Consider the following 57671-nt stretch of genomic DNA (forward strand, 5'->3'; position numbering starts at 1 on the left):
AGATCGAGAAGGCCGGCGGTGTCGCCAAGGAATTCAACACCATCGCGGTCGACGACGGCATCGCCATGGGCCATGACGGCATGCTCTATTCGCTGCCGTCGCGCGAGCTGATCGCCGATTCCGTCGAATACATGGTCAACGCGCATTGCGCCGACGCCATGGTCTGCATCTCCAACTGCGACAAGATCACCCCCGGCATGCTGATGGCCTCGCTGCGCCTCAACATCCCGACCGTGTTCGTCTCCGGCGGGCCGATGGAAGCCGGCAAGGTCGTGCTGGCCGGCAAGACGCAGGCGCTCGACCTGGTCGACGCCATGGTGGCCGCTGCCGACGACAAGATCTCCGACGAGGACGTCAAGGTCATCGAGCGCTCGGCCTGCCCGACCTGCGGCTCCTGCTCGGGCATGTTCACCGCCAACTCGATGAACTGCCTGACCGAGGCACTCGGCCTGTCGCTGCCCGGCAACGGCTCGACGCTGGCCACACATGCCGACCGCAAGCGTCTGTTCGTCGAGGCCGGTCATCTCGTCGTCGATCTCGCCCAGCGCTACTACGAGCAGGATGACGAGAGCGCACTGCCGCGCAGCATCGCCTCGAAGGGCGCCTTCGAGAACGCCATGACGCTCGACATCGCCATGGGAGGCTCGACCAACACGGTGCTGCACATCCTGGCCGCCGCCCATGAGGGTGAGGTCGACTTCACCATGGAGGACATCGACCGGCTGTCGCGGCGGGTGCCTGTCCTTTGCAAGGTGGCGCCGGCTAAGTCCGACGTGCACATGGAAGACGTCCATCGCGCCGGCGGCATCATGGCCATCCTCGGCCAGCTCGACGAGGCCGGACTGATCAATCGCGATCTGCCGACGGTGCATACCGCCAGCCTCGGCGAAGCGCTCGACCATTGGGATATTTCGCGCACCTCGAGCCAGAATGTGCGCGACTTTTTCCTCGCCGCTCCCGGCGGCGTGCCGACACAGGTCGCCTTCAGCCAGGACCGCCGCTGGGACGAGCTCGACACGAACCGCGAAACCGGCGTCATCCGCTCGGCGAAGACGCCTTTCTCGAAAGATGGCGGCCTTGCCGTGCTGAAAGGCAATCTGGCGCTCGACGGCTGCATCGTGAAGACGGCCGGCGTCGACGAGTCGATCCTGAAATTCACCGGTCCGGCGCGCGTCTTCGAGAGCCAAGACGCTTCGGTCAAGGCGATCCTTGCCAATGAGATCAAGGCTGGCGATGTCGTCGTCATCCGCTATGAGGGACCGCGCGGCGGCCCCGGCATGCAGGAAATGCTCTATCCGACCAGCTATCTGAAGTCGAAGGGCCTGGGCAAGGCCTGCGCGCTGGTCACCGATGGCCGCTTCTCCGGCGGCACCTCGGGCCTGTCCATCGGCCATGCTTCGCCTGAAGCGGCGGAAGGCGGGCTGATCGGGCTGGTGCAGGAGGGCGATACGATCGAGATCGATATCCCGAACCGCACCATCCGCCTCGCCGTGGACGACGCGGAACTCGATGCGCGCCGCGCGGCCATGGAGGCCAAGGGCGCGGACGCCTGGAAGCCGCAGGAAAAGCGCAAGCGCAAGGTGACGACCGCGCTGCGCGCCTACGCTGCCTTCGCCACCAGTGCCGACAAGGGGGCCGTGAGGCACGTGCCGGAGTAAGGGCGGTTCTTCCTTCTCCCACAAGGGAGAAGGAAAAAACCTCACGGCATCAGCTGATACTCATAAAGCTTCTGGTAAAGCCCGCCTTGCCCCAGCAGGGTCTTGTGCGGGCCGCTTTCCACCACCTTGCCGGCTTCCAGCACCACGATCGTGTCGGCCTGGTGCACGGTCGACAAGCGGTGGGCGATGACGATCGTGGTGCGCCCCTCCGTCAGCTGTTGCAGCGCATCGCGGAACAGCGCCTCGGATTCGGCATCGAGCGCGCTGGTCGCTTCGTCCAGCAGCAGGATTTCGGCGTTGCGCAGCATAGCGCGGGCGATCGAGATGCGCTGGCGCTGACCGCCCGACAAAAGACCGCCATTCTCGCCGACATCCGTTTCGTAGCCTTTCGCCTGCGCGATGATGAAGTCATGCGCGTTGGCCGCCTTGGCCGCTGCGATCACCTCGTCGTCGGTCGCATCCTGCCGCCCAAGCCGGATGTTGTGCATGATCGTGCCGGCAAACAGGAACGTGTCCTGGCTGACATAGGCGATTTTTTCCCTAAGCGAGGCGAGCGTGACATAGGAAATGTCCTGTCCGTCAAGCAGCACCCTGCCGCTCTTCGGGTCATATAGGCGCATGATAAGGTTCAGGATCGTCGACTTGCCGCCGCCAGAGGGGCCGACCAGCGCCGTCATCTTGCCGGCCGCAAGAGCCAGGTCGAACCGGTCAAGTACTGGCGGGCCATTCTGATAGGCGAAGCTGACGGCGTCGAACCGGATCTCGCCAGGTCCGGCATGAAGCGGCCTTGCATCCGGCTTCTCGGCCAATGTCAGAGGCTCGTCGGCCAACTGGAACATCATGCGCACGCCGACAATGCCGCTTTCCAGGGAGATACGGACGCGCGCGAGGCGCTTTGCCGGCTCATAGGCAAGCAGCAGCGCCGCGATGAAGGCCATGATGTTGCCAGGCATCTGGCCGCCCTTCAGAACCAGTAAGCCGCTGACCATGACGGCGCCGGCGATCGCCAGACCGGCCAGCGTTTCCATCACCGGATTGGTCACCGCTTCCAGCGCGGCGATGTTGTTGGCCCGGTCCTCGACATCGGACACCGCCCTGTACATGCGCTTGCGCATCAAGCCTTCGAGGTTGAAGGATTTGACCACGCGCACGCCGATCGCGGTTTCCTGCATCACCTGGACGATCTGGCCGACCGAGCGGAACTCCATGGCGGCGAACTTGCGCACACGCTTCAGGATGCGGTTGACGCCATAGATGGCCAGCGGACCGACGACGAAGCAGATCAGCGACAGCGCCGGCTGCTGCCAGACCATGACTCCAATCAAGGCAGCCAGCGTCACCAGGTCGCGCACATAGGAGGTGACGATGAGGTCGAGCACGTTGCGCGCCGCCTGGGCATTGTTGGTCATGCGGGTGATCAGGTCGGACGACGAGGTCGAGTGGTAGAATTCGATGCCTTGCGCCAGGATGCGGTCGTAGATCTTGCGCTGCCGTTCGGCGATGATGGCGTTGCCGACCCGGCTCATGAAGTAGGCCTGGACGAAGTTGGCGACGCCCTTGACGATGAAGATCGCGGCGACCGCCACGGCAATCATGTTGACGCGATCGACCCTTTTGTCGATCACGAATTCATTGGTTATTTCGCGCAGGATCCAGGCGCTGGCGGCCGTCATGCCGGCCACCACCAGCATCGACAGGATGGCGGCGGCGTAGCCGGCCCTGTGCTGCCGGAACGATTCCTGGAGCAGCCTTGCGACGAGGCGCTGGTTTTCCGTCGAGCGGAAGAAGCGAAACACGGCTGATCCTTGATGCCGGGATGACGAAGGCGGCTTATAGAGGGAGTTGCCGCCGGAGGGAACCTTGCCGCCATGGAAAGAAACCGCTGCGGCAGGCTGCCTTTTGAGACACGATGCAACTGTGATTCTTCAAGCGGGATGATGAGAGATGGATTTCGACCTAATCGTTCGTGGCGGCACGCTGCCGCATGGCGGCATCGCCGACATCGGGATCAGCGGCGAGACGATCATTGCGATCGAGCCGAAGCTCGAGGGTTCCGCGGGGACCGAGGTCGACGCCCGTGGCAATCTGGTGTCGCCGCCCTTCGTCGATCCGCATTTCCATATGGACGCCACACTTTCCTATGGTCTTCCGCGCATCAACGCGTCGGGCACGCTGCTCGAGGGCATTGCGCTGTGGGGCGAACTGAAGCCGCTCCTGACGCACGAAGCGGTGCGCGATCGGGCGCTCGCCTATTGCGACTGGGCGGTGTCGATGGGGCTGCTGGCCATCCGTACCCATGTCGATGTCTGCGACGACAGGCTGCTGGCGGTCGGGGCGCTGCTGGAGGTCAAGAAGGCCGTCGCCCCTTACATCGATCTGCAATTGGTGGCCTTCCCGCAGGACGGGTTCTATCGCTCGCCGACGGCGCGCCAAAATACCATGCGCGCGCTGGACATGGGGGTCGACATCCTCGGCGGCATTCCGCATTTCGAGCGCACCATGGCCGACGGCAGGCGCTCGGTGACCGAATTGTGCGAGATCGCGGCAAAACGCGGCCTCTTGGTCGACCTGCATTGCGACGAGACAGATGACCCGCTGTCGCGTCACATCGAGCAATTGGCCTATGAAACGCAGCGCCTCGGCCTGCAGGGCAGGGTGGCCGGTTCGCACCTAACCTCCATGCATTCGATGGACAATTACTACGTCTCGAAACTGTTGCCGCTGATCGCCGAGGCCGGTGTTTCCGCGATCCCCAACCCGCTGATCAACATCATGCTGCAGGGCCGTCAAGACACGTTCCCGAAGCGGCGTGGCATGACGCGGGTCAAGGAAATGCAGGCGCTGGGCATCCGTGTCGGCTGGGGTCAGGATTGCGTGCTCGATCCCTGGTATTCGCTGGGCACCGCCGACATGCTCGACGTCGCCTTCATGGGCCTGCATGTCGCCCAGATGTCGAGCCCCGCCGACATGGCGCGCTGCTTCGACATGGTCACCAACGTCAACGCGGCGATCATGGGCCTCGATCATCTTGGCCTGGCTGTCGGCAAGCGCGCCAGCCTGGTGATCCTCGATGCCGGCAATCCGATCGAGGCCCTGCGCCTGCGCGCCGAGCGCATCTACGTCATCGCCAGGGGCAAGGTGGTGGCGGAGCGGACAAGGCAGGATACCAGGCTTTCGATCTCCGGCAGGCCGTCGCAGGTGAACCGGCGGCACAAATCCGGGTAGATACAGCCGATTTCCGCGGCGGATCTTACCGTTTCTTCGATTCCCACTCGTCAAAGTTGGCGCTTGAGTCTAGGAGCCGGGCATGGTTGAGCCCGTCGCCCGGAATTCGATGGTCAAGAATGTGCTTCTGGCCGGCATCCTGCTGATGCTGGCGGGCGACTTTCTGTTTGCGCTGAACGACGCGATGGGCAAATGGCTGGTCACCAGCTTTTCCGTCGGCCAGGTGGTGCTGATCCGCTCTATCGGCGCCTTCATCGTGCTCGGCCCGATGATCGCCAACCAGGGCGCTGGCAGACTGTTCCAGATGGAACGGCCCGGGCTGCAGGTCCTGCGCGTGGTGGCGACGACGCTGGACACCGCTTTGTTCTACGCCGCCGTCGTCTTTCTGCCGCTTGCCGATGTGATGAGCTTCTACATGGCTGGCCCGATCTATGTGGCGGCGCTATCGCATTTCCTGCTTGGCGAAAAGGTCGGCTGGCGCCGCTGGGTGGCGATCCTGCTTGGCTTCTGCGGCGTGGTGATCATGCTGAAACCGTCCTCTGCCGCGTTTTCGCTGTCATCGGGTTTCGCGCTTGTCGGCAGCCTTGCCTTCGCATTCGCCATCATCCTCAACCGGCGCCTGCGCGGCACCAGCGACACCAATCTGGTGACATGGCAGACGATCGGCACGCTGTTGGTTGGCGGCGTGCTGACCATCGGTGCCTGGAAGACGCCGTCGGCGCTCGATCTCGGCGCCATGCTGCTGCTCGGCATCGTCTCCTGCGGTGCGCATCTGATGATCACGCGGGCGCTGAAACTGGCGCCGGCCTCGACACTGGCGCCGCTGCACTACACGCTGCTCCTGTGGGCGGTGGTGTTCGGGCTGGTGTTCTTCGGCGACGTTCCCGGCCCGCGTATCCTGATCGGCTCCGGCATCATCGTTCTGGCCGGCCTGTTCATCTTCCATCGCCAGAAAGTGGTCGACACCACGGTGCCGCCGGAGAACGTGCCGAAGGGTGTGAACTAATGCATGTCGCCCGGAAGTGTACTCGGTTCCGGGACAACGACATGCATTAAATCAGAAGCTTACAGCATGTCGCGGCGAATCCTGTTCGCCGCGACATGCTGTAGGGCCCGGATTTCGGGTGCCCCAATGCATGTCGCTCAAAAGTGGCCTCGGTTCTGGGAGAACGACATGCATCAAAACAAAAATCTAAAGCGCGTCGCATGAATACGCTTCACCGCGACGCGCTTTAGCCCTGGCGTACCGCAGCAAGGTGCCGCAAAAATTCCTCTGTCTCCATCAGCGTCTTGCAGCGCGCGAAGCGGCCGTCCGCATAGGCGCGGAAATCGTCGGCCGGATTGTTGTTGGCGAGCTGGATCAGCCCCCACAGCGTCCACAACAAGTCGCACATCGCCTTGTAGATGACGACGCGGCCGCGCTCCGCCGGCTTCGCCTCGCCACCGAAATAGGCGCGCATCAACTCCTCGTCCTGGGCCGCGTCGAACTTGCCTTCGACGCTGAGATCGCCGAGATCCCAGAGAGGGTCGTTCATCCCGGAATATTCCCAGTCGACGATCCACATCCGCTCGCCCGTATCGAGAAAATTTTCGCACAGCGGATCGCAATGGCAGGCGACGAGGGGCAAGGCGTGGACGGCAAGGGCCGAGCGCACGCTGCCGGCCGCGCGCACCACGTCATGATAGCCGGCGGGCAGGGCGACATCCCTGGTCGACAGCACCTTGAGATAGTCGTCGATCATCGAAAACAGCTCAAAGCGGAAGGGGAATACCGCGCCGGACGCGTGCAGCTTGTGGAAGGCCTCGGCCGCCCGGGCCGGACTGCCCTGCCGCTCCCTGAATTTCTCCGGCGACATCGTCTCGGCATCGGCGATGTAGCGCGTCACCATCAGGCCCGTGGCGGCATCGGCATGCAGCACTTCGGGACTGACGCCGGCCTTTGCCGCCTCGCGTGCCGCCACCGCTTCGTTGGCGCGGTTGATGTATTCCTCGGTGCCTTTGCCCGGAACGCGCAGGCAGTAATCGCCGGCCTTGAAGACGAGGTTGGTGAGGCCGCCAAGCCGTTCCAGCGGCCCGGTGTAGCCGGCCAGCGCCGGAATGGCGGCAAGTTTTGCCCGCGCCTCGTCTGTCACCATGCCTGCGTCCCCACGCGCTATTTCTTTGAGACAACGGTTCCACAATTTTCGCCGTTTGGCTATCATCCCGGCAAGACGAGGGATTGGTCGACACGTGACGGACGGCAAACATCAAGGCGCGCTCGGCGAGGCCTACGCGGCCAAGCGCCCGGAAGAGGTAGCGGCACTCTATGACAGGTGGTCGCAAACCTATGACGCCGACATGTCGGCCGCCGGCTACCGCCACCCGACGATCTGCCTTGCCTTGCTGGCCCGCCATCTGCCGCGCGGTTCAGCCCCGCTGCTCGACGCCGGGGCAGGTACCGGGCTGATCGGCGAATGGCTCGACATTGCCGGCTATCCCCAGGTCGAGGCGCTCGACATCTCACAGGGCATGCTGGATCAGGCCGCGCGCAAGGGCGTCTATTCGGCGCTGCACTGCCTGGCACTCGGCGGTGACCTGCCTTTTGCCAACGACACCTATGCCGGCATCATCTCGGCCGGTGTGTTCACCTCGGGTCATGTCGGCGCCGACGGTTTGGACGAACTGATCCGCATCTGCCGGCCGGGCGGAGTGATCGTGCTGACGGTCAAGAACACGTTGTGGGATCAGGGCTTTGCCGCGCGCATCGCCGAACTCGAGGCGCAGGGCCTAGTCGTCCGCATTGAGGAAACACGTCCCTACGTCTCGATGCCTGGCGAGGCCGATACCGTCCCCAGCCGCGGCCTCGCTTTGCGCGTGAGTTAAGCCTTCACGCGCTCCATTGCCGGGTCGTATAGCGGCTCAAGACAGATTTGAGCCGGCGTCCGCTGCATCGCGACCACCAGTTCATAGCTGCCCGAGGCGAGGAAATCATCGTTCACCCCCTCGGCGTTGCGCACATAGCCGTAACCGATGTTCTTGCCGACCGTGTAGCCGTAGCCGCCGCTGGTCAAATAGCCAACCGGCTCGCCGTTGCGCAGTATGGTCTCGCGCCCCACGAGCACGATCTCCGGATCGTCGACCGTAAAGCCGGCAAAGCGCTTCGTCAGGGACGCGCCGCCAACTTTCTCAAGTGCGCGTCGTCCGACGAAGTCGGTGTTCTTACGCAGCTTTACGGCCCAGCCCAGCCCGGCCTCCAGCGGTGTGTCATTGGGCGTGATGTCGGAGCCCCAGGCGCGATAGCCCTTTTCCAGCCGCAGCGATTCCAGCGCGCGGTAGCCGATCGGCCGGATGTCGTGCTTCCCGCCGGCCGCCATCAGCGCGTCGAAGACTTCGCCGGTGGCGGCGATCGGCACATGCAGCTCCCAGCCCAGTTCGCCGACATAGGTGACACGCAGCGCCCGGACCGTGTGACCCGCGATGACGATTTCCCGCACATGGCCGAACGGGAAGCCGGCATTCGACACATCCGCATTGGTCACGGCCGAAAGCACATCGCGGGCGCGCGGCCCCATCAGCGACAGCGTGCCGAAATCCTCGGTGACATCGGCGAGCTGGGCATCGAGGCCTCCGCCAATATGGTCGCTGATCCACGAGGCGTCATGGGTGCGGAAACCGGTGCCGGTGACGATGTAGAATTTTTCCTCGGCCAGCCGCGACACGGTCAGGTCGGCCTCGATGCCGCCGCGCGTATTGAGGAGTTGCGTGTAGGTCAGCCGGCCGACCGGCTTGCTGACGTCGTTGGCGCAGATCCAGTCAAGGGCCTTGGCCGCGTCGGGGCCGCTCAGCTCATATTTGGCGAAGGACGACTGGTCGAAGATGCCGACATGCTCGCGCACGTGCCGGTGCTCGTCGCCGACGGCGGCAAACCAGTTCTGCCGGCCCATCGAATAGAGGTCCTTTGGCTCGACGCCCTTCGGCGCGAACCAGTTCGGCCGCTCCCAACCGAGCTTCGAGCCGAACACGGCGTGTTGCTGCTTCAACCGCTCATACAACGGCGAGACGATGCGCGGCCGGCCGCTGACGTATTCTTCGTGCGGGAAGCCGATCGTGTAGTGCTTGCCGTAGGCTTCCAGCGTGCGCTCGCACACCCATTGCCGGTCGCGGTGCAGGTTGGAAAAGCGCCTGATGTCGACCACCCACAGGTCGAGCGGCGCCTCGCCGTCGACCACCCATTGCGCCAGCACCCAGCCGGCGCCGCCGCCCGAGGCGATACCGAAAGCGTTGAAGCCGGCACCGACGAACATGTTGGCGCATTCGGGCGCCACGCCGAGGATGAAATTGCCGTCGGGCGTGAAGCTTTCCGGCCCGTTGATCATCTGCTTGACGCCGACCGTCTCCAGCGCCGGCACGCGCGCGATCGCCTGAGCCATGTGCTGCTCGAAATGATCGTAATCGTCGTCGAACAGCCGGAACTCCCAGTCGTCGGGCACGTCGCCTCGGGGGAGACCGGTTGTCCAGGCCTGCGGGTTCGGCTCATAGCCGCCCATCACCAGCCCGCCAACCTCTTCCTTGAAATAGGTGCGCCGATCGGGGTCGCGCAGCGTCGGCGCGTCGGTCGCCAGCCCCGCGATTTTCTCGGTGATGATGTACTGGTGCTTCACCGGCTGCAGCGGCACGTTGATGCCGGCCATGGCGCCGACCTGCCGCGCCCATTGCCCAGCGCAGTTCACCACCTTGTCACAGGCAATGTCGCCTTGATTGGTCTTCACCGCCGTGATGCGGTCGCCCTTCATCTCGAAGCCGGTGACACACACCCCCTCGTAGAGCTTGGCGCTATGCATGCGCGCGCCCTTGGCCAGCGACTGCGTGATGTCGGAAGGGCTCGCCTGGCCGTCGGTCGGCAGCCAGGACGCGCCGACCAGATCGCCGGTCTCCATCAGCGGCCACATCGCCTTGACCTCCGCGGGCGACAGAAGCTGCATGTCCATGCCGAAGCTTCTCGCCGTCGTCGCCAGCCTTTTGTACTCGGTCCAGCGGTCGGCATTGGTGGCGAGCCTGAGGCAGCCGGTCATTTTCCAGCCGGTGGCGAGCCCGGTCTCGGCTTCCAGCCCCTTGTAGAGGTCGACGGAGTATTTCAGTACCCGCGTGATCGAGGCCGACGAGCGCAATTGCCCGACCAGGCCGGCCGCATGCCAGGTCGAGCCCGAGGTCAGCTTGCCCTGTTCGAGCAGCACCACGTCGGCCTTGTGGTCGCGCGCCAGATGATAGGCCGTCGAACAGCCGATGATGCCGCCGCCGATGACGACGATCGCGGCCTGGCTAGGCAAGGTCATGATTTCAGGATCCCGTATTTTGTCCGGTAGCTTTCCAGCGCCGCGTCGAGCCTCACCAGGTTTTCCTCGGTGTAGGCGACGTAGTCGATGCCGGGCGCGTCGAGATAGAGTTCCGACACCATGCTCCACATCGCCTCGCGCAGCAGCGAGGCGCATTGCATGGCGGCGTGCGAGCGGCGGATCGCCTCATCCGGTTCCTTCATGAAATAGGCGGTCAGGAAGGCGAAGGATTCCTCATCGCTCATGCCTGCGTTCGAAGCGACGCCGGCGAGGTCGAACATCGCCGTGTTGAAGCCGGCATATTCGAAATCAATCAGCCACAGCCTGCTGCCGTCGTCGAGAATATTGGCAGGCAGAAGATCATTGTGGCCAAAGACGATCGGCAGCAATTTCTGGGCGCGCTCCAGTTCGTCGGCCAGCGCCAGGAAGCGCGGCAGGTCACCACGCTTGCGGCTGTCGCCTTCTTCAAGCCTGCGCGCATAGTCGCGGATGACATGGAACACCCAGAACATGAAGCCGGCGCCGGAGATATGGTTGGGCATCTCCCGGTGGAAGCCGCGCATCAGCGCCGCGACGCGGCCGAGATTGGCGCGCACGTCCTCGGCCAGATAGGTTTTGGCGCGAAGAAACGCCGTCACCAGGATTCCTGGTTCGGCATAATGGACCGCCGGCGCGAACCCGGCGGCGTGAGCCGCCCGCGCGGTCATCACCTCGCGTTCGCGGAAGACATGGTGGAACGGATAATCCTGGCCGAAGCGCACGACATGTTTGCCGGCCGTGTCGGTGACCACATAATTCGCGTTGCTCAAGCCGCCGGGCAGCGGCGCGATCTCGATGGCGCCCGTCCAGCAGGGCAGGGCGCGGATGCGGTCTTCGGCAATCACGGGATCATCCCTGGTTTGCTGGGCTGGTTTGCCGGGTTTCGCCAAGGCGCCCTGGGCAACGCAATGACGGCGGGGAGAAACGCAACCGATCTCGTCGGTGCGGGACGCCAGGATCGGTATCCCGCACCGCACCGACGAGCCCCTTGGCCAGGTTTTTGAGCCCGGCATCCGCCCCCGCGGATCTGAAAATTCCTTGCGCCAGACACGTTGCAGACTGCCTGGTCAATGAGTTGCGGCTCTGCCAATCACCCTCCCGCTGCAGCTCCGAACCCCTGTTAAGGTTGGATTTCACGCCAGGGTTGCTCTTCTGTCAATAAAAAGATGTGACTTTTTTTGGGTATTTTGCCCGAAAGCATGGGCAATTCCTTTAAAAGCGTTAGGAATGCCTTGGGAACGGGCAAACTCCGGACGCGCACATATGATCCACTCGAAACGGCATGGCGAGATCCTGCGGCTGCTGCAGGAAGAGGGAACCGTCACCATCGCCAGCCTGGCCGACCGGTTGGGCGTTTCCCTTGAAACCGTGCGGCGGGACGTCAAGCCGCTCACCGGCGACGGCTCGGTTCTGAAGATGCATGGCGCCATTGGCCTGCCGTCGATGATCGGCGAAGCGCCGTTCGAACGGCGCATGCGCGAGCATGCCGATGCCAAGCGGGTCATCGCACGCATGGTTGCCGCCACCATCCGTGACGGCGAATCGATCATGCTCGACACCGGCACCACGACTTCGTTCCTGGCGCGCGAACTGCTCGGCCACCGGCGCCTGACGGTCGTCACCAACTCGTCTGATATTGCCCGCACGCTGGCCACCATCAACGGCAACAAGGTCTATATGGCCGGCGGCGAGCTGCGCAGCGATTCAGGAGCCGCGTTCGGGACGTCGGCGATCGAGTTCGTCAGCCGCTTCTCGGTCAGCCACGCCATCATTTCCACCGGCGCCGTGGATGCGGCGACGGGTGTCATGGACTTTGATCTGGACGAGGCGGAATTCGCCCGCATGGTGCTGTCGCGCGGCCAGCGCTCGCTCGTCGTCACCGACCACACGAAGTTCGGCCGCCAGGGCTTGGTTCAGGTCTGCGGCTTCGACGGCTTTTCCGAACTCGCCACCGATCGCGCGCCGCCGCATGACATTGCCGCCGCCCTCGCACAGGCCGGCGCGCGGCTCAGCATTGCCGGCGGCGAAGCGGGAATTTAGCCGAAGGCGATGTTGTGCATCGGCGTGTCGCGTCTCCGGCATAGACGCCGGAATTCGTTGTCTGCTGTCTGTCATCGACTGATGTCATCGCGGGCGTCCGTGTGAACTCGCGGCGACGCTATGCCGCCAACGCGCGAAAACTCATCCTGAAGCAGGCGCCGCTGGGCTTGCCGTCGAGGATTTCGATGCGTCCGCCATGGAGATGCATGATCTCCTGCACGAGGTTGAGGCCGAGGCCGGCGCCATGATCCTGCGGGCGCAATCGGTAGAAGGGCTCGAAAATGCGCTCCCGCTCGCCCGGTGGCACGCCGTCGCCTTCGTCCCGCACCTCGATGATGGCGGGCGTTGTGACGCTGACGGTGATCTTGCCGGCGCGGCCGCCATGCTCGATGGCGTTCTGCACGATGTTGGTCACCGCACGTTCAATCGCGGTGCGGTCGCCGGTGGCAAGAAGCGTGTCCCTCTCCGGCTCGAAGGACATCTCGTATCCGGCCGAGAATGCCATCGGCGCGAGGTCGACGATGACGCCTCGCGCAATCGCCACGAGATCGACCTTTTCGAAAGGCGATGTCTGCCGGTCCAGACGCTGCAGGTCGAGCAACTGGTCGGTCAGCGTCGAGAGCCGTGCTGCATCCTGCAGCAGCCGTGCCCGTTCCGGTGTCGCCGGCAGCGAGGCGAGGCGCGTGTTGAGGATGGCGACCGGTGTCCTGAGCTCATGGGCGGCGTCGGTGAGGAAACGTTTGTGGCGCTCATAGCCCTTGTCGAGCCGCGCAAGGGCCGCATTCACCGCCTTGACCAGCGGTGTCACCTCTGTCGGTACGTCCTTCAGCGGCAGCTGGACACCCCGCTGGTCGATGTCGATGCGCTCAGCCTCGGCGGCTGCATGGCCCAGGCCCGAAAGGGCGCCACGCACCACCCAGGGTGTCGCGAACAGCGTAGCCAGCGCCATCAGCCCGGCGAGCGGCAATATGCCTTGCAGGAAGAATTGCGGCGCCTGGTCGAGCAGGCGCAACAGCGAAAGCCCGCCCTTGGTGCCGGTGAAGATCTGGACATTGCCGGCCGCCGTATCGGTCCAGCGAATCTTCCCCTCCGGCGGCGCGGTTTGCCCGATTGCGTGGTCGATACGGGCGTCGCTGATAGTGTCCAGCAATCCGGCGAAAGGCTGGAAGATGGGCGGCATGGTGCCCTCCTGCAGCCGCTGGCCCTGCTTGTCTCGGATGATGAACCAGAGATCGGGGACCTCGGATCGCAGCTTCGTCAGGTCCGAGGTCTCGCGCAGGATGAGCTTCCCGCCTGCGTCACGCGCCACCGCATCCGCCAGCACGTCCATTGTGCCGTCCTCATAATCGTGCGGAATGAGCCCGGTGGCGAGCAATGCGACGAGAATGCCGACGATGATCAGCGTCAGCATCGCGCATTGCAGCAAGGCGATGCGCAGCACCAGGCTCCATTTCAGCGAACGCGGGCGCTTGAGGCTCATTGCTTGGCGCTCATGTCGTCTCGCGCAGGAGATAGCCGACGCCGCGAATGCCGTTGATCGTCACGCCGGCATCGGCATCGGCGAGCTTGCGGCGCAGGCGCGAGACATGTGTGTCGAGGGCGTTGGACTGGATCTCGTCATCGAGGCCGAACACCGCGTCCATCAGCGCCTCGCGTTGCACCATGCGGCCGGTGCGCCGCATCAGCGCCTCCAGCACCAGGAGTTCGCGGCGCGGCAGGCTGAGCGGTTCGGCACGGATCGACGCTTCGCGATGCCCGACATCGAGCACCAGATCGCCGGCACGGATGAATTGCGACTGCATCGGCGCCGGGCGCCTGAGCAGCGCGCGCAGGCGAGCCAGCAGTTCCTCGAAGGCGAATGGTTTCGCCAGATAGTCGTCCGCGCCCATGTCCAGCCCATCGACCTTGTCCGATGTGTCGCCTCTCGCCGTCAGCATCAGCACTGGCGTGGTGTTCTTGGCCGAACGCAATCTGGGCACCAGCGACAACCCGTCGCCATCCGGCAACTGGCGGTCGAGCAGGATCGCGTCATAGCTGTCGGCGGCAACGAAGCCTCCCGCCTCGATGAGCGAGCCGGCGTGATCGACCACCATGTCGTGGCGCTTCAGCGCGGCACGCAAGGCAGAGACCATTTCAGGCTCGTCCTCGACCAGCAAGATTCGCATCGACAATTCTCCAGCAGCAGCTTCGGGCGCTACCGCGCCAACATTGCGCAAACATGGCAAAGCCGAACGGCCCGGGTCGACAAACGCTTTCTGTGCCTTCGAGATCGCGCAATGTCTATGCAACCCAGTCGCGGCAAACAGCACCGGTCGGCACGAATCGCCCATGCCGGCGTGAAGGCGTCGGGCCCGAATATGCAACAGGTCGGGCCCGACGTTGAAACGAAATGGCGCTGAAACGAATCAGTTGGCCACACAATCTGGCGTGCTGTTGTCCGGGATTGAGGTTACCATGCCTGCAAATGATGCTCTGTCTTTCCTTGTGGCGTGGACCGTGGCGCCGTTCAGGGTCGGCTCCGTCACGCCGTCCAGCTCCAGCCTGGCGGCATTGATGACGCGCGACATCGGACCCGAGACGGGTCCCGTGCTGGAGCTCGGTCCAGGAACCGGCCCGTTCACGCGAGCGCTGCTGTCACGCGGGGTTAAGGAGGAAGATTTGACGCTGATCGAATCCGATGCGGATTTTGCCGCACTGCTCAAGCGTCGCTTTCCGGCCGCCCGGATATTCGAGATGGATGCTGTCGGTCTGCGCCATCTGTCGCTCTTTCACCGGCCGGTGATTGGTGCTGCCGTCAGCGGCTTGCCTTTCCGGCTGATCTCGCCGCGCAGGACGCTCGCCATTCTCGAAGGTGTTTTCGCCAGCCTTCGCCCGGACGGAGCACTCTATCAGTTCACGCTTGGACGGCGCTGCCCGTTCGACCAGTCGCTGCTCGACAGGCTCGATCTCGAGGTCACGCGGGTTGGCCATACCTTTCGCAACTTCCCGCCGGCGACGGTCTATCGCATCGCCAGGATCAAGACGTCAGAAACATACGACTGGCGCTTCGCATGACCGGACCGTTGTCGGCCATTCTCCGCTTCGGCCTGTTCGGCGTCTTCTGCCTCGCCTTCACCGAAAAGATCCTGCCGATTCCGCCCTCGCATGTGCTGCTGCTGTTCCTCGGTATGACGGCGGCGCCTGACCATGCGACGCTGGCGATCCTGCTGGCGGTGACGACTTCCGCCTCCTTCGCCGGCTGCCTTGTCTGGTATGCGGTCGGCCGCCGGATCGGCTTCGACCGTGCCGACAGGCTGATCGGACGAACCGGCAGATATGTCTTCCTGCGCCCCGAAACCTATCGCAAGCTTGGCCAGGCCTATCGCCGCAATCATGTCAGGGTGTCCTTGCTGGCACAGTTCATCCCGACGGTGCGCAATTACCTGCCGATCGCTGCTGGCGCGCTTTGTCTGCCTGCCTTGCCTTTCGCGGCCGCGACACTGCTTGGCGCCACCATATGGAATGCGGGCTTTCTCCTGACCGGTTACCTCATGCGCGGCAGTGGCCAGGATTCCTTCGCGGTTGGCCTGCGCATCATCGTCATCGTCGTGGCGCTTGAGACGGCCTTCATGCTTGCGTTGCGCTATGGCCCGACATGGCGACGCCGCATCAGGCTGATGCTCGGCTGACCGCGCTGCACCAATCTCCGGTCACGCGATAAGCTCCGCAGCCGGCTTTCCTTCGCTTGCCTGCCGGTGTTTAGTCGGCCCATGGCCTTCACCATCCGTCAGTTGCAGTTCTTCATCGCCGTTGCCGAACAAGGTACGGTGTCGCGCGCGGCGCAAAACCTCTCCATTTCGCAATCGTCGGTCACCGAGGCGATCAAGGAACTTGAAAGCGATCTTGGCGTCGAACTGTTCGAGCGCCATCCGCGCGGCCTCAACATCACCCACAAGGGCCACCAGTTCCTGCGTCATGCGACAAAGATTCTCGCCGATGTGTCCGACGCGCGCCGCTCTTTTTCCGGCGAACAGGCCGTGGCGGGCGGGCGGCTGCAACTCGGCGTCACCTCGCTGGTCGCCGGCTATGTGCTGTCGGATCTGCTTTCACGCTACCGCCGCGCCTATCCGGGCGTCGAGGTCTCGGCCATAGAGGACAATGGCGACTACCTCGAACACCTGCTGATCGGTGGCAAGCTCGACATTGCCGTCATGGTCACCTCCAATTTGCGCGACCGCACTGCCCTGCAATCGGAGATCCTCGAAGTCTCGGCCTACCGGCTGTGGCTGCCGCTCGGCCATCCCTTGGCTGGCGCCGACATTATCGGCATCGGCGATATCGCCTCCGAGCCGCTGATCATGCTGACCGTCGACGAGATCGAGGAGAACACCGGCAAGCTGCTGACGGCGATCGGCGCCAGGCCGCATGTCGCCTTCCGCACCCGTTCCGTGGAAGCCGTGCGCAGCCTCGTCGCCACCGGCGCCGGCGTGGCACTGCTGCCCGACCTTGTCTACCGGCCCTGGTCGCTGGAAGGCGACCGCATTGAATCGCGCGACATTTCCGGTTCCTTGCCGGTGGTGCAGGTCGGCATGGTCTGGCGGCGGGGATCTGGCTTGGCCGCCGCGGCGCGCGACTTCATCGGCCTTGCCCAGTCGCAGCGGACGGTGCGCCAGCGTCTGTGATAGAGATATCGGAAAAACCGATATCGGCCTTCTGATAAATGAATTTGCGAAACCGGAATTTTCAAAGCACCTTCCGTTTCAGGGACCCAAGCTGCCATCAGAGCGGTCAAGTCCAACGGACGAGCTGACAAGTTTTTCAGTCCGCGCGTGATCCAGCGAAAACCGGAGCGGTTTCTGGATCACGCGCCAAAATGGGAGTCGATAATGAATTCATTCCTGAAGTCGTGCACTGCTTTGACGGTCGCGCTGACCCTCTCCGGTCAGGCCATCGCCCAGGTCAAGGAACTCGGCAAGGGCGAGGGCGAGGTCAACATCGTCGCCTGGCCGGGCTATATCGAGCGTGGCGAAACAGACAAGGGCTATGACTGGGTAAGCGCCTTCGAGAAGGAGAGCGGCTGCAGGGTCAACGTCAAGACCGCCAACACCTCGGATGAGATGGTCTCTCTGATGAACGAGGGCGGCTTCGACCTCGTCACCGCGTCGGGCGATGCCTCGCTGCGCCTCGTCGCCGGCAAGCGCGTGCAGCCGATCAACACCGATCTCATCCCGGGCTGGAAGACGGTCGACGACCGGCTGAAGGACGCGCCCTGGTTTACTGTCGGCGGCGTTCATTACGGCGTGCCCTATCAGTGGGGACCGAACATCCTGATGTACAACACCGAGGTGTTCAAGGAAGCGCCGAAGAGCTGGAACGTCGTCTTCGAGGAGATGAAGCTGCCGGACGGCAAGTCCAACAAGGGTCGCGTCCAGGCCTATGACGGACCGATCCACATCGCCGACGCCGCCAACTACCTGATGTTCCACAAGCCGGAACTCGGCATCAAGGACCCATACGAATTGAACGAGGACCAGTACAAGGCGGCGCTCGAATTGCTGCGCGTCCAGCGCACGCTGGTTGGCCGCTACTGGCATGATGCCGCCATCCAGGTCGACGATTTCCAGAATGAAGGCGTGGTTGCTTCGGGCTCGTGGCCCTATCAGGTCAACACGCTGGTCGCCGCCAAGAAGCCGGTCGCCTCGACCGTACCGGAAGAAGGCGTCACCGGCTGGGCCGACACCACCATGATGGAAGCCGACGCGGCGCACCCGAACTGCGCCTATATGTGGCTCGAGCATTCGCTGGCGCCGAAGGTGCAGGGCGATGTCTCCGCCTGGTTCGGCTCGCTGCCGGTCGTGCCCGCCGCGTGCAAGGGCAACGAGCTGCTCGGCGAGGAAGGCTGCAAGACGAACGGCTATGACAATTTCGACAAGATCAAGTTCTGGAAGACGCCGGTCTCGAAATGCGTCACCCAGGACGACCAGTGCGTGCCCTATTATCGCTGGGTGTCGGATTATATCGGCGTCATCGGCGGACGGTGATCTCTCTTACCCTTCCCCTCGTGGGGAGGGTCGACGCGCAGCGTCGGGGTGGGGCTGCTCGGCCGTCTGTGCAGGTCACCCCCACCTGCGGCTTCGCCGCGACCTCCCATCGAGGGGGAGGTGAAGCGGCGTGCTACGCAATCAGACAGAACCAACCGGAAACAGACTGACATCCCATGACCCCAGCCGTTTCCTTTCAAAGAGTCTCGCGCCATTTCGGCAGCGTTCGCGCCGTCGACGCGGTCGACCTCGACATCGTGCCGGGCGAATTCTTCGCCATGCTCGGGCCGTCCGGGTCCGGCAAGACCACGTGTCTGCGCCTGATCGCCGGCTTCGAGCAGCCGACGGCGGGTTCGATCTCGATCTTCGGCGAGCGTGCCGAAGGTGTGCCGCCCTACCGCCGGAACGTCAACACCGTGTTCCAGGACTACGCGCTGTTCCCGCATCTCAATGTGCTCGACAACGTCGCCTACGGGCTGATGGTCAAGCGCGTGAGCAAGGCCGAGCGGCACAAGGCGGCGGAAGAAGCGCTCTCGCTGGTGCGACTGCCCGGCTACGGCGCCCGGCGGCCCGGCCAGCTCTCCGGGGGCCAGCGCCAGCGTGTCGCGCTCGCCCGCGCGCTGGTCAACCAGCCCAAGGTGCTGCTGCTCGACGAGCCGCTCGGCGCGCTCGACCTCAAGCTGCGTGAAAACATGCAGGAGGAGCTGAAATCGCTGCAGAAGGCGCTCGGCATCACCTTCGTCTTCGTCACCCACGACCAGGGCGAGGCACTGTCGATGGCCGACCGCGTCGCCGTCTTCAACGATGGCAAGATCATGCAGATCGGCACGCCGGAGGACATCTATCAGCGGCCGAGCACGCGCTTTGTCGCTGATTTCGTCGGTTCCTCGAACGTGCTGCCGCCGGATTTCGTCCAGCGTTATTCAGGCCAGAGCCGCTGGGGCAGCCTGCGGCCTGAATCCATTCGCGTCGGCCGTGCCGCAAGCGGCGAGGGCGTCGCCGCGCGCCTCGTCTCGACCAATTATCTCGGCGCCACCACCCGGCTGGCGCTCGATGCCGACGGATTGAAACTGCACGCCGTGGTGCCGGCCGGCACTGCCCTGCCGGCGGAGGGCGAGGCGGTGGTGCTCACCTTCAACCGCGAGCACCTGCATCTTATGGACGAGCCGGCATGATTGACGTTTGCGTGAAGCACTCCCCTCTGTCCTGCCGGACATCCGGCAGGACAGAGGGGGGTGTGAAGGATCTCGGCCTTGCCGCCATTGATCCAATCGACAAGGTGGCGCCGTGAGCATCGTCGCCCTCAACGCCAATCCCGTACCCGCCATCCTGCCCGGCAGCGGCGGTCTGCGCGGTGCGCTCTCCGACCTTTTCTGGCGCCGGCCAAAAGTCCTGCCGCTCCTCATGCTGCTGCCGCCGGTTTTGTGGCTCGGCATCGTCTATATCGGCTCGCTGTTCGCGCTTTTGGCGCAGAGCTTTTTCTCCATCGACGAGTTCTCCGGCCTCATCAACCGCCAGTTCACGCTGAAGACCTATGGCGACCTGTTACAGGCCGCCAATCTCGACATCATCCTGCGCACGGTGACGATGGCGGCCCTGGTTACGCTGGCTTCGGCCATCGTCGCCTTCCCCATTGCCTACTACGCGGCGCGCTATGCACGCGGCCGCTGGAAGGCACTGTTCTATCTCGGCGTCATGCTGCCGCTGTGGTCGAGCTATCTGGTCAAGATCTATGCCTGGAAGCTGATCCTGGCCAAGGAAGGCATTTTGACCTGGCTGCTCACCAAGCTGCACTTGTTGTGGCTGCTCGACGCCTGGCTGTCGCTGCCCGTGGTCGGTGGCAATTCGCTGTCGGTATCGTTCACCGGCACTTTCATCGTCTTCGTCTATGTCTGGCTGCCTTTCATGATCCTGCCCGTTCAGGCGGCCCTCGAGCGCGTGCCCGGCAATCTGGTCGAGGCGTCGTCCGATCTCGGCGCCTCGCCCGGCCAGACCTTCCGCAACGTGCTGTTTCCGCTGGCGCTGCCTGGCATCGTCGCCGGCTCGATCTTCACCTTCTCGCTGACATTGGGCGATTACATCATCCCGCAGATCATCGGGACGTCGCGCCTGTTCATCGGCCAGGCCGTCTATTCGCAGCAAGGCACGGCCGGCAACATTCCGCTGGCCGCCGCCTTCACCGTGGTGCCCATCGTCATCATGGGCTTCTATCTCTGGGGCGCCAAGCGCATGGGGGCCTTCGATGCGCTCTGACCCTGGTCAATCCGCTCCGCTCGGCCTGAAGGCCGCCGCTGCCTGCGGCCTGCTCTTCCTGCATTTGCCGATCCTGCTGATCTTCGTCTACGCCTTCACCACCGAGGAGAAGAGTTTCGTCTGGCCGCCGCCCGGGCTGACCACGCAATGGTTCGCCGTCACCTGGAACCGGCCCGACGTCTGGGAAGCGCTGTCGCTGTCGGTCCGCGTCGCCGCCATCTCGACCACGATTGCGCTGGTGCTCGGCACGCTGTGCGCCGCCGCCGTGTCGCGGACGAAATTCTTCGGCCGCGAAACCATCTCGCTGCTGGTTATCCTGCCGATCGCGTTGCCCGGCATCATCACCGGCATCGCGCTGCGTTCGGCCTTCGCGCTGGCAGACATCCCCTTCTCGTTCTGGACGATCGTGCTTGGCCACGCCACTTTCTGCGTGGTCGTGGTCTACAACAACGCCGTCGCTCGTTTCCGTCGCACCTCGGGCTCGATGATCGAGGCCTCTATGGATCTCGGCGCCGACGGCTTCCAGACTTTTCGCCACGTCGTGCTGCCCAATATCGCCACCGCATTGCTCGCCGGCGGCATGCTCGCCTTTGCCCTTTCCTTCGACGAGGTCATCGTCACCACCTTCACCGCCGGCCAGCAGCAGACGGTGCCGATCTGGATGCTGGAGGAACTGATCCGTCCGCGCCAGCGTCCGGTCACCAACGTCGTGGCCATGGTCGTCGTCCTGGTGACGCTGCTGCCGATCCTGTTTGCCTATTACCTGACCCGCGACGGCGACCAGATCGCCGGAAGCGGGAAATGAAAAAAGTGAGTGGTGAGTAGTGAGCAGGGAATAGCCGAATCCACGGTGGAAGCTCATCCACTACTCACTACTCACCTCTGCCCAAGGAGACCCCAATGGACACCCAGATGCTGATCGGCTCCAAATTCGAGAAGGGCGCCGAGACCGAGGAGCCGATCCTCAATCCGAAGACCGGGGCGACCATTCTCAACCTGCCCGAAGCCAGTCAGGCACAGATCGAGGCCGCCGTTGCGGCAGCGGGACAAGCGTTCGTCTTGTGGTCTCGCACCACGCCGGCGCAACGCTCCGGCTACCTGCTCAAAATTGCCGACCGCATCGAGGCCGAGGCCAAGGAATTTGCCACGCTCGAGGCGCTGAATTGCGGCAAGCCTATCAACGCAGTGCTCAATGACGAAATCCCGGCCATCGTCGACTGCTACCGCTTCTTCGCCGGCGCGGTCCGCTCCATGCCGGGTGTGGTCGCGGGCGAATACCTGCCCGGCCACACCTCGATGGTGCGGCGCGATCCGATCGGCATCGTCGCTTCGATCGCGCCATGGAATTATCCGCTGATGATGATGGCCTGGAAGCTGGCGCCGGCGATCGCCGGCGGCAACACCGTCGTCTTCAAGCCGTCGGAGCAGACGCCGCTGACGGCGCTGAAGCTGGCAAGGATTCTGGCCGAAGTGCTGCCCGAGGGCGTCGTCAATGTCGTGCTTGGCCGGGGCGACAGCGTCGGCAACACGCTGATCAACCATCCCAAGGTCAATATGATCTCGATCACCGGTGACGTCGCCACCGGCAAGAAGGTGCTGCAGGCCGCCGCCAAATCGGTCAAGCGCACGCATCTCGAACTTGGTGGCAAGGCGCCGGTCATCGTCTTCGATGACGCCGATCTCGGCGCCGTCGTCAAGGGCTTGCGCGCCTTCGGCTACTACAATGCCGGCCAGGACTGCACCGCCGCCTGCCGCATCTATGCCGGCAAGAAGATCTACGACAAGCTGGTCGCCGATCTGTCCTCCGCCGTCTCGACCATCAAATACAACCAGCCCGACGACACCGAGAACGAAATCGGGCCATTGATCTCGCGCCGCCAGCGCGATCGCGTCTCGAGCTTTGTCGAGCGTGCCTCGGAGCTGAAGCACATCGAGATCACCACCGGCGGCAAGCCGGGCGAGGGCACCGGCTTCTACTACCAGCCGACCGTCGTCGCCGGTGCGCTGCAGGAGGACGAGATCGTGCGCCGCGAAGTGTTCGGCCCGGTCGTCTCGATCACTCGTTTCGCGGAAGTCGACGAGGCGGTGAGCTGGGCCAACGACAGCGACTACGGTCTGGCGTCATCGGTATGGACCAGGGACGTCTCACGCGCCATGGCGACTGCCGCCCGCCTGCAATATGGCTGCACCTGGATCAACACCCACTTCATGCTGACCAACGAGATGCCGCATGGCGGGCTGAAACAGTCCGGCTACGGCAAGGACATGTCGCTCTACGCGCTGGAGGACTACACCGCCGTGCGCCACGTGATGGTTGCGCATGGGTGAGAAGCGGTGCGCGAAGCGGACGAAAAGCCAATTGCTTGGCTTTTCGAGCGTCTAACGCCCTGAGCCTGCGAAGAGCCGGGACGCCGCCCGTCCTTCTCCCCTTGTGGGCCCGAAGGGCGGGCCACAAGGGGAGAGATAGTTGCACAGCCGCTACTCCACGATGCGATAGATGTTCCACAGGCTGGTGCCCGACACGACATAGGGCTCCATCTCCTTGCCCCATTTGGCGTGCGCGTCGATCTTGCCGATCTTGGCAAACATCGCCTCCAACTGGGCCAGGCTCTCGACCTGGTGATGCGACTCGACCGTCGCTTCACGGGCACCGATCGATCCGGTCATGATCTGGAATTTGAGTTCCGTGAGGCCGACCTGCGAGCCGATCTCGCGTTCCCATTTCCGCATCAACTCGAGCACCGTCTGCTTGTGCCCGAACTTGGCGTCGATCTGCCATCTGGCGCTGAACATGTTGATTCTCCTCCATCATTTGCGGCTCGGGCCGCGGGTTGATCTACTCGTCCCAGGCCTGCACGACGGTCTGGCGCGCGATCAGGCCGTTCTTCAACTCCAGCATCGCCGCGCAGAACACCTTGGTGCCGTCCGGGTAGGCGCATGCCTGGGTGAATGCCAGGCTGTCGCCGTCGGCGATGGTGGTGTCGATCTTGTGGGTCATCGCCCGGCTGCAGATGTCGTCCCAGAACGTCGTGATCGCCGCGCGCCCGCGGATTTCGCGCGGCTTGCTCGGCGGGTTGTTGCGGTCGATCACCCGCACCAACGCATCGTCGGCATAGAAGCTCGACAGCATCTTTCCATCACGCCCTTCGATCGCCTTCTTGATCGCCGCGCCGTCCACTGTTTGGGTCTTGGTCAGCATTTATCCTCCATATGCCCGTCTTCACGATCGGGCGGTTGATGCTTTGAGGTGCCGCCCGGCACTCATCGCCGGGCCGGGGTCTTCACTGCGACTTCGCCTTTACGGCAGCGAATACGCCGTCGGTTTGTTTCTTGAAGGTCGCGAGATCGACCTGGCTGCCGTTGAGGATCGTCGACCAATGGCGAACGATTGCCGCCATCGCGATCGTCTCCTTGATCTCCTCGTCGCTCGCGCCGTTGAGCTTGGCGGCCTCGGTGTGGAAATAGATGCAATACTGGCACGGGATCTGTGACGCGACCGCGAGCCCCATCAACTCCTTGGTCTTGCCGTCGAGCGCGGTCTTGGGGTTGAGCTGGACGCCCTTGATCTCGGCCCAGGCGCCGGCGATGGCGACGTCAGGCAGTGTCTTGAACATATCCGGCACGGAGCCGAGCGTCGCCTCGATGTCCTTGTAGGCCGCTGTTGCCGACGCATCCTCGGCCTTCGCCGGAGTGATCGTGAACAGCGCGCCAATGCCCGCCGCGATCATAAGTGACCTGACATTCAGTTTTGACTTGGGCATTTCATCCTCCGTTCGCAGCGCCTTTCCCGGCGATATCCGCCTTGGCCTGCAAGGGGAATTGATAGCGCCTACATCGGTGTCCCCGCTTCGCCCGAAAGCGCCATGGCTCTCATGGCCCATCCGGGCCAGTCTGCCTGGCGGAAAATGCCGCCGCCGCCGCTCGCGATGGCAGGTCGAGCTTGAGCAATATGTTGGCGACGTGGCGCTTGACCGTGTGCTCGCTCAGCCTGAGTTCCGCGGCGATCGCCGCATTGCTCTTGCCATCGGCGATCAATTTCACGACTTCGCTCTCGCGCGTTGTCAGGCAGGCCGGTTCGGTCGCCCTGGTCTTGGGCCGGCAAGCCGGGTCCAGGTGCTGTTCGGACATCGCAAGCACAAGCGCCAGCGGCTCGTCCAGCTCGTCGATGGCGATACGCCCGCGATCGACGAAATGAAGTCCCGAGCCGACTGCCAGATCGGCGACCAGCCTCGATGCCAGTATCTCGCCGCGCCCGGCGAGAGCGGCGAGTTGTATCGTCACGCGGCTCGTCAATCCTGCAGGGGGCCCGCGCAACTCGATCTCGCCGACATGCGCCCCTTGCGCGCTCGCCACCCCGATTTGCTGCGCCGCGTCGCGCAACGCCGCCGCGCAGCGTAAGGCCCGTCCCGGGCCATCGAAACGCGAAATCATCATTTCGCCATGCATATCCGCGCAGCGCCCGCCATGGCGCACCACAAGTGTCCGCCATGTTTCGTGGAAATGCTCGCTGCGTTCGCTCCACATCCTGTCGCCAAGCGGTGCCGTGTCGTAGATGCGTGTCACCAGAAGTGCGGCCAGAACGCGTTCGGCTTCGGCCACGGCGCGCTCGCCGGTCAGGAATTCCTCGATCAGGTCGGCCACCCGGTCGACATCGCCGGTCCAGATCGGATGGTCGCGCCCCGGGATTTCGACCAGCCGCGCGTTGGGGATCTTCCTGGCCAGAAAGCGGCTGGCGTCGGGATCGACCCGCACGTCGTTGCGGCGATGGATCAGCAGCGTCGGCGCGTCGATCGCCGCCAGGATACCGCGTACGTCGATCTCCGCGTTCATCCGCGCCAGCGCCGCCGCTGCCGTCGGGCTGGCCGAGAGCCGTTCGAACCGCGCCCACCAGGTTGAAAATCGGGCGTCATCGACCCTGCCCGGCGCGAAATTGGTGAAGGTGGCGCCTGTCCCCCAGGCCGTCTCGGCCGTCGCGATGAAGGCTTCCAGACGCTCCGGCGGCATCACCCATTTGTGGAAATGCGCATAGCCGCCATAGAGCGCCAGCGCCCGCGCGCGCTCCGGATAGCTGGCGGCGAACAGCATCGCCATCGGCGCGCCTTCGGAAGCGCCAAGCAGGGCGGCACGGCCGCTGCCGGCCGCATCCATCACCGCGCGCACATCGTCCATGCGGGTCTCGAGGCTGGGCAGGTGATGGACGTCGACGCGGTCGGAGAGACCCGTGCCGCGCTTGTCGAACAGGATCAGCCGTGAGAACGCCGAAAGCCGCCTCAGGAGCCTGGTATAGCCCTCGTCTTCCCAGTGCAGGTCGAGATTGGAGATGAAGCCCGGCACGAAGATGAGATCGAACGACCCCTGGCCGATCACCTGATAGGCGATCCGCACCTCGCCGCTAAGGGCGTATCGGGTCTCGATCGGCCTCACGAGGGTGTCCGCCCGGCCTGACGATTTCTGTTCGCCAACCATAGCAGAGCCGCGCCGGTTGCGGCAGTTTATATTTTAGCGGAAGTGAATGTGCGGCCGCCGCGGCTATTCTTGCGGTGCCGCGACGTCGCCCGGAAAAGCCTCGAGTCCGAGCTTGAGATCGGCCTCCGCCGGCGTGATCGGCCGCTTGATCCTGGCCGAAGCGACCACAACCAGTTCGTCGAAGCCTTCGCCGCCACTGTCCAGCATCTCGAAAAACTGGCGCCGCATCCTCGGCTCCCAAAACTTGTTGATATGTTCGGCGACGCCGGCAACGCCTTCCTCGCGTGGCCTGGAGTGGAAAAAGGCGGCGATCTGGTTGGCCATGCGCACCAGCTTTTCCCGTGTGCTCATGATGTGCTCTTCGTCATGCGACATGCTGGGTAACTCCGGAGATCACCCGGTCAGGGTGCGTAAAAACATCGAAATCATCGCCGCGCACCAACGCCACTAGCGTCATGCCGGCTTCCTGCGCCGTGCGGATGGCAAGGGCGGTGGGAGCGGAAACGGCGATGATGAAGGCCGAACCGATCGCTGCCGTCTTCTGCACCATCTCGACCGAAACACGGCTGGTCACCACGACCGCGCCCGATGCGCCATCGATATTGGCCTTGGCCAGCGCCCCCGCCAGCTTGTCGAGCGCATTGTGGCGGCCGACATCCTCGCGCGCCATGACGACGCCCTTGCCAGGCACGTAGAAGCCGGCTGCATGCACGGCGCCCGTCTCGGTATGCAGCGGCTGCACCTTCGACAGCAACTTGACCGAGCGGATGATGTCGTCGGCCTCAAGCGTAAGTTTCGACGCACCGACCGCATTGACCGAGCGCATCGCTTCCTCGATGGATTCGATGCCGCAGAGCCCGCAGCCGACCGGTCCGGCAAGCCGCCGCCGCCGCGCTTCGAAGCGCGTATTGGCCTGGTCCTTCAGCCGGATCTGAATATCGATGCCGGCGCCATGATCTTCCACTTCGATGGCTTCGATCTCGTCAGGCGCGGCGATGATGCCTTCGGTCAGCGAGAAGCCGAGCGCGAAATCCTCGAAATCGGCGGGGCTCGCCATCATCACCGCATGCGTGGTGCCGGCAAACGAGAACGCCACCGGCGTCTCCTCCGGAACCATGCGGTCGGCCGCAGCCGTGCCGCCGGCGCGGTGCGCCAGTCGCGATATCTGCGTCGTCGCTTTGCGGCGCGCGGCCAAGACTACTCCGCCGCCTGCAGCGGAGCGATGCGGCGGCTCTGCTTGGCCTGCTCGTCATAGTCGCGCTGCCATTCGGACGGGCCGTTGGACGCGCCGACCTGCACTGCGGTCACCTTGTATTCCGGACAATTGGTCGCCCAGTCGGAGAAGTCGGTGGTGATGACGTTGGCCTGCGTGTCGGGATGGTGGAAGGTGGTGTAGACCACGCCCGGCGACACCCGGTCGGTGATCAGCGCGCGCAGCGTCGTCTCGCCCGAACGGCTGGTCAGCCGGACCCAGTCGCCATCGCGCAGGCCGCGGTTTTCGGCGTCATGCGGATGGATTTCCAGCCGGTCCTCGGAGTGCCACATGACATTTTCGGTACGCCGTGTCTGCGCGCCGACATTGTACTGCGACAAGATCCGGCCGGTGGTCAGCAGCAGCGGGAAGCGCGGTCCGGTCCTTTCGTCCGTCGCCACATATTCGGTGCGGATGAACTTGCCCTTGCCGCGCACGAAGCCGTCGACATGCATGATCGGCGTGCCGAGCGGTGCCTTGTCGTTGCAGGGCCATTGCACGGAGCCGACGCGGTCGAGCAGGTCGAAGGAGACGTTGGCGAAGCTTGGCGTCGTCTTGGCGATCTCGTCCATGATTTCGGACGGATGCGTATAGTTCCAGTCGAGACCGATCGCGCGGGCGAGCTCCTGCGTCGCCTCCCAATCGGCGTAGCGCGCCTTCGGCTCCAGCACCTTGCGCACCATGTTGATGCGGCGCTCGGCATTGGTGAAGGTGCCGTCCTTCTCGAGGAAGGTCGAGCCCGGCAGGAAGACGTGCGCGTAGTTCGCCGTCTCGTTGAGGAAAAGGTCGTGCACGACCACGCATTCCATCGCGGCAAGGCCGGCGGCGACATGCTTGGTGTCGGGATCGGACTGCAGGATGTCCTCGCCCTGGATGTAGATGCCCTTGAACGAGCCGTCGACTGCCGCATCCAGCATGTTGGGAATACGCAGGCCGGGTTCGTCGTCGAGTTTCACGCCCCACAGGCTCTCATAGATGTCGCGCACCGCGTCGCCCGAAATGTGCCGGTAGCCCGGCAGTTCATGCGGGAACGAGCCCATGTCGCACGAGCCCTGCACATTGTTCTGGCCGCGCAGCGGGTTCACGCCGACGCCCGGGCGGCCGATATTGCCGGTGGCCATCGCGAGATTGGCGATCGCCATCACCGTGGTCGAGCCCTGGCTGTGCTCGGTGACGCCGAGGCCGTAGTAGATCGCGCCATTGCCGCCCTTGGCGTAGAGGCGCGCGGCACCGCGGATCAGCTCGGGATCGACGCCGGACAACTTGCCGACGGTTTCGGGGCTGTTCTCCGGCAGGGCGACGAAGGACGCCCAGTCCTGGAATTCCGCCCAGTCGCAGCGCTCGCGGATAAAGGCTTCGTCGAAAAGGCCCTCGGTGACGATGACATGCGCCAGCGAGGTCAGCACGGCGACATTGGTGCCGGGCTTCAGCGGCAAATGGTAGTCCGCTTCGACGTGGGCCGACTTGACCATCTCAGTGCGGCGCGGATCGAGCACGATCAGCTTGGCGCCCTGACGCAGCCGCTTCTTCAGTCGCGAGGCGAACACCGGGTGAGCGGAAGCCGGATTGGCGCCGATGATGACGGCGACGTCGGTGAATTCGACGGAATCGAAGTCCTGCGTGCCGGCCGAGGTGCCGTAGGTCTGGCCGAGCCCATAGCCGGTCGGCGAATGGCAGACGCGTGCACAGGTGTCGACATTGTTATTGCGGAAGCCCTGCCGAACCAGCTTCTGGACGAGATAGGTCTCCTCATTCGTGCAGCGCGAGGAGGTGATGCCGCCGATCGCGGTACGGCCGTACTGGTACTGGATGCGGCGGAATTCCTTGGCCGTGTGGGCGATCGCCTCTTCCCAGCTCACCTCGCGCCAGGGATCGCTGACCTTTTCGCGGATCATCGGCGACAGGATGCGGTCCTTGTGCGTGGCGTAGCCATAGGCGAAGCGGCCCTTCACGCAGGAATGGCCGTGGTTGGCCATACCCTCCTTGTAGGGCATCATGCGGATGACCTCGTCGCCCTTCACTTCGGCCTTGAACGAGCAGCCGACGCCGCAATAGGCGCAGGTGGTGACGGCGGAGCGCTCCGGCAGGCCCTTTTCGAGCACGGTCTTCTCGCGCAGCGCATCGGTCGGGCAGGCCTGCACGCAGGCGCCGCAGGACACGCATTCGGAAGCGATGAAATCCTCGTGCATGCCGGCGACCATGCGCGATTCGAAGCCGCGGCCCTCTATGGTCAGCGCAAAAGTGCCTTGCACCTCCTCGCAGGCGCGCACGCAGCGCGAGCAGACGATGCACTGCGCCGGATCGTAGGTGAAATAGGGGTTGGATTCATCGCGGGCGATGTAATCGACCGCGAGCGAGCCATGGCCCGGCGCAACGCCGCTTTCTTCCTTGACGTGGTTGCGGCCCTCGACGCCATAGCGATTTTCGGTCAGGCCGACGGACTTCGCCACCACATCGAACTCGCTGGCGCCGGTTCCGGCCTTCTCGTTCCAGCCGGTCGGATGATCGGAGACGTAGAGTTCCATGACGCCGCGGCGGATGGCATCGAGCCTGTCCGACTGCGTGCGCACCACCATGCCCTCGCCGACAGGCGTCGTGCAGGAAGCCGGCGTGCCGCCGCGCCCTTCGATCTCGACGAGGCAGACGCGGCAGGAACCGAAGGAGTCCAGCATGTCGGTGGCGCAGAGTTTCGGGATCTCCACTCCGCCTTCCATCGCCGCACGCATGATCGACGTGCCTTCCGGCACGCTGATGCTGCGGCCATCGACGGTCAGCGTGACCTGCTTCTCAGCCTTCGATTGCGGAGTTCCGTAATCGAGTTCTTCGATGAGCGTCGGGAAGTCGGCCTTGATGTTCATCTGCCAGCTCCTATTCAGCAGCCACGCGCGCTGGCGCGGGCTTGAAATCCTCGGGGAAGTGCGTGATCGAGCTCATCACCGGGTAGGGCGTGAAGCCGCCCAGCGCGCAGAGCGAACCGAATTTCATCGTGTTGCAGAGGTCCGTGACCAGAGCGAGGTTCTTCTCCGGCTCGATGCCGGCGGCGAGCCTGTCGATGGTTTCCACGCCCCGCGTCGAGCCGATGCGGCAAGGCGTGCACTTGCCGCAGCTTTCGATGGCGCAGAATTCCATGGCGAAGCGTGCCTGCTTCAGCATGTCGGCGGTGTCGTCGAAAACCGTGATGCCGGCGTGGCCTATCAGTCCATCGCGCTTGGCGAATTCTTCGTAGTCGAACGGCGTGTCGAACAAGGCGCGCGGGAAATAGGCGCCGAGCGGGCCGCCGACCTGCACCGCCTTCACCGGGCGTCCGGTGGACGTGCCGCCGCCGATCTCATCGACGATCTCGCCCAGCGTCAGGCCGAAAGCAGTTTCGAACAGGCCGCCTTGCTTGACGTTGCCGGCGATCTGGATCGGGATCGTGCCGCGTGAGCGGCCCATGCCGAAATCCTTATAGAAGGCGGCACCCTTGTCCATGATAACAGGAACGGAAGCCAGCGAGATGACGTTGTTGATCACCGTCGGCTTGCCGAACAACCCTTGTATCGCGGGCAGCGGCGGCTTGGCGCGCACCACGCCGCGCTTGCCTTCCAGGCTGTTGAGCAACGAGGTTTCCTCGCCGCAGACATACGCACCGGCACCGACGCGGATTTCCATGTCGAAGGCGTTGGGCGAACCCAGCACATTGACGCCGAGCACACCGGCCTTGCGGGCGATCTCGACGGCCTTGTTCATGACAGCCACCGCGTGCGGATATTCCGAGCGGATGTAGACAAAACCCTTGGTCGCGCCGGTGGCGATGCCGGCGATTGCCATCCCTTCGATGAGCACGAAGGGGTCGCCTTCCATGATCATGCGGTCGGCGAAGGTGGCGCTGTCGCCCTCATCGGCGTTGCAGACGATGTATTTGCGCTCCGATGTCGTATCGAGAACCGTCTTCCATTTGATGCCGGTCGGAAAGCCCGCGCCGCCACGGCCGCGCAGGCCGGATTCGGTCACCTGCTTGACGATGTCGGCGGGCGCCATGGCCACCGCATTCTGCAGGCCCTTCAATCCGCCGAGCGATTTGTAGGCGTCGAGCGACAGCGGGTCGTTGATGCCGCAGCGCGCGAAGGTCAGCCGTGTCTGCTTGGCGAGGAACGGGATCTTGTCGGGCGCGCCGAGCCAGCGCTTGTGATGCCCGCCCTTGAGGAAGCCGCTGTCGAACAGGCTCTTCACGTCCGACGGCTTCACCGGCCCGTAGGCGACGCGGCCATTGGCTGTCGCCACTTCGACCATCGGTTCGAGGAAATAGGCGCCGCGCGAGCCGTTGCGCACGATCTTGGCCTCGATGCCGCGCTCGGCAAGTTCATTTGCGATCGCTTTGGCGACCTTTTCCGCGCCCAGCGCCAGCGCGCCGGAATCGCCGGGAATGTAGATGCGGGGGGTCATGAGCGCACCTCGGCGACGAGTTCGTCGATCTTGTCATCATCGAGCCGTCCGATCACCTCGCCGTCCAGCATCGCCGACGGCGAACAGGCGCACAGGCCGAGACAATAGACTGGCTCAAGCGTAACCGATCCGTCAGGCGTGGTCTCATGGAAATCGATGCCGAGCAACTGCTTGACCCTGGCGGCGACCGCGTCCGAACCCATCGACTGGCAGGCTTCCGCCTGGCAGAGCTTGAGCACGTGCCGGCCGGCCGGTCGCGAACGGAAATCGTGATAGAAGGTGACGACGCCGTGCACCTCGGCCCTGGAGAGGTTCAGCCCATCGGCGATGACCGGCACGGCGTCCTGCGGGACGTGGCCGAATTCTTCCTGGATATTGTGGAGGATCGGCAGCAGCGGACCTTCGAGATCCTTCAACTCCTGGACAATCGCCGCCGTGCGGGATGCGATCTCGGTACTTGCTGGCTGCATCGTCACGCAGCGCCCTCCCTGGTCGATGGCTTTGTCGCTAAGTCTTTACAAAATCAGAGGAAACCCCTGAAATCAATAAAGCTGATCCGTTGCTCGATAGAAATTTTCTATCAAGCTCTTCCGCCTCAATTCTCTAGCCTAGCGGTGGGCGCGGAAATCGTCTGCCAGCGCCATCGCCTCGTCCAGCAGCGCCTGCACCAGCGGCGTGTGCGGCTCACGCGGCGCGGCGACCAGCCCTACCGTGTGGCTGGCATCGGGCTCGACGATCGGAATGGCACGGATCGGTTCGGAAAAACCGAATGTTTCCGCAAGGTTGAGCGGCATGATCGACGACCATTTGCCGGTCCGGATGTGCGAGAACAGCACGATCATCGAGTTCGATTCCAGCGTCGGCCGCACCTGCACGCCGGCTTCCGCCAGGTGCTGGTCGATGATGCGGCGGTTCTGCATGTCCGGCGTCAACAGGCACAGCGGCAAATGACTGATCTCCGCCCATGTCACTTTGTCGCGGTCCGAATAGGGATTGCCGATAGCGGTGATCAACTGGTAGCGCTCGTCATAAAGCGGCACGCTGGTCACCCGCCCGAGCGGCTCGTTGTCAAGATAGGTGATGCCGGCATCGACATCGAAATTGCCGAGCAGCGACAGCACTTCGATCGAGGTTCGCGACAGCACCGAAAAAGTGACACCGGGGTGCTTGTCTCGAAAGGGCGTCGTCAATCGGGCCACCATGGCCAACGCTGTCGGGATGGCGGCAATGCGGATGCGGCCGGAAAGGCCGTGGCGGGCGGCGCGCATCTCCTCGCGCATGGTCCTGGAGTCGCCGACGATGCGGCGCGCCCAGACCAACACCTGCTTGCCCTCCGGCGTCAGCCCCTGAAAGCGCGAGCCGCGATTGACCAGCATGACGCCGAGCTGGCCCTCGAGCTGTTTGATCCCGGCCGACAGGGTCGGCTGCGTAACCCCGCACGCTTCAGCCGCCCGGCCGAAATGCTCCTCCTTGGCCAGTGCGATGAAGAATTCCAGCTTGTCGATCATAGGTGAGGCTAACCGGCGCAGCCGCGCCGCGCCAGATGGTTGCTGCTACAGCTAACAATCGTGCCCCCCAACCGTTGCGCAATCGCAAAAAACTACCTGTCGACGAGATTCAGGATGTTGCCGTCCGGATCCTTGAACCAAGCGACCTTCATACCCTGCCCGACATGGACATCGCCTTCCAGCGTCAAACCGGGCATCTCGTAGTGTTCAAAGACGACGCCCTTCGATTTCAGCGCGGCGACGACAGTGCCGATCGCGTCGCCGACCGTCCACGTCACCGCTGTCGCCTTGTTGGTTCCGGCGAACTGGGAGCGATAGACATTGATGGTGGTGTTGCCGCTTTTGTACACGATCAGTTCGCCGCCCTCATCGTGCACCTGTTTCAGGCCGAGCGTTCCCGCATAGAAAGCCTTTGCCTTGGCCAGATCCCTGACCGCGAGATTGGCCGTTGCGTTGCTGTTTTCAAGCATGATCGTCTCCTTTCCTGATTGTTCCCTCGTCATTGAACCTGTCCGCGTCGAACGTGCCATTGCTGAAGTAGGGTCGCCCAGCCGCTTGACGAGCGTCAATGACATGCGCGTTGCTCCAAGTTGTGACTTCAAACGGCGCCGATCCACATCTTTCAGCCGGCTTACTGTTTCCTGCGGGCGCGTGCGGCGCTATGTGGATGCAACTGGTGCGCAGGGAGGGACGAACATGCTGGGCTGGTTCCGCAAGCTGTTGCCGCGCGAAGATCGCTTCTTCGACCTGTTCGAACAGCATTCCCGTACCGTGGTCGCCGGCGCCGAGGCACTCCAGCTGCTTCTCCAGGGCAAGGATATCGAACGCAGGTGCCGGGAGATCATCGATCTCGAAAACGAGGCGGACGACATAACCGCGCAGGTGCTGCTTGCGGTGCGGCGGTCTTTCATCACGCCTTTCGACCGCGGCGACATCAAGGATCTGATCCAGTCGATGGATGATGCCATCGACACGATGCACAAGACCGTCAAGACGGTGCGGCTGTTCGAAAAGCACGAATTCGATCCGCTGATGCAGGAAATGGGTGGCGTCATCGTCGACGCTGCCAAGCTGGTCGCCGAGGCGATCCCGCTGCTCGCCAAGGTCGGCGCCAACAGCGCACGCCTCAATGAACTCGCCGAGGAGGTCATGCGTGCCGAGGACCGGGCCGACGACCTGCATGAGCAGGGTTTGAAGGACCTGTTCAAGCGCCACAATGGCGGTGATGCGATGGCCTATTTGATCGGCTCGGAGATCTATGGCCAGCTCGAGAAGGTGGTCGACCGTTTCGAGGACGTCGCCAACGAGATCAGCGGCATCGTCATCGAGAACGTCTAGGCGATGGAAGCGACCATCGCCTTTCCCCTGCTCGCCGGCCTCGTTGCCGTGGCGCTGTTCTTCGATTTTCTCAATGGCCTGCACGACGCCGCCAACTCCATCGCCACCATCGTCTCCACGCGGGTGCTGCGGCCTCATTATGCGGTGCTGTGGGCAGCCTTCTTCAATTTCATCGCCTTCCTGTTCTTCGGCCTTCATGTCGCCGAGACCGTCGGCAAGGGCATCGTCGACGTCGGCGTCGTCACGCCGGCGGTGATCTTCTCGGCGCTGGTCGGCGCCATTGTCTGGAACATCGTAACCTGGATCGCCGGTATTCCGTCGAGCAGCTCGCACGCGCTGATCGGCGGGCTGGTCGGGGCGGGGGTCGCGAAGGCGGGCTTCGGCGCCATCGTCTGGTCGGGCCTCGGCAAGACCGTCGCCGCGATCGTGCTGTCGCCAGCAACCGGTTTCGTCCTGGCGCTTCTCCTGGTCCTGGTGGTTTCATGGCTGTTCGTGCGCCAGACGCCATTCGCCGTCGACAGCACATTTCGCGTCCTGCAGTTCTTTTCGGCCTCGCTCTATTCGCTCGGCCATGGCGGCAACGACGCCCAGAAAACCATGGGCATCATTGCCGTGCTGCTCTATTCGCAAGGCATGCTCGGCACCTCGTTCTATGTGCCGCTGTGGGTTGTCCTCACCTGCCAGTCGGCGCTGGCCCTGGGCACGCTTTTGGGCGGCTGGCGCATCGTCCACACAATGGGCTCGAAGATCACGCGCCTCAATCCGATGCAGGGCTTCTGCGCCGAGACCGGCGGCGCGATCACCCTGTTCGCCGCCACCTGGCTCGGCATCCCGGTTTCGACCACGCACACCATCACCGGTGCCATCATAGGAGTCGGCGCTGCCCGCCGGGTTTCCGCAGTCCGCTGGGGCATCGCCGGCAACATCGTCGTCGCCTGGGTCGTGACCTTGCCCGCGACGGCGGCGATTTCCGCTCTCACCTACCTGGTGCTCAGCCTGGCCCGGTGATGTCGCGGCGTGGCGCTTGGACCAGCCGCCGATCTGCACTATGTGAGCAGCACCTTAAGCCGAGGAAGAATTGTTATGGCCGTCACCAAGGAAATCGTCGTTGAGCGCCTGAAGACCGTCAACGGGCCGGACTTCACCGGCAACATCGTCGATCTCGGCATGGTTTCGGAGATTTTCATCGCCGATTCGAAAGTCTTCTTCTCGATCACCGTTCCCGCCGCGCGGGCCCAGGAGATGGAGCCGTTGCGCGCCGCCGCCGAGCGGGTGGTGAAGGCCATTCCCGGCGTCGCCGGTGCGGTCGTCGCGCTGACGGCTGAAAAGAAAGGCGGCGGCATGGAGGCGCCGGTTCCATCGCGCCCCGCACCCAGGCCGGCTCCGCCCGCCGCCGCACCGCGGGCGGCTCCGCATGCTCCTGCTTCTCAGAGCCATGGCAAGCGCGGCGTCCCCGGCATCGAGGCGATCATCGCGGTTGCTTCGGGCAAGGGCGGCGTCGGCAAGTCGACCACGGCCGTCAACCTGGCGCTCGGCCTTGCCGCCAACGGCTTGCGGGTCGGCGTGCTCGATGCCGACATCTATGGCCCGTCGATGCCCAGGCTGCTCAACATCCATGGCCGGCCGCAGACGGTCGACGGCAAGATCCTGAAACCCATGGAGAATTACGGCCTCAAGGTGATGTCGATGGGTTTCCTCGTCGACGAGGAGACGCCGATGATCTGGCGCGGGCCGATGGTGATGTCGGCGCTCACCCAGATGCTGCGCGAGGTCGAATGGGGGCGGCTCGACCTGCTCGTCGTCGACATGCCGCCCGGCACCGGCGATGCCCAGCTCACCATGGCCCAGCAGGTGCCGCTGGCCGGCGCGGTCATCGTCTCGACGCCGCAGGACCTGGCGCTGATCGACGCCCGCAAAGGTCTCAATATGTTCAAAAAAGTCGATGTGCCGCTGCTCGGCATTGTCGAGAACATGAGCTACTTCCTCGCCCCTGACACCGGCAAGCGCTACGATATTTTCGGCCATGGCGGCGCGCGCCGCGAGGCCGAGAGGCTGGGCGTCACCTTCCTCGGCGAGGTGCCGCTGGAAATGGGCATTCGCGAAAGCTCGGACGCCGGCACGCCGGTGGTCGTCTCGAAACCGGATGGCGCCGAAGCGAAAATCTATCGCGATATCGCTTCCAAGGTTTGGGACAGGGTCAATGACGAACGCGGCGCGGCCGAAGCGGCGGTGCCAAACATCGTGTTTGAGTGACCCCTCAAGGATCAGCCGCCCACTTTTTCGCCGAATGCCGAAAAGAACTGTCCGGCCAGTTTCTTCGAGGTCGATTCGATCAGCCGGCTGCCGAGCTGCGCGATCTTGCCGCCGACTTCTGCCTTGGCCGCATATTTGAGGACCGTCGCGTCCGGCCCGTCGGCGGTGAGGGTGACGTCGGCACCGCCCTTGGCGAAGCCGGCAATGCCACCCTTGCCTTCGCCCTGGATGGTATAGGCATGCGGCGGCTTGAGATTCCTGAGCGTCACTTCGCCGTTGAAGGTCGCCTTGATCGGACCGATCTTCAGCACCACCGTTGCCGCCATCTCGGTCGCCGATTTCATTTCCAGGCTCTGACAGCCCGGAATGGCGTCCTTCAGGACGATTGGGTCATTCAGCGCTTCCCACACTTTCTGCACGGGTGCGGCGATACGTTCCTCGCCCTCGATCACCAAAGCCATCTAAACCTCCCCCATCGCCAATGTCGGTTTGGTCGTAGCGCGCGGTTCGATAGCTGTCTATCGCACCAAAGTCCGGATTCAGATCACGCGTGCCCCTTGCCTGCATCCGCGCGTTGTCATATCGATTTGTCATACAAATACGGAGACCATGATGGCCGGCGCCCCCACGAAAAAGAAAAAGTTCCGCTCGCAGGAGTGGTTCGACAATCCCGACAATCCGGGTATGACCGCGCTCTATCTCGAGCGTTACCTGAATTACGGACTGACGCGCGCCGAGCTGACGTCGGGCAAACCGCTGATCGGCATCGCCCAGACCGGCTCTGATCTCTCGCCTTGCAACCGGCACCACATCGAGCTCGCCAAGCGCGTGCGCGAAGGCATCGTCTCGATGGGCGGCATTCCTTTCGAATTCCCCTGTCACCCGATCCAGGAGACCGGCAAGCGGCCGACCGCGGCCCTTGACCGCAACCTTGCCTATCTCAGCCTTGTCGAAGTGCTCTACGGCTATCCACTCGACGGTGTCGTGCTGACCATCGGCTGCGACAAGACCACGCCTGCCTTGCTGATGGCGGCGGCGACCGTCAACATCCCGGCCATCGCGCTGTCGGTCGGCCCGATGCTCAATGGCTGGCATAAGGGCAAGCGCACGGGCTCGGGCACCATCGTCTGGGAATCGCGCCAGCGCCTGTCGGCCGGCGAGATCGACTATGACGAGTTCATGGACATTGTCGCCTCCTCGGCGCCGTCCACGGGCTACTGCAACACGATGGGCACCGCCACCACGATGAATTCGCTGGCCGAGGCGCTCGGCATGCAGCTGCCCGGTTCGGCCGCCATCCCGGCGCCGTACCGCGAGCGCGGCCAGATCGCCTATGAGACGGGAAAGCGCATCGTCGACATGGTGCACGAGGACCTGAAACCGTCCGACATCATGACCCGCGCGGCCTTCGAAAACGCAATCGTCGTCAATTCGGCGATCGGCGGCTCCACCAACGCGCCGATCCATCTCAACGCGATCGCCCGCCATCTCGGCGTACCGCTCGACAATGACGACTGGCAGAAGGTCGGCCTCAACGTGCCGCTCATCGTCAACCTGCAGCCGTCGGGCGAATATCTCGGCGAAGATTATCACCACGCCGGTGGCGTGCCGGCGGTCGTGGCCGAACTGATGAAGGCCGGAAAGCTGCCGCATCCCGATGCCCTGACCGTCAACGGCAAGTCGATCGGCGCCAACTGTGAGGGCGTCGCCAACGAGAACACCGACGTCATCCGCACCGTGGCCGAGCCGCTGAAGGCCAATGCCGGCTTTATCAACTTCAAGGGCAATCTGTTCGATTCGGCGATCATGAAGATGAGCGGCATCTCGCCGGAATTCCGCGAGCGCTATCTGTCGAACCCGAATGATCCGGAAGCCTTCGAGGGCAACGCCATGGTCTTCGATGGCCCGGAGGATTACCACGCCCGCATCGACGACCCGGCGCAAGGCATCGACGAGCACACCATCCTGTTCATGCGCGGCGCCGGTCCCGTCGGCTATCCCGGCGGCGCCGAGGTCGTCAACATGCAGCCGCCGGCTTACCTTATCAAGAAGGGTATCCACGCGCTCGCCTGCATCGGCGACGGCCGCCAGTCCGGCACGTCGGGCTCGCCGTCGATCCTGAATGCCTCGCCGGAAGCCGCGGTCGGTGGCGGTTTGGCGTTGCTCAAGACCGGCGACCGCGTCCGAATCGACCTGCGGAAAGGCACCGCGAACATCCTCGTCAGCGACGACGAGATCACGCGGCGGCGCGCCGAGCTGCAGAAAGATGGCGGCTATCATTATCCCCAGCACCAGACGCCATGGCAGGAGATCCAGCGCGGTATGGTCGACCAGTTCTCGGCCGGCATGGTGCTGAAGCCGGCGGTGAAATACCAGGATGTCGCGCACACCATGGGTGTGCCTCGCGACAATCACTGATTATTCCCGGAATAATCATCGATTATTCCTCGGAATAGTCATCGATTATTCCTGGCTGGTCACAGATGATGAATGGGCGAACACCGGCGGCTTGATCGATCAGGCCGCCGGTCCCCCGCCATAGGCCGGGAACGCTCGGTCCTTGACAAGCCTGCCCAACAATTCCACGATCACGCCAAGGGGTGCATCGCGACGACCCCGTGAGGCGTCAGCCCAATGTTCGCGTCCAGGCTTCTCTGTTCAGGAGGTGGACGCCATGCCGTCAACAACCGCTATCACCGTACAGCAACTATCCCGTCTGATTGGTCTGCCCGGCGCACCTGTGGTCGTCGATGTCCGCATCGATGACGATTACGACGCCGATCCGCGCCTGCTGCCGGCCTCGCACCGGCGCAACTTCAAAACCGTCTCGGCCTGGGCAGCCGACCTTGCCGGCAGCCAAGTGGCCGTCGTCTGCCAGAAGGGGCAAAAGCTCTCGCAGGGCGTGGCCGCCTGGCTGCGGCACCAAGGCGTTGCCGCCGAATCCCTCGAAGGCGGTTTCGAGGCCTGGCGCGATGCCGGCGGCCTTCTGGTCCGCTCCGACAAGATACCGTCCCGCGATGAAAAAGGCCGCACCGTCTGGGTGACGAGGGCTCGCCCCAAGATCGACCGCATCGCCTGCCCCTGGCTGATCCGGCGTTTCATCGATCCGCATGCGGTCTTTCTCTTTGTCGAGGCGGCCGAAGTGCCTGCTGTCGCCGACCGCTTTCAGGCCGTGCCCTTCGACATCGACAATGTATTCTGGAGCCATCGTGGCGAACGCTGCACGTTCGACGCGATGATCGAGGAGTTCGGGCTGGAATCCCAGGCGCTCGATCGCCTTGCCACGATCGTGCGCGCGGCCGACACCGCCCGCCTTGACCTGGCTCCCCAGGCCGCCGGATTTCTCGCCGCCTCGCTTGGTCTGTCACGTATGTTCCGCGACGATCTGGAGCAGCTGGACGCCGGCATGATGCTCTATGACGCGTTCTTCCGCTGGTGCCGCGACGCCACCGACGAGACGCACAACTGGCCGGGTGGGGTGAAGCCGTCATGAGCAGCCTCATATCGGGGAAAGAGCTCGACATCGTCGTGGCGCCGGCGGTCCCGAGCTTCCGCGAAGCCACGAAACTCTGGGCAAAGATCGGATTGCTGAGCTTCGGCGGGCCAGCGGGGCAGATCGCGCTCATGCACAAGGAGCTGGTCGAGGAGAGGCGGTGGATCGGCGAACAACGTTTCCTGCATGCCTTGAACTACTGCATGCTGCTGCCCGGTCCCGAGGCCCAGCAGCTCGCCATCTATATAGGCTGGCTGCTGCACAGGACGATCGGCGGCCTTGTCGCCGGTGTCCTGTTCGTGGTGCCCGGCGCACTCGTCATGCTCACCTTGAGCATCTTCTATGCGCTCTATGGCGATGTGCCGCTCGTCGCGGCGCTGTTCTTCGGGGTGAAGGCCGCCGTGCTCGCCGTTGTCGTGGAGGCGGTGATCCGCATCGGCCGCCGCGCCTTGAAGAACCGGGTGATGGTGGCGATCGCGGTTTGCGCATTTCTTGGCATCTATGTGCTCAGCATCCCGTTCCCGCTCATCGTGCTGGTTGCAGGTCTGGTGGGATGGCTGGGAAACCGCGTCGCGCCGGCCCTGTTTTCCAGTGCGGCGCACGGCAAGAACGACACTCCCGATATCAGGGGCGCGGTCGACCTGATGTTCGAACGCGGCGAACTGGCTCACACCCGGCCGACACGATGGCATGCGCCGCGCACCGTCGCGATCTGGCTGCCGATCTGGCTCGGGCCGGTTCTGTTGCTCTGGGCGCTCACCGGTACAAGCAGCGTGTGGACGCAGATCGGCGGGTTCTTCAGCCTCATGGCGGTCGTCACCTTCGGCGGCGCCTACGCGGTTCTTGCCTATGTCGCACAGGCCGCCGTCGAATCGTTCGGCTGGCTGGCGCCCGGCGAGATGGTCGATGGCCTCGGGCTTGCCGAAACCACGCCGGGGCCGCTCATTCTGGTTTTGCAGTTTGTCGGCTTCATCGCCGCGTTTCGCCACGCCGGCTCGCTGAACCCGTTGCTCGGCGGATCGCTTGGAGCGCTGCTGACCTTGTGGGTTACGTTCACGCCCTGCTTCTTCTGGATATTCCTCGGCGCGCCCTATATCGAGGCTCTGCGCGGCAACAAGGTGTTGTCGGCCGCACTGGGCGCGATCACCGCCGCTGTTGTCGGCGTCATCATGAACCTTGCTCTGTGGTTTGCCTTGCACGTCGTCTTCCGCGAGGTGCAGATGACGGGCCTTGGCATGAATGTGCCGGTGCTTTCGTCGATCGACTGGCGAGCCGCGCTGCTTTCCCTGGCCGCCATGGTCGCCATCCTGAGGTTGAAAACCGGTGTGCTGCCGACGCTTGCGGGGTGTGCTCTTGCCGGCGTGTTGCTGTTGGCGGCGGGCAACTAGATATTCCGCTTCCTTTGTATTCCGCTTCCGAACCACCTAACTGGTGGAAAACGGATTGGACCATCAATGGCGGGACGACGCTCCTCCCTCGGCTTTCTCGGCATGTTCGGCCGCTCGGGTGATTTGCGGCAGCTCGATGCCGCCTTGCGTGGTGCCGACCTGCATCCCGCCCTCGTCTCCGAAGGGGTGAAACTCACCATCGTCAATCTGATGAAGGACCACTGGCCCGAGGAGCCGCCACCACAGGCCTATCCGCAGGTGGCGAACCTGTTCAGCTATTGCATCGCCGGACCGGAAACCTTCGAGCGTGCGCAAGGTCCGCAACAGCGGCTCGACGCGGAGCGCCGGATCGAGGCGGCTCTCGAAACTGGCGACAGCTTCGATGCGCGGATCGTGCTGATGGCACTGCACGCCAAGCTGATCAACGCCGAAGTCGTCGAACGCTACGGGCTGGCTGCCGACTAGATTGTTTGACGGGGAGCGGGCTTAACCGCCCATGCCGCCGCGCGGCAGCTTGATCATGTCGCCGAAGCGGGCACGTAATTTGTCGTCGAGCAGCTTCGGCACATGGCGCGGAAAGCGTTCGGCAAGGACGCGCTTCTTCTCGATGATCGCGCGCTGCAGGATGTCGGGCCGACCCTTCTCGTTCCACTCCTTCGGCGAAAAGCGATCGCCGACGGCAGGATAGAAATACTCGGTCTGCATCAGTCGCAGCGTCTGTTCGTTGCCGAGATAGTGCCCCGGGCCTTTCAGGCAGACATCGGCGATGGTGTCGATCGACAGCGCTTCGTCGGTCACCTCGATGCCGCGCACGCAGCGCAGGCAATGGCCGAGCATGTCGTTGTCGATGATCAGGCTTTCAAGGCAGAAGCCGAGCAGCGAGGCATGCATGCCGGCCGATTCGTAGACCAGGTTAAGCCCGGCAAGGCCCGCCATCACGTCGGTGATGCCCTTTTCATAGCCGGATTGGATGTCGGGCAGTTTCGAATCCGTCATGCCGGCGGCTGAACCGCCCGGCAAATCGTAGAATTGCGCCATCTGGGCGCAGGCCGCGGTCAGCACGGCCTGCTCGGCGGAGCCGCCCGACATGGCGCCTGTGCGCAGGTCCGATACGAAGGGCCATGTGCCGAAGATCGCCGGATGTCCTGGTTTGATGGCGTTGACATAGACCAGGCCGGCCAGCACTTCGGCGACCGCTTGTACCACGGCGCCGGCAATCGCCGCCGGTGCCGTGGCTCCGGCCTGTCCCGCCGACAACAGAAGGATCGGAATGCCGCCCTCGACGCAGGCCTCGAGCACGCCGCAGGCATCCTCGGCGAATTTCATCGGCGGCACGACGAAGCAGTTCGAGTTCGACACGAACGGCCGGGCGCGGAAATTCTCCTCGCCGCCGGCAATGGCATAGAGCATTTCGAGCGCCGGCTGCACGTTCTCGCGCACCGTAAACGAGGTGCCGACATGCTTGGACGTGCCCATCACGCAGGCGTAGAGCGTGTTGAAGTCCATTTCGAGCGGATCTGGAATGTCGCGCGGCACCATCGGCCGCTGGAAGAAATGGATGTTGTCGAGCCCTTCGACGATGCGGGCGGCGTCATAGATGTCCTGCAGCAGCGACTCGCGATATTCGCGCTTCTCGACATCGACCAGATGAACCGCGGCGCCGGCCGTTCCGTAATGCACGCGCTTGCCCTGGATCACCATGTCGTGTTTGGGATCCTGGCCGTGCAAGGTGAAATTCCGTGCCGCCTTCTTGACCGTCTCGAGCACCAGCGCGCGCGGGAACCGGATGCGGCCATCGTCGCCATAGGTGGCGCCGGCCTGGGTCAGCGCCTCGATGCAGGAGGGAATGGCGTTGGCGAAGCCGACTGTCTCCAGAAGCGTCAGCACCGCTTCGTGGATGCGCTCGCGATCATTGCCCTTGAGTGGTCCGTAGCTGCCACCCTCAAGCCCGGCGCGCACCGGCTTGATGTCGTCGGCCAAGGGCGCTGCCCGCATCGCGCGGCGCGCTTCGCGTCCGCCGGAGCGGCGCGAGCGTTGATCCGCTGCCGCTTCCTGTTTTTCAAGAACCACAGACATCGAAGCACTCCACCTTTCACGAGAAACAGCGCGGCGGTTGGTCCACCATCGGCTGCTTCTTCCCCTTTGTGCCACGACTATGCCGCCGGCATTGGCACAGCCTATGAGCCAGCTGGTCCGGTTGCATATGCCAGAGCTAAAGGAGCCGAAGCCGCTATTGCGCGGCTCCGGTCAGTGGAATCAGGCGGCTGCGGGCCTGCGGCCAGCAGCGGTGGCCAGTTCCCGGATTCCGGGCTCGATGTGCTGCAGCGCGATCGAGGAAATGCCCAACCGCATGAAACGCGAAGGCTTTTCGGTGCGGTCGAAGAACCGGTCGCCCGGCTCGATAATGACGCTGCGCGAGGCCGCGGCCTCGGCCAAACCGCGCGAATCGGTGCCGCGTGGCCCCTCCAGCCAAAGCGACGTGCCGCCGGCCGAATCCGTCGAGCGCCACTCCGGCAAGAAGGCGGAAATCGCATGGACCAGACGCTTGCGCCGCTCGTCGAAGGCGCTCGACAGCCGCCGCACCAGTGCTTCGTGATGGCCGAGCGACAGGAACAGCGCCACGGCGCGCTGGTTGTTCGCCGGCGGATGGCGCAGCATGAAGCGCCGCAGTGCCCTGAGTTCGGCGATTAGTCCAGCCGAGGCCACGATGTAGCCAAGCCGCAGACCGGGGGCCAGCGTCTTCGACATCGAGCCGACATAGACGACACGGCCGGAGCGGTCGAGGCTCTTCAGCGCCTGCTGAGGCGCCTCGTCGAGAAGTTGGCTGTCATAGCCGTCCTCGATGATGATCTGGTTGTGCCGGTTGGCGCGCGCCAGAAGATCCTGCCTCCGCTCCGCCGACAACGGCACCATGGTCGGGCAATGATGGCTCGGCGTGACGAAGACGAAGCCGGAATCATTGGGAATAGAAGAGGTTACGATGCCGGACTGGTCGACCGGCACCGGCTCGATGTCGGCGCCGGCGAGCCGGAAGATCGAGCGCGCGTCGGGGTAGCCCGGATCTTCCATCGCCACTTTCGAGCCCTTGGTCATCAAGAGCGAAGCGAGCATGTAGAGCGCATTCTGGGCGCCCAGCGTGACGATGATCTCGTCGGGATTGGCGAAGATGCCGCGCCTGGGCAGCAGCCGGGCCTGGATTTGCTCGATCAGCAGCGGATCGTCGCGGTCAACCATGTCGGACGCCCAGTTGCGGATCTCCAGCACGGCCAGCGCCATGCGGTTGCACTCGCGCCACTCGGCGGTCGGGAACAGCGCCGGGTCGAACTGGCCGTAGACGAAGGGGTAGGACGACTTGATCCAGTTCTCGTGCTTGGCCGGCGGCGGCATGTCGCTGGCGGCGATCTGCCGGCGTGCCTTCCAGTCGATCTCATTGGCTTGGTCGGGCGCCTTCTGGTGCGGCTTGGCCGGTGTCGCCAGCACGTCCGGATTGACGAAATGGCCGCGCCGCTCGCGCGCCACCAGGAAACCCTGGTCGACGAGCTGCTGGAAGGCCAGCACCACCGTTCCGCGCGCCACGCCGAGTTTTTCGGCCAGGATCCGGCAGGAGGGAAGCGGCATCGAAGCGGCGATCTGGCGGTCGAGAATGGCGGCCACGATGGCTTGGCGGATCTGCGCCTGCAGGGTCTGGCCGGATTCAGCCGAAATCCGGAACAGGCCGGACCATATCGCCGTGTCGTTTCTCTGTGGCATGGAAGATGTTCCTCGATGGCCAGCTTTTTTCGCTTGGCTGGACCAGCCGAACGTAGCCGTGGCACAAGGGGTTGCGCCAATCAATTTTTCTGATCTTTGGGATTTATGCCAGTGATCCTTCAGGCCCGAAACACAGGACGCTGGCGCCTCGCTGCTCGATACCTGCTGATACATTGTGTCATCGCATCGTGATGCGCTGCGTCATCGCCGCGTATTGACCGCATGGAATTCGGCTCAATAGTTTCGGCGCGACGACACGCGCCGGAAACATCCGGTCTGATATGGTGCGTCCAAAACGCCAGGAGTCCCCCGCCAGTGGATCAGTCAGCCTTCCAGAAACAGCTTGCCGCCCTGCGCGATCATCGCGCCGCCGCACCTAGCGACATGCGCCAGGTCTTCGCCGCCGATCCGCAGCGCTTCAAGACATTCTCCACCACCGATGGCGATCTCCTGCTCGACTGGTCGAAATGCGCCGTCGACGCGGCGACCATGGATATCCTGGAAAAGCTCGCCGCCGCCGCCGATCTCGAAGGCCGCCGCGCCGCCATGTTCGCCGGCAAGAAGATCAACGTCACCGAAGACCGCGCCGTTCTGCACACGGCACTGCGAAACCTCAGCGGCAAGGGTGTCACGGTCGACGGCCAGGACGTCAAGGCCGATGTCATTTCCGTGCTCGAGGCCATGGGCGCCTTCGCCGATGCCATCCGCTCCGGCAAGGCGACAGGCGCCACCGGCAAGAAGATCACCGACATCGTCAATATCGGCATCGGCGGCTCGGACCTTGGTCCGGCCATGGCGACGCTGGCGCTCGCCCCCTATCATGACGGCCCGCGCGCGCACTACGTCTCCAACATCGACGGCGCCCATATCCACGACACGCTGAAGGGATTGTCCGCCGAAACCACGCTGTTCATCATCGCCTCCAAGACCTTCACCACGGTCGAGACGATGACCAATGCGCAGACCGCGCGGCAATGGATGGAGAAGGCTTTGGGCAAGGAGGCCGTGGGCAAGCATTTCGCTGCCGTCTCGACCGCGCTCGACCTGGTGGCCAGGTTCGGCATCGAGCAGGATCGCGTCTTCGGCTTCTGGGACTGGGTCGGCGGCCGCTATTCGCTGTGGGGCGCGATCGGCCTGCCTGTCATGATCGCCATAGGCCGGCGTAATTTCCGCGCCTTCCTCGACGGCGCACACGAGATGGACGAGCATTTCCGCACCGCGCCGCTCCGGAAGAACCTACCGGCGCTCCTGGGGCTTGTCGGCTGGTGGCATCGCGTGATCTGCGGCTACCCGGCCCGCGCGGTCATCCCCTACGACCAGCGTTTGTCCAGGCTGCCGGCCTATCTGCAGCAGCTCGACATGGAATCGAACGGCAAGAGCGTCACCCTTGAGGGCACTGCGGCGACGACGCCGACCGGGCCGCTGGTCTGGGGCGAGCCGGGCACCAACGGGCAGCACGCCTTCTTTCAGCTGCTCCACCAGGGCACCGATTTGATCCCGGTCGAGTTCCTCGCCGCCGCCGTCGGCCACGAGCCTGATCTCAAGCACCAGCATGACCTGCTGCTCGCCAACTGCCTGGCGCAGTCGGAAGCCTTGATGAAGGGCCGCACGCTGGAGGAGGCGCGCGCGCAGATGCTGGCCAAGGGCATGAAGCCGGCCGACGTCGACCGTATCGCGCCGCATCGTGTCTTCTCGGGCAATCGGCCCTCGGTGACCATCCTCTACCGTAAGCTCGACCCGCGCACCTTCGGCCGGCTGATCGCGCTCTACGAACACCGCGTCTTCGTCGAGGGAACGCTGTTCAACATCAACTCCTTCGACCAATGGGGCGTCGAGCTCGGCAAGGAACTTGCCACCGGCCTCCTGCCTGTCGTGGAAGGCACGGAAAGTGCCGCCAAGCGCGACGCGTCGACCGCTGGCCTTGTGGGATACATCCACCAATTGCGTGGTTCGGAGTGAAAAGTTTGGCAGACATCAAGGGCATATTGTTCGACAAGGACGGGACACTTGTCGATTTCAACGCGACCTGGCTCGGCGTGGCCGATTTCATGGCCATGGACGCAGCCGAGGGCGACCGCTGGAAGGCCGACAGGTTGCTCGCGGCCGCCGGCTTCGATTTCGTCAACCGGCGCTTCAAACCCGATTCCATCTTTGCCTCCGGCACCAATCTCGACGTTGTCGAACTGTGGTTTCCCCGCCTGTCCAACGAGGATCAGATGCTTGCCGTCGCCCGCTTCAACGAGATCACCTCGGTGCAGGGCTCGGCGATGGCGGTGGCGCTGCCCGGCATTGTCGACACGCTGGCTCTGCTGCACAAGCGATCCTACCGGCTTGGCGTCGCCACCAACGATTCGACCACCGGGGCGGAGAAGACCTTGGTCACGCTCGGCGTCGCGCAACTGTTCGACGCCGCCTATGGTTATGACGCGGTGGCCAACCCCAAGCCAGCTCCCGACACCATCCAGGCCTTTTGCGATCTTACCGGGCTGAAGCCGGCGGAGATCGCCATGGTCGGCGATAACAGGCACGATCTCGAAATGGCGCGTGCCGGCGGCTGCGGCCTCGCGGTCGGCGTGCTTTCCGGCACCGGCACCCGCGAATCGCTGGCCGAGATCGCCGACCTCGTCCTGGATTCGGTTGCCGACCTGCCGGATCTCCTTTCGGCGCGGGTCAAGGAGACGGCTTGATCGGCAGGCCGGCGTACTGTTCGGTCTGGAGGCGAAAGACAGCGCTCGGCTTCAGCGCGGCGTCTTTCGCCTCGCCGAAATCCGGCACCTTGTATTCGGCAAGCAGCCGCAGCCGCGAGCGCGGCAGATAGGCCCGGCCCGGATCGCCGACCAGCACCTCGATGCCGGCGGCGAGGCAGCGGTCGAGGAAAGGCATCATCCCCAGGGCGACACTCTGACCGTAGAAAACGTCGCCGGCGAGCACCAGGTCCACGGCGGGCGGTGCCCCGGTGGTGATGTCGTCCCCCATCATCGTGATCGTGACGCTATTGGCCGCTGCGTTCAGCGCCAGCGCGGCGATGCCGTTGCGGTCGATCTCGGCGGCCATCACCTCACGCGCGCCGGCTTTCGCGGCGGCGATGCCGACAAGGCCGGACCCGGCTCCGAGGTCGAGCACGCGGCGGCCGGCCACGATCTTCGGATGGTCGAGGATGTAGCGCGCCAGCACGGCGCCGCCGGCCCACGCATAGGCCCAGTAGGGCGGCTGCGGTTCCCGCGTGTCATCGCCATTCTCTTCAGGGTCGACGAGGCGTCTCAAGCCGCTGCCCGGGTGAGCGGTGTACAGCTGGATTTCGGGAAGCGCTGGTACCGGGACAAGGCGCATATTCGCCTTGATGAACGCTGCCGGGTCGAGGCGGAGGTGCCGGCCTGGCAAATCGTTGTCCGGCGCCTCGCCGTCGGCAGGACTATCACGCACTACTCGCGCAAAGCCCGCCGCAGGATCTTGCCGACCGGCGTCTTCGGCAATTCGGTCCTGAACTCGATGTATCTGGGACGCTTGTAGCCGGTCAGGTTCTCACGGCAAAAGGCGGTGATGGCTTCGGCCGTCAGGGCCGGATCCTTCTTGACGATGAACAGCTTCGGCACTTCGCCCGAATGCTCGTCCGGCACGCCGATCGCCGCCACTTCGAGCACGCCGGGATGGGCCGCCACGACCTCCTCGAGTTCGGTCGGATAGACGTTGAAGCCGGAAACGAGGATCATGTCCTTCTTGCGATCGACGATCTTGGTGTAGCCGCGTTCGTCCATGAAACCCATGTCGCCCGATTTGAAGAAGCCGTCCTCGGCTATCACCTTGGCGGTCTCGTCCGGCCGGTTCCAGTAACCCGCCATCACCTGCGGTCCCCTGATGCAGATCTCGCCGACCTCGCCGAGCGGCACGTTGTTGCCGTCGTCGTCGCGGATGGCGATTTCGGTCGAGGGCAGCGGCAGGCCGATGGTGCCGGTGAAATCGCCGGAACTGAATTTGTTGGCCGTCGCTACCGGCGAGGTCTCCGAAAGGCCGTAGCCTTCGCTGATCGGGCACCCGGTCAGCGCCTTCCAGCGCTCGGCGACGCCCTTCTGCACCGCCATGCCGCCGCCCAGCGTCAGCAGCAGCGGCCTGAAGTCGAGCTTGCGGAAGTCCTCATTGTTCAAGAGCGCATTGAACAGCGTGTTGAGGCCCGGAAAGATATGGATCGGGTATTTGCCCATTTCCTTGACGAAGCCGGGAATGTCGCGCGGATTAGGGATCAGTATGTTCTGGCCGCCCATTTGCATGCCCATCAGCGCATTCACCGTCAGCGCGAAGATATGGTAGAGCGGCAGTGCGCAGACGAGGTTGAGATGCCCCGGCTTTGGCTTGACGGTGTAGGCGTCCTGCAGCCACAGCGCATTCTGCGCGACATTGGCCAGTACATTGCTGTGCGAGAGGGTCGCGCCTTTCGAGATTCCGGTGGTGCCGCCGGTATATTGCAGGAAGGCGACATCACTGGCGGCCACCGTGGCCGGCTTGAAGGCCATGCCGCGGCCAGCCTTCAGGGCCGCATTGAACTTGACATGGCCGGGCAATGACCAGGCCGGCACCATTTTCTTGACGCGGCGCACGACCAGATTGACGATCGAGCCCTTCAGGCCGCCGAGCAGGTCGCCCATGGCGGCGACTATGACATGCTTGACCGAGGTCCTGGCGACGACCGCCTGCAAGGTGTTGGCGAAGTTTTCGAGGATGACGATGGCCTGCGCCCCGGAATCCTTGAGCTGATGCTCCAGTTCGCGCGGCGTGTAGAGCGGATTGACGTTCACCACCGTGAAGCCGGCGCGGGCGACCGCCATCATCGCCACGGGATACTGCAGCACGTTCGGCATCATCAGGGCGACGCGCGCCCCCTTCTGCAATCCGGTGGACTGCAGATAGGCACCGAAGGCCGCCGATAGCTGTTCGAGTTCAGCGTAGGTGATTGACTTGCCCATGCAGGTGAAAGCCGGCTGACCGGCGAACTGCTTGCAGGCGGCAACGAGGAAGTCGCCGATGGAACTGTAGGGAAGGGCGCCGATCTCGGCCGGCATGTTCTTGGGATAGCTGTTGAGCCATGGCTTTTGCGGCAGGCCGGCGGCGAGTTCGGTGAGCGCCTTCGGCAGCCGCTGGCTGGCCGGGGTCGCCGGTTTCGATACAGGTGCAGCCTTCGCTGGTGGCGAACTCTTCGTCGTTCCGGCCTTGCCCGATTCGGCCTTGGTCGCGAACGCCTTTGCCGGCGCGGCTTTCGTCGCCGGCTTCTTGCTGGCGGTGGCCGCTGCTTTCGCCGTGGGGGTGCTCTTGGCGGGTTTGGCCGCCGCTTTCGCGGCTGCGGCTTTGCCTTGCCCACCGGCTGGTTTCGAGACCGCCTTGGCCGACGCCTTCACTGGCGCCTTCGATGCTTTTGCCACCCGTTCCTCCTCGACAACCCTGGTCGCCTGTTTCTCGTTGGGCCGCGCCGCGCCGCCTCCGGATTGATGGAGACGTCCTCCGCTGCCGCCAGCATGTGCACCTATGTATTGCCTCTATCGGCGACGGTGCAAGTCTTGCCCTTGCGGCAAGACCCCGAAAGATTTGCCGTCGGAAATCGTTCCCGCCGGCTGTACTTGGAACCGGCATTTTTTCCGCATTGATGGCCGGATGAAGACGGCGCGCGGCACCCTTGGTGCCGGACGTCGGATCAATAAAAAAATGCGGTCGTTAATAATATCGTGAATAGAAAAAACTGCTAATTTTTTCTGCCATTTAGCAGAATCGCGGATTTTTTTCCTGCTTCCCGCGGGGTAAGCAAACGGGGTGTTCCAAAGCCGGAAAAACGGTGCTTATATGCGCGCTTCGCGAGCCTGATAGAGGGGCTTGGAAGAACATCAGGGAGTGCTCAATGAAGAAGAAATTGACTTTTGCAGCCGCGTTGCTGGCTGCAAGCGTCCTGGGCGGCGTGGCCAACGCGAAAACTCTGGTCTATTGCGCGGAGGCGTCGCCGGAAGGTTTCGATCCGGCGCCGTACACTGCGGGACAGACGTTCGATGCGTCCTCGCGTACCGTCTTCAACCGCCTCGTCGAATTCGATCACGGCAAGACCTCGGTCTCGCCCGGCCTTGCTGACAGCTGGGCGATTTCCGACGACGGCAAGGAATATACTTTCAAGCTGCGCAAGGGCGTCAAGTTCGCGCCCACCGACTACTTCACCCCGACGCGCGACCTGAACGCCGACGACGTGGTGTTCTCGTTCCAGCGCCAGGTCGACAAGAACGGCCCCTGGTTCCAGTACATACCGGGCATTGCCTATCAGTATTACAATGATCAGTTCGGCGACAACATCACCAAGGTCGAGAAGGTCGACGACCTCACGGTGAAGTTCACCCTCAAGGAGCCGGCGATCACCTTCATTCCGACGCTAGGCATGGATTTCGCCTCGATCGTCTCGAAGGAATATGCCGACAAGCTGCAGGCCGACAAGACGCCTGAATTGTTCAACCAGAAGCCGGTCGGCACCGGCCCGTTCATCTTCGTCGACTACCAGACCGACGCCGCCATCCGCTACAAGGCCAACCCGGATTATTGGGGCGGCAAGCAGAAGATCGACGATCTGGTCTTCGCCATCACCACCGATCCGGCGGTGCGCGCGCAGAAGCTGAAGGCGGGCGAATGCAACATCATGTCCTACCCGGCGCCAGCCGACATCGCCGGCTTGCAGGCGGATCCGAACCTGACGGTCGCGGAGCAGGAAGGCCTCAACGTCGGCGCGCTGATGTACAACACCCAGCAGAAGCCGTTCGACGACGTGCGCGTCCGCAAGGCGCTCAACATGGCCATCAACAAGAAGGCCATTATCGACGCCGTGTTCCAGGGCGCCGGCCAGGTGGCGATCAACCCGATCCCGCCGACCATGTGGTCCTACAACAAGGACGTGAAGGACGATCCGTACGATCCGGACGCGGCCAAGAAGATGCTTGAAGAGGCCGGCGTCAAGGACCTCAAGATGAACGTCTGGGCCATGCCCGTGTCGCGTCCGTACATGCCGAACGCGCGCCGCACCGCCGAGCTGATCCAGGCCGACTTCGCCAAGGTCGGCGTCACCGTCAACATCGTCAGCTATGATTGGGGTGAATACCTCAAGCGCGCTTCGGCGGTCGATCACGACGGCGCCGTCATCGTCGGCTGGACCGGCGACAATGGCGATCCGGACAACTTCCTCGGCGTGCTCCTGAGCTGCGCTTCCGTCGGTTCGAACAACCGCGCGGAATGGTGCAACAAGGACTTCGATGCGCTCATCAACAAGGCCAAGACGGTTTCCGATCAGGCCGAGCGCACCAAGCTCTACGAACAGGCACAGGTCATCTTCAAGGAGCAGGCACCGTGGGCGACGCTCGCCCACTCCAAGGTGTTCATGCCGATGCAGAAGACAGTCTCCGGCTTCGCGATGGATCCGCTCGGCATCCATCGCTTTGACGGCGTCGATATCGCCGAATAAGGTTCGCGAAACGGGACGGCGCCACAGGGCGCCGCCCCACCTCGCCCGCCATGCTGCGTTATATCCTCGGCAAGCTCGCCCTCATCATCCCGACCTTCATCGGGATAACCATCCTCGCTTTCGGCTTCGTGCGCATCCTGCCCGGTGATCCGGTGCTGGTGCTTGCGGGCGAACGTGGCCTGTCGCCCGAACGCCACACGGCGCTGATGCATCAGTTCGGTTTCGACCTGCCGATCTGGCAACAATACCTGACCTATCTGGCCAACATCCTCGGTGGCGATTTCGGCACCTCGTTTTCCACCAAGACGCCGGTGCTCAAGGATTTCCTCGTGCGGTTCCCGGCGACTGTCGAACTCGCCATCTTCGCCATGATCTTCGCCATCATCTTCGGTGTCGCCTTCGGCATTTTCGCCGCAATCCGCCGCGGCTCCTGGTTCGACCAGCTGACCATGGGCACCGCGCTCGCCGGCTATTCCATGCCGATCTTCTGGTGGGGCCTGCTGCTGATCATCGTCTTCTCCGGTACGCTGCACTGGACACCGGTCTCGGGCCGCATCGACCTTCTCTACTTCTTCAAGCCGGTGACCGGCTTCATGACCATCGATTCCCTCATCTCGGGCCAGAAGGGCGCCTTCCGCTCGGCGGTGTCGCACCTCATTCTGCCCACCATCGTGCTCGGCACCATTCCGCTGGCGGTCATCGCCAGGCAGACGCGCTCGGCCATGCTCGAAGTGCTGGGCGAGGATTATGTACGCACCGCGCGCGCCAAGGGCCTGGCGCCGCGCCGTGTCATCGGTCTGCATGCCTTCCGCAATGCGCTGATCCCGGTCGTCACCACCATCGGCCTGCAGGTCGGCACGCTGCTCACCGGCGCCATCCTCACCGAGAGCATCTTTTCGTGGCCGGGCATCGGCAAGTGGATGATCGATGCCATTTCCAAGCGCGACTATTTCACCGTGCAGGGCGGGTTGCTTTTGATCGCGCTGATCGTCATGTCGGTGAACCTTATCGTCGACGTGCTCTATGCCGTCATCAACCCGCGCATCCGGGCGAATTGACATGACCAATGAAGGCCCAGCCGCCATCGAAGCCGCGACCGTCGTCAAGCCGCAGGACGCGCGGCTGCAGATGTTCGGCGAATTCTGGCACTATTTCTCGATCAACAAGGGCGCGGTGATCGGTCTCTTCGTCTTCGCCCTGCTGATCCTGATCGCCATCTTCGCGCCTCTGCTCGCCCCGCATTCGCCGGACGATCAGTTCCGCGACTTCTTCCTGACGCCGCCGGCCTGGCAGACGGGCGGCAACGCGCAGTTCCTGCTCGGCACCGACGCCGTCGGCCGCGATATGCTTTCGCGCCTGATCTATGGCTCGCGCTTCTCGCTCGCCATCGGCTTCGTCGTCGTCACCACGGCGCTGATCTCCGGCGTCATCCTCGGCCTGCTCGCCGGTTACTGCCGTGGCTGGGTCGACACGCTGATCATGCGCATCATGGACATCATCCTGGCCTTCCCGTCGCTGCTGCTGGCACTGGTGCTGGTCGCGGTGCTCGGCCCTGGCCTCGTCAACGCCATGATCGCCATCGCCTTCGTGCTGCAGCCACACTTCGCCCGGCTGACCCGCGCCGCTGTAATGGCGGAGAAGACCCGCGAATATGTCGTCTCGGCCAAGGTCGCCGGCGCCAGCCATCTCAGGCTGATGCTGGTCACCATCCTGCCCAACTGTATCGCCCCGCTGATCGTGCAGGCGACGCTGTCCTTCTCCAACGCCATCCTCGAGGCGGCCGCACTCGGCTTCCTCGGTATGGGCGCGCAGCCGCCGACACCCGAATGGGGCACGATGCTCGCTGAAGCGCGCGAGTTCATTCTGCGCGCATGGTGGGTGGTGACCTTTCCCGGCCTTGCCATCCTGATCACCGTCTTTGCCATCAACCTGATCGGCGACGGCCTGCGCGACGCGCTTGACCCCAAGCTGAAGAGGTCGTGAGCATGTCCCTGCTCGAGATCAAGAATCTCACCGTTTCCTTCGACACCGCCGCCGGACCGTTCATGGCCGTGCAAGGTATCGATCTTTCGGTCGAGCCGCGCGAGGTGCTGGCCATCGTCGGCGAGTCCGGCTCCGGCAAGTCGGTGTCGATGCTGGCGGTCATGGGGCTGTTGCCAAACACCGCGACCGTCAAGGCCGACCGCATGGCCTTCGACGGCGTCGACCTGTTGAAGCTCAGCCCGTCCGAACGCCGCAAGATTGTCGGCAAGGAGATCTCGATGATCTTCCAGGAACCGATCGCCAGCCTCAACCCGTGCTTCACGGTCGGCTTCCAGATCGAGGAAGTGCTGCGCTTCCACATGGGCATGGATCGCGCCCAGCGCCGGGCCCGCGCCATCGAGCTGATGAAGCTGGTCGGCATTGCCGATCCGGAAGAACGGCTTAGCTCGTTTCCGCACCAGATGTCGGGCGGCCAGTGCCAGCGCGTCATGATCGCCATCGCCATTGCCTGCAATCCGAAGCTTTTGATCGCGGACGAGCCGACGACCGCGCTCGACGTCACCATCCAGAAGCAGATCCTCGATCTGCTCGTCTCGCTGCAGGCCAAATACGGCATGGGCCTGATCATGATCACTCACAATATGGGCGTGGTGGCCGAGACCGCTGATCGTGTCATCGTCCAGTACAAGGGCCGCAAGATGGAAGAGGCCGACGTGCTCTCGCTGTTTGAATCACCGAAGAGCAATTACACGCGCGCCCTGCTTTCGGCCTTGCCGGAAAACGCCGTCGGCGACCGGCTGCCGACCGTTTCCGACATGCTGTTCGAGCCAGCCCCCTCGGCAGCGGGAGCCTAGGCATGAGCACCACGGTCCTCGAAGGCAAGAACATCGTTCGCGACTACCATATCGGCGGCGGCCTGTTCACCGGACCGCGCACCGTGCATGCGGTCAAGGGCGTCTCGTTTACGGTGGACAAGGGCAAGACGCTGGCCATCGTCGGCGAAAGCGGCTGTGGCAAGTCCACGCTCGCCCGCATCATCACCTTGATCGATCCCGCGACGTCAGGCGAATTGTTCATCGACGGCAACAAGGTCGACATCGCCAAGGGCGGATTGACGAAGGAGATGCGCCGCAAGGTGCAGATCGTCTTCCAGAACCCTTACGGATCGCTCAATCCGCGCCAGAAGATCGGCGATGTGCTGGGCGAGCCGCTGCTGATCAACACCGACAAGCCGGCCGCCGAACGGCGCGACCTCGCCATGAAGATGCTGAAGAAGGTCGGCCTCGGTCACGAGCACTACAACCGCTATCCGCACATGTTTTCGGGCGGCCAGCGCCAGCGCATCGCCATTGCCCGTGCGCTGATGCTGAACCCGAGCCTGCTGGTGCTGGACGAGCCGGTCTCCGCACTCGACCTGTCGGTGCAGGCGCAGGTGCTCAACCTGCTCGCCGACCTGCAGGATGAATTCCAGCTGACCTATGTCTTCATCAGCCACGACCTTTCGGTGGTGCGCTATATCGCCGACGATGTGATGGTGATGTATTTCGGCGAGGCCGTCGAATACGGCTCGCGCGACGACGTCTTTGCCGACCCCAAGCACAGCTACACCAGGACGCTATTCGCCGCGACGCCACGCGCCGACGTCGCGTCGATCAAGGCGAGGCTGGCGAAGAAGAAGGCCGCCTAGAGTCAAAACCCAACTGCTCTGAACGACCGGGTTTTACTCAAGACGGCTTGCCATGACATGGACGACCGCAATGAGATACGCTGGTCGAAGCCTGAGAGCAGACATCACAAGCCGGAGGTCTCGACGGAGGCGCATCCGCCTGAACCACAATTGCTTCCCCGAACTGCGAACCTTAAAACTAACACTCGCTGGCCGAGGCAGTCGCTCACAACAAGCATGGATTATTGTCTTACCAGATAACGTTGTTGGCTACCGTCGATTAGACCTGGTTAGCGAGCAATTCCCTGACCGTCTTCTTCGACACCTTTCCATAACCGGACTTTGGCAGTTCGGTCCAGAACAGATACCGTTTGGGCAACTTATAGCGTGCAATCTTGTCGATTAGCCAAGCATCGATGTTTAGCTTTGCGACGTCGGTGCCAGCTGCCGCGACACATACGGCAACTCCGATTTCGCCGGCTGCAAATGATCGGACCCGCATTCTTCCACTTCGTTGCTGTCGCAGGAAGGCGGCCTCATGCCAGCTTGTAGCGGCGTCCAGACATTGAGCCGCGCTGCACCAGCCTGTCGGGGGCGAGTCGGAGGAGGGATCTGCCAACACAGTGCAGTCACTCAAATCGTTTGCTGAGCGGGTAAGTTCGCCGAAAAACTGCAGGGGCCTTGCCGATCGTGCTAACGTCAACCCCCGGACAGTACACCGCCATTTAAGGTGGCCAAGCGGGCAACTCGCGCAAGGTCCAGCTGTGCCACGTCCTTGACGGCGAGCAGCGCAGCGGCAATCGGTACCGCCAATAGGACATAGGCCAGGACCTCTATCGCCTTGTGGGCCAAGGGGAGGGCACCTGCGATGCTTCGGCCAACAATCGCAAGCGCCTCGCCCACGGCAGTCGCTCTTCGGCGCTAGGCGCTGCCCTGGTGGGCAAATGGCAAAAGACATTCGTTATCCAGGGGAACAAGCGCCTTTCCGTCCGGGGGAGCGGACTCCGCTCGCCATCATACCAAGTCGAAGTCATTTGAGCCTAGACTTGCGAGGTTCACGTTGTAGAGACTGAGAATATCTCCAGTCAGTGTTTCGAAAACGACATCCGCATTTTGCTGCGTCGCATG

The 57671-nt window shown here is 63.7% G+C and carries 49 protein-coding genes and 1 pseudogene (2 of these 50 only partly in view); 27 read left to right on the top strand and 23 right to left on the bottom strand.

Going from position 1 to position 57671, the window contains the following annotated elements; all coding sequences use genetic code 11:
• A protein-coding gene (gene ilvD / locus FJ960_RS21185; RefSeq protein ID WP_140509160.1) for a dihydroxy-acid dehydratase crosses the window boundary here: on the top strand, nt 1-1658 show its 3' portion. It extends 187 nt beyond the left edge of the window; the window shows 1658 of its 1845 coding nt (coding positions 188-1845); its start codon lies off the left edge, out of view; its stop codon occupies nt 1656-1658.
• Between the two features lie 41 nt (nt 1659-1699).
• Here the strand turns inward: ilvD and FJ960_RS21190 are convergent, their stop codons facing one another.
• Nucleotides 1700-3454: an ABC transporter ATP-binding protein gene (locus FJ960_RS21190; protein ID WP_140716530.1), complete on the bottom strand. Its 1755-nt coding sequence runs from the start codon at nt 3452-3454 to the stop codon at nt 1700-1702.
• A gap of 148 nt (nt 3455-3602) precedes the next feature.
• Here FJ960_RS21190 and FJ960_RS21195 point away from each other — a divergent pair, with 148 nt between their 5' ends.
• Together FJ960_RS21195 and FJ960_RS21200 are read left to right on the top strand one after the other, a co-directional pair.
• Nucleotides 3603-4883 carry an amidohydrolase family protein gene (locus FJ960_RS21195; RefSeq protein WP_140716532.1) on the top strand — a complete coding sequence of 427 codons (1281 nt, stop codon included), beginning with the start codon at nt 3603-3605 and terminating at the stop codon, nt 4881-4883.
• A gap of 82 nt (nt 4884-4965) precedes the next feature.
• Nucleotides 4966-5889, top strand: a complete 924-nt coding sequence (locus FJ960_RS21200; RefSeq protein ID WP_027142177.1) for a DMT family transporter — start codon at nt 4966-4968, stop codon at nt 5887-5889.
• Between the two features lie 226 nt (nt 5890-6115).
• Here the strand turns inward: FJ960_RS21200 and FJ960_RS21210 are convergent, their stop codons facing one another.
• Nucleotides 6116-7018, bottom strand: coding sequence for a phosphotransferase family protein (locus FJ960_RS21210; RefSeq protein ID WP_140716535.1), 903 nt, complete (start codon nt 7016-7018; stop codon nt 6116-6118).
• Between the two features lie 94 nt (nt 7019-7112).
• Here FJ960_RS21210 and FJ960_RS21215 point away from each other — a divergent pair, with 94 nt between their 5' ends.
• Entirely contained in the window at nt 7113-7745 is a 633-nt protein-coding gene (locus tag FJ960_RS21215) for a class I SAM-dependent methyltransferase (protein WP_140509168.1), read from the top strand.
• Here the strand turns inward: FJ960_RS21215 and FJ960_RS21220 are convergent.
• Nucleotides 7742-10195 (bottom strand): FAD-dependent oxidoreductase, encoded by a 2454-nt coding sequence (locus FJ960_RS21220; protein WP_140716537.1) that lies wholly within the window; start codon nt 10193-10195, stop codon nt 7742-7744. The two genes, FJ960_RS21215 and FJ960_RS21220, sit on opposite strands and share 4 nt — an antisense overlap.
• Nucleotides 10192-11079 (bottom strand): phosphotransferase family protein, encoded by an 888-nt coding sequence (locus FJ960_RS21225; RefSeq protein ID WP_140716539.1) that lies wholly within the window; start codon nt 11077-11079, stop codon nt 10192-10194. The genes FJ960_RS21220 and FJ960_RS21225 overlap by 4 nt, the downstream gene beginning before the upstream one ends.
• Before the next feature lie 418 nt (nt 11080-11497).
• Here FJ960_RS21225 and FJ960_RS21230 point away from each other — a divergent pair, with 418 nt between their 5' ends.
• Nucleotides 11498-12274 (top strand): DeoR/GlpR family DNA-binding transcription regulator, encoded by a 777-nt coding sequence (locus FJ960_RS21230; protein ID WP_140716541.1) that lies wholly within the window; start codon nt 11498-11500, stop codon nt 12272-12274.
• Between the two features lie 118 nt (nt 12275-12392).
• Here the strand turns inward: FJ960_RS21230 and FJ960_RS21235 are convergent, their stop codons facing one another.
• Nucleotides 12393-13754, bottom strand: a complete 1362-nt coding sequence (locus tag FJ960_RS21235) for a HAMP domain-containing sensor histidine kinase (protein ID WP_140716543.1) — start codon at nt 13752-13754, stop codon at nt 12393-12395.
• Nucleotides 13755-13764: 10 nt separating this feature from the next.
• Entirely contained in the window at nt 13765-14439 is a 675-nt protein-coding gene (locus tag FJ960_RS21240) for a response regulator transcription factor (protein WP_140716545.1), read from the bottom strand.
• A gap of 289 nt (nt 14440-14728) precedes the next feature.
• Between FJ960_RS21240 and FJ960_RS21245 the strand changes: the two genes are divergently transcribed.
• From FJ960_RS21245 to FJ960_RS21280, 8 genes are all read left to right on the top strand, one after another.
• The gene (locus FJ960_RS21245) at nt 14729-15328 is read left to right on the top strand and encodes an rRNA adenine N-6-methyltransferase family protein (protein ID WP_140716547.1); all 600 of its coding nucleotides are present in this window, start codon (nt 14729-14731) and stop codon (nt 15326-15328) included.
• The gene (locus FJ960_RS21250; protein ID WP_140716549.1) at nt 15325-15942 is read left to right on the top strand and encodes a DedA family protein; all 618 of its coding nucleotides are present in this window, start codon (nt 15325-15327) and stop codon (nt 15940-15942) included. Before FJ960_RS21245 ends, FJ960_RS21250 begins: the two co-directional genes overlap by 4 nt.
• A gap of 81 nt (nt 15943-16023) precedes the next feature.
• Nucleotides 16024-16935 (top strand): LysR substrate-binding domain-containing protein, encoded by a 912-nt coding sequence (locus FJ960_RS21255; protein ID WP_140509184.1) that lies wholly within the window; start codon nt 16024-16026, stop codon nt 16933-16935.
• 204 nt (nt 16936-17139) lie between these two features.
• Nucleotides 17140-18294, top strand: a complete 1155-nt coding sequence (locus tag FJ960_RS21260) for an ABC transporter substrate-binding protein (protein WP_140716551.1) — start codon at nt 17140-17142, stop codon at nt 18292-18294.
• Between the two features lie 176 nt (nt 18295-18470).
• Nucleotides 18471-19469, top strand: coding sequence for an ABC transporter ATP-binding protein (locus tag FJ960_RS21265; protein ID WP_140509188.1), 999 nt, complete (start codon nt 18471-18473; stop codon nt 19467-19469).
• A 118-nt stretch (nt 19470-19587) separates the two neighbouring features.
• Nucleotides 19588-20547 carry an ABC transporter permease gene (locus FJ960_RS21270; protein WP_140716597.1) on the top strand — a complete coding sequence of 320 codons (960 nt, stop codon included), beginning with the start codon at nt 19588-19590 and terminating at the stop codon, nt 20545-20547.
• On the top strand, nt 20537-21352 hold the full coding sequence (locus FJ960_RS21275; protein ID WP_140509190.1) for an ABC transporter permease: 816 nt from the start codon (nt 20537-20539) through the stop codon (nt 21350-21352). The genes FJ960_RS21270 and FJ960_RS21275 overlap by 11 nt, the downstream gene beginning before the upstream one ends.
• Nucleotides 21353-21447: 95 nt before the next feature.
• On the top strand, nt 21448-22875 hold the full coding sequence (locus FJ960_RS21280) for a gamma-aminobutyraldehyde dehydrogenase (protein WP_140716553.1): 1428 nt from the start codon (nt 21448-21450) through the stop codon (nt 22873-22875).
• A 150-nt stretch (nt 22876-23025) separates the two neighbouring features.
• Here the strand turns inward: FJ960_RS21280 and FJ960_RS21285 are convergent, their stop codons facing one another.
• The 11 genes from FJ960_RS21285 to FJ960_RS21335 all read right to left on the bottom strand — a co-directional run bounded on the left by FJ960_RS21285 (nt 23026) and on the right by FJ960_RS21335 (nt 33668).
• The gene (locus FJ960_RS21285) at nt 23026-23340 is read right to left on the bottom strand and encodes a hypothetical protein (protein ID WP_015314126.1); all 315 of its coding nucleotides are present in this window, start codon (nt 23338-23340) and stop codon (nt 23026-23028) included.
• 43 nt (nt 23341-23383) lie between these two features.
• A complete protein-coding gene (locus FJ960_RS21290) occupies nt 23384-23746 on the bottom strand; it encodes a nuclear transport factor 2 family protein (RefSeq protein WP_140716555.1) in 363 nt (120 codons plus the stop codon).
• Nucleotides 23747-23828: 82 nt separating this feature from the next.
• Complete coding sequence (locus FJ960_RS21295) at nt 23829-24308, bottom strand: carboxymuconolactone decarboxylase family protein (RefSeq protein ID WP_140716557.1); 480 nt, start codon at nt 24306-24308, stop codon at nt 23829-23831.
• A gap of 109 nt (nt 24309-24417) precedes the next feature.
• Nucleotides 24418-25971 (bottom strand): alpha/beta fold hydrolase, encoded by a 1554-nt coding sequence (locus tag FJ960_RS21300; protein WP_140716559.1) that lies wholly within the window; start codon nt 25969-25971, stop codon nt 24418-24420.
• A gap of 105 nt (nt 25972-26076) precedes the next feature.
• Nucleotides 26077-26388 (bottom strand): formate dehydrogenase subunit delta, encoded by a 312-nt coding sequence (locus FJ960_RS21305; RefSeq protein ID WP_027142158.1) that lies wholly within the window; start codon nt 26386-26388, stop codon nt 26077-26079.
• Nucleotides 26378-27208 carry a formate dehydrogenase accessory sulfurtransferase FdhD gene (gene fdhD, locus FJ960_RS21310; protein ID WP_140716561.1) on the bottom strand — a complete coding sequence of 277 codons (831 nt, stop codon included), beginning with the start codon at nt 27206-27208 and terminating at the stop codon, nt 26378-26380. Before fdhD ends, FJ960_RS21305 begins: the two co-directional genes overlap by 11 nt.
• Nucleotides 27209-27210: 2 nt before the next feature.
• Nucleotides 27211-30123 carry a formate dehydrogenase subunit alpha gene (gene fdhF / locus FJ960_RS21315; RefSeq protein ID WP_140716563.1) on the bottom strand — a complete coding sequence of 971 codons (2913 nt, stop codon included), beginning with the start codon at nt 30121-30123 and terminating at the stop codon, nt 27211-27213.
• A gap of 10 nt (nt 30124-30133) precedes the next feature.
• Nucleotides 30134-31690: an NADH-quinone oxidoreductase subunit NuoF gene (locus FJ960_RS21320; RefSeq protein ID WP_027142155.1), complete on the bottom strand. Its 1557-nt coding sequence runs from the start codon at nt 31688-31690 to the stop codon at nt 30134-30136.
• The gene (locus FJ960_RS21325) at nt 31687-32166 is read right to left on the bottom strand and encodes a formate dehydrogenase subunit gamma (RefSeq protein ID WP_140716565.1); all 480 of its coding nucleotides are present in this window, start codon (nt 32164-32166) and stop codon (nt 31687-31689) included. The genes FJ960_RS21320 and FJ960_RS21325 overlap by 4 nt, the downstream gene beginning before the upstream one ends.
• Before the next feature lie 132 nt (nt 32167-32298).
• Nucleotides 32299-33198: a LysR family transcriptional regulator gene (locus FJ960_RS21330; RefSeq protein WP_140509206.1), complete on the bottom strand. Its 900-nt coding sequence runs from the start codon at nt 33196-33198 to the stop codon at nt 32299-32301.
• Between the two features lie 92 nt (nt 33199-33290).
• The gene (locus tag FJ960_RS21335) at nt 33291-33668 is read right to left on the bottom strand and encodes a VOC family protein (RefSeq protein WP_027142152.1); all 378 of its coding nucleotides are present in this window, start codon (nt 33666-33668) and stop codon (nt 33291-33293) included.
• Nucleotides 33669-33894: 226 nt separating this feature from the next.
• On the opposite strand from FJ960_RS21335, the gene FJ960_RS21340 reads away from it, so the two are divergent.
• The 3 genes from FJ960_RS21340 (at nt 33895) to FJ960_RS21350 (ending at nt 36789) form a co-directional block, all read left to right on the top strand.
• Nucleotides 33895-34536 carry a DUF47 domain-containing protein gene (locus tag FJ960_RS21340; protein WP_140509208.1) on the top strand — a complete coding sequence of 214 codons (642 nt, stop codon included), beginning with the start codon at nt 33895-33897 and terminating at the stop codon, nt 34534-34536.
• Nucleotides 34537-34539: 3 nt separating this feature from the next.
• Nucleotides 34540-35544 carry an inorganic phosphate transporter gene (locus FJ960_RS21345; RefSeq protein WP_140716567.1) on the top strand — a complete coding sequence of 335 codons (1005 nt, stop codon included), beginning with the start codon at nt 34540-34542 and terminating at the stop codon, nt 35542-35544.
• A gap of 75 nt (nt 35545-35619) precedes the next feature.
• Nucleotides 35620-36789 carry an Mrp/NBP35 family ATP-binding protein gene (locus FJ960_RS21350; RefSeq protein ID WP_140716569.1) on the top strand — a complete coding sequence of 390 codons (1170 nt, stop codon included), beginning with the start codon at nt 35620-35622 and terminating at the stop codon, nt 36787-36789.
• Nucleotides 36790-36800: 11 nt separating this feature from the next.
• Here FJ960_RS21350 and FJ960_RS21355 read toward each other — a convergent pair whose 3' ends face one another.
• Nucleotides 36801-37250 (bottom strand): carbon monoxide dehydrogenase subunit G, encoded by a 450-nt coding sequence (locus FJ960_RS21355; RefSeq protein ID WP_140509213.1) that lies wholly within the window; start codon nt 37248-37250, stop codon nt 36801-36803.
• A gap of 151 nt (nt 37251-37401) precedes the next feature.
• On the opposite strand from FJ960_RS21355, the gene FJ960_RS21360 reads away from it, so the two are divergent.
• From FJ960_RS21360 to FJ960_RS21375, 4 genes are all read left to right on the top strand, one after another.
• Nucleotides 37402-39207 (top strand): IlvD/Edd family dehydratase, encoded by a 1806-nt coding sequence (locus FJ960_RS21360; RefSeq protein WP_140716571.1) that lies wholly within the window; start codon nt 37402-37404, stop codon nt 39205-39207.
• A gap of 256 nt (nt 39208-39463) precedes the next feature.
• Nucleotides 39464-40282, top strand: a complete 819-nt coding sequence (locus FJ960_RS21365; RefSeq protein ID WP_140509216.1) for a sulfurtransferase/chromate resistance protein — start codon at nt 39464-39466, stop codon at nt 40280-40282.
• The gene (chrA, locus tag FJ960_RS21370) at nt 40279-41670 is read left to right on the top strand and encodes a chromate efflux transporter (RefSeq protein WP_140716573.1); all 1392 of its coding nucleotides are present in this window, start codon (nt 40279-40281) and stop codon (nt 41668-41670) included. Before FJ960_RS21365 ends, chrA begins: the two co-directional genes overlap by 4 nt.
• 66 nt (nt 41671-41736) lie before the next feature.
• Nucleotides 41737-42135, top strand: a complete 399-nt coding sequence (locus FJ960_RS21375) for a hypothetical protein (RefSeq protein ID WP_140716575.1) — start codon at nt 41737-41739, stop codon at nt 42133-42135.
• Nucleotides 42136-42156: 21 nt separating this feature from the next.
• Here the strand turns inward: FJ960_RS21375 and FJ960_RS21380 are convergent, their stop codons facing one another.
• Both FJ960_RS21380 and FJ960_RS21385 read right to left on the bottom strand, forming a co-directional pair.
• Nucleotides 42157-43746: a trimethylamine methyltransferase family protein gene (locus tag FJ960_RS21380; RefSeq protein ID WP_140509221.1), complete on the bottom strand. Its 1590-nt coding sequence runs from the start codon at nt 43744-43746 to the stop codon at nt 42157-42159.
• A 180-nt stretch (nt 43747-43926) separates the two neighbouring features.
• The gene (locus tag FJ960_RS21385; RefSeq protein WP_015314107.1) at nt 43927-45420 is read right to left on the bottom strand and encodes a PLP-dependent aminotransferase family protein; all 1494 of its coding nucleotides are present in this window, start codon (nt 45418-45420) and stop codon (nt 43927-43929) included.
• Nucleotides 45421-45735: 315 nt separating this feature from the next.
• Between FJ960_RS21385 and pgi the strand changes: the two genes are divergently transcribed.
• Entirely contained in the window at nt 45736-47379 is a 1644-nt protein-coding gene (pgi, locus tag FJ960_RS21390; protein ID WP_140716577.1) for a glucose-6-phosphate isomerase, read from the top strand.
• Nucleotides 47380-47384: 5 nt separating this feature from the next.
• Nucleotides 47385-48107, top strand: coding sequence for an HAD family hydrolase (locus FJ960_RS21395; RefSeq protein WP_140716579.1), 723 nt, complete (start codon nt 47385-47387; stop codon nt 48105-48107).
• Here the strand turns inward: FJ960_RS21395 and FJ960_RS21400 are convergent.
• Together FJ960_RS21400 and FJ960_RS21405 are read right to left on the bottom strand one after the other, a co-directional pair.
• Nucleotides 48091-48750 carry a methyltransferase gene (locus FJ960_RS21400; RefSeq protein WP_140716599.1) on the bottom strand — a complete coding sequence of 220 codons (660 nt, stop codon included), beginning with the start codon at nt 48748-48750 and terminating at the stop codon, nt 48091-48093. The two genes, FJ960_RS21395 and FJ960_RS21400, sit on opposite strands and share 17 nt — an antisense overlap.
• Before the next feature lie 92 nt (nt 48751-48842).
• On the bottom strand, nt 48843-50831 hold the full coding sequence (locus tag FJ960_RS21405; protein WP_140716581.1) for a long-chain fatty acid--CoA ligase: 1989 nt from the start codon (nt 50829-50831) through the stop codon (nt 48843-48845).
• A 470-nt stretch (nt 50832-51301) separates the two neighbouring features.
• Between FJ960_RS21405 and FJ960_RS21410 the strand changes: the two genes are divergently transcribed.
• From FJ960_RS21410 to FJ960_RS21430, 5 genes are all read left to right on the top strand, one after another.
• Nucleotides 51302-52894: an ABC transporter substrate-binding protein gene (locus FJ960_RS21410; protein ID WP_140509230.1), complete on the top strand. Its 1593-nt coding sequence runs from the start codon at nt 51302-51304 to the stop codon at nt 52892-52894.
• A 50-nt stretch (nt 52895-52944) separates the two neighbouring features.
• Nucleotides 52945-53952 (top strand): ABC transporter permease subunit, encoded by a 1008-nt coding sequence (locus tag FJ960_RS21415; protein ID WP_140716583.1) that lies wholly within the window; start codon nt 52945-52947, stop codon nt 53950-53952.
• A gap of 70 nt (nt 53953-54022) precedes the next feature.
• On the top strand, nt 54023-54877 hold the full coding sequence (locus FJ960_RS21420) for an ABC transporter permease subunit (protein WP_246672893.1): 855 nt from the start codon (nt 54023-54025) through the stop codon (nt 54875-54877).
• 2 nt (nt 54878-54879) lie between these two features.
• Nucleotides 54880-55731, top strand: a complete 852-nt coding sequence (locus tag FJ960_RS21425) for an ABC transporter ATP-binding protein (protein ID WP_140716601.1) — start codon at nt 54880-54882, stop codon at nt 55729-55731.
• Between the two features lie 2 nt (nt 55732-55733).
• The gene (locus FJ960_RS21430) at nt 55734-56564 is read left to right on the top strand and encodes a dipeptide ABC transporter ATP-binding protein (RefSeq protein WP_140716587.1); all 831 of its coding nucleotides are present in this window, start codon (nt 55734-55736) and stop codon (nt 56562-56564) included.
• 993 nt (nt 56565-57557) lie between these two features.
• Here the strand turns inward: FJ960_RS21430 and FJ960_RS29560 are convergent.
• Nucleotides 57558-57671, bottom strand: a pseudogene (locus FJ960_RS29560) (hypothetical protein); its annotated part runs 487 nt beyond the window's last position; the annotation flags it as partial.

This window comes from Mesorhizobium sp. B2-3-11 (assembly GCF_006442215.1).
Lineage (GTDB): Bacteria > Pseudomonadota > Alphaproteobacteria > Rhizobiales > Rhizobiaceae > Mesorhizobium > Mesorhizobium salmacidum.

Coding starts and splice junctions, on each gene's coding strand:
- FJ960_RS21195 (WP_140716532.1), top strand. CDS start 3,603: ATGGATTTCGACCTAATCGTTCGTGGCGGCACGCTGCCGCATGGCGGC.
- FJ960_RS21200 (WP_027142177.1), top strand. CDS start 4,966: ATGGTTGAGCCCGTCGCCCGGAATTCGATGGTCAAGAATGTGCTTCTG.
- FJ960_RS21210 (WP_140716535.1), bottom strand. CDS start 7,018: ATGGTGACAGACGAGGCGCGGGCAAAACTTGCCGCCATTCCGGCGCTG.
- FJ960_RS21220 (WP_140716537.1), bottom strand. CDS start 10,195: ATGACCTTGCCTAGCCAGGCCGCGATCGTCGTCATCGGCGGCGGCATC.
- FJ960_RS21230 (WP_140716541.1), top strand. CDS start 11,498: ATGATCCACTCGAAACGGCATGGCGAGATCCTGCGGCTGCTGCAGGAA.
- FJ960_RS21235 (WP_140716543.1), bottom strand. CDS start 13,754: ATGAGCCTCAAGCGCCCGCGTTCGCTGAAATGGAGCCTGGTGCTGCGC.
- FJ960_RS21240 (WP_140716545.1), bottom strand. CDS start 14,439: ATGCGAATCTTGCTGGTCGAGGACGAGCCTGAAATGGTCTCTGCCTTG.
- FJ960_RS21245 (WP_140716547.1), top strand. CDS start 14,729: ATGCCTGCAAATGATGCTCTGTCTTTCCTTGTGGCGTGGACCGTGGCG.
- FJ960_RS21250 (WP_140716549.1), top strand. CDS start 15,325: ATGACCGGACCGTTGTCGGCCATTCTCCGCTTCGGCCTGTTCGGCGTC.
- FJ960_RS21255 (WP_140509184.1), top strand. CDS start 16,024: ATGGCCTTCACCATCCGTCAGTTGCAGTTCTTCATCGCCGTTGCCGAA.
- FJ960_RS21260 (WP_140716551.1), top strand. CDS start 17,140: ATGAATTCATTCCTGAAGTCGTGCACTGCTTTGACGGTCGCGCTGACC.
- FJ960_RS21265 (WP_140509188.1), top strand. CDS start 18,471: ATGACCCCAGCCGTTTCCTTTCAAAGAGTCTCGCGCCATTTCGGCAGC.
- FJ960_RS21275 (WP_140509190.1), top strand. CDS start 20,537: ATGCGCTCTGACCCTGGTCAATCCGCTCCGCTCGGCCTGAAGGCCGCC.
- FJ960_RS21280 (WP_140716553.1), top strand. CDS start 21,448: ATGGACACCCAGATGCTGATCGGCTCCAAATTCGAGAAGGGCGCCGAG.
- FJ960_RS21285 (WP_015314126.1), bottom strand. CDS start 23,340: ATGTTCAGCGCCAGATGGCAGATCGACGCCAAGTTCGGGCACAAGCAG.
- FJ960_RS21290 (WP_140716555.1), bottom strand. CDS start 23,746: ATGCTGACCAAGACCCAAACAGTGGACGGCGCGGCGATCAAGAAGGCG.
- FJ960_RS21295 (WP_140716557.1), bottom strand. CDS start 24,308: ATGCCCAAGTCAAAACTGAATGTCAGGTCACTTATGATCGCGGCGGGC.
- FJ960_RS21305 (WP_027142158.1), bottom strand. CDS start 26,388: ATGTCGCATGACGAAGAGCACATCATGAGCACACGGGAAAAGCTGGTG.
- fdhF (WP_140716563.1), bottom strand. CDS start 30,123: ATGAACATCAAGGCCGACTTCCCGACGCTCATCGAAGAACTCGATTAC.
- FJ960_RS21320 (WP_027142155.1), bottom strand. CDS start 31,690: ATGACCCCCCGCATCTACATTCCCGGCGATTCCGGCGCGCTGGCGCTG.
- FJ960_RS21330 (WP_140509206.1), bottom strand. CDS start 33,198: ATGATCGACAAGCTGGAATTCTTCATCGCACTGGCCAAGGAGGAGCAT.
- FJ960_RS21335 (WP_027142152.1), bottom strand. CDS start 33,668: ATGCTTGAAAACAGCAACGCAACGGCCAATCTCGCGGTCAGGGATCTG.
- FJ960_RS21340 (WP_140509208.1), top strand. CDS start 33,895: ATGCTGGGCTGGTTCCGCAAGCTGTTGCCGCGCGAAGATCGCTTCTTC.
- FJ960_RS21345 (WP_140716567.1), top strand. CDS start 34,540: ATGGAAGCGACCATCGCCTTTCCCCTGCTCGCCGGCCTCGTTGCCGTG.
- FJ960_RS21350 (WP_140716569.1), top strand. CDS start 35,620: ATGGCCGTCACCAAGGAAATCGTCGTTGAGCGCCTGAAGACCGTCAAC.
- FJ960_RS21355 (WP_140509213.1), bottom strand. CDS start 37,250: ATGGCTTTGGTGATCGAGGGCGAGGAACGTATCGCCGCACCCGTGCAG.
- FJ960_RS21360 (WP_140716571.1), top strand. CDS start 37,402: ATGGCCGGCGCCCCCACGAAAAAGAAAAAGTTCCGCTCGCAGGAGTGG.
- FJ960_RS21365 (WP_140509216.1), top strand. CDS start 39,464: ATGCCGTCAACAACCGCTATCACCGTACAGCAACTATCCCGTCTGATT.
- chrA (WP_140716573.1), top strand. CDS start 40,279: ATGAGCAGCCTCATATCGGGGAAAGAGCTCGACATCGTCGTGGCGCCG.
- FJ960_RS21375 (WP_140716575.1), top strand. CDS start 41,737: ATGGCGGGACGACGCTCCTCCCTCGGCTTTCTCGGCATGTTCGGCCGC.
- FJ960_RS21380 (WP_140509221.1), bottom strand. CDS start 43,746: ATGTCTGTGGTTCTTGAAAAACAGGAAGCGGCAGCGGATCAACGCTCG.
- FJ960_RS21385 (WP_015314107.1), bottom strand. CDS start 45,420: ATGCCACAGAGAAACGACACGGCGATATGGTCCGGCCTGTTCCGGATT.
- FJ960_RS21400 (WP_140716599.1), bottom strand. CDS start 48,750: ATGCGCCTTGTCCCGGTACCAGCGCTTCCCGAAATCCAGCTGTACACC.
- FJ960_RS21410 (WP_140509230.1), top strand. CDS start 51,302: ATGAAGAAGAAATTGACTTTTGCAGCCGCGTTGCTGGCTGCAAGCGTC.
- FJ960_RS21415 (WP_140716583.1), top strand. CDS start 52,945: ATGCTGCGTTATATCCTCGGCAAGCTCGCCCTCATCATCCCGACCTTC.
- FJ960_RS21420 (WP_246672893.1), top strand. CDS start 54,023: ATGTTCGGCGAATTCTGGCACTATTTCTCGATCAACAAGGGCGCGGTG.
- FJ960_RS21425 (WP_140716601.1), top strand. CDS start 54,880: ATGTCCCTGCTCGAGATCAAGAATCTCACCGTTTCCTTCGACACCGCC.
- FJ960_RS21430 (WP_140716587.1), top strand. CDS start 55,734: ATGAGCACCACGGTCCTCGAAGGCAAGAACATCGTTCGCGACTACCAT.